Origin of the sequence: Microbacterium sp., assembly GCF_046295495.1 — a bacterium.
In the GTDB taxonomy this organism is placed as follows: domain Bacteria; phylum Actinomycetota; class Actinomycetes; order Actinomycetales; family Microbacteriaceae; genus Microbacterium.
In genome coordinates this window covers 1-54,473 of sequence record NZ_JBKBNC010000005.1, presented here as the reverse complement: position 1 = coordinate 54,473, position 54,473 = coordinate 1, and the positions used below count along the sequence as shown (strand labels likewise).

The window sequence follows — 54,473 nt, the reverse complement described above, 5'->3', positions numbered from 1 at the left end:
CTCGACTGCCTCGGCGCCGGGCGGCGCGCCCGTCGTCGTCGCGATCGACGGTCCCGCCGGCAGCGGGAAATCCAGTGTGTCGAAGGCCACGGCCGAGCGCTTGGGCTACGGCTTCCTCGACACCGGCGCGGCGTACCGCGCCCTCGCCTGGCACGCGCTCGCGCACGGCGCCGACACCTCCGACGCCACCGCGGTGCTCGAGGTCTTCGGCGACTTCGACTACGCGATCTCGCTCGACACCCGCGACCGCTGGGTGCGCGTGGGCGAGGTCGACGTCACCGCCGCGATCCGCGAGCCCCGGGTGACGGATGCCGTGAGCGGAGTGGCCCGGGTCGCCCCCGTGCGGCACGCGGTGAACGAGCTGTTCCGCCGGCTCGTGGCATCCGCGAACCTCCCCGGCGTCGTCGTCGAGGGACGGGACATCACCACCGTGGTGTTCCCCGACGCGCCCGTGCGCATCCTGCTGACCGCGGCGCCCGAGGTGCGCGCCGCGCGCCGCAGTGCCGAGCTGACCGACCACGATGCCGCCAAGGTGGCCGCGGCTCTTCACCGCCGCGACGCCGCCGACTCCACGGTCGTCGACTTCCTCACCGCCGCCCCCGGCGTGCAGGTCGTCGATTCGACCCACCTCGATTTCGAACAGACCGTCGACGCCGTGCTGAGCGTCGTCGACAACACGATGGGAGCCCGCGATGGGCGTTGAAGAAGAAGAGTACGAGGGCGGGCCCGACCAGCTCGCCGAGAAGATGCAGAACCTCGACGAGGTCCTCGCCGAACAGCGGGCCGAGGCGCTGCGCGCCGGCCTGGCCGACTTCGACCTCGACGAGGACGACGCGGCGCTGCTCGCCGGGCTCGCTTCGGGTGACGGTGAGATCGAGTTCCTGCCGGCGTTGCCGGTGGTCGCGATCGTCGGCCGCCCGAACGTGGGCAAGTCGGCGCTGGTGAACCGCATCCTCGGTCGCCGCGAAGCCGTGGTCGAAGACACCCCGGGTGTCACGCGCGACCGCGTCACCTACAAGGCGGAGTGGCTCGACCGGCGCTTCTCGCTGGTCGATACCGGCGGCTGGGAGCCCGACGCCAAGGGCATCGACCGCTCGGTCGCGGCCCAGGCGGAGGTCGCGATCGACCTCGCCGACATCGTGCTCTTCGTGGTGGATGCCACGGTGGGCGCCACCTCGACCGATGAGCACGTGGTCAAGCTGCTGCGCAAGAGCGGCAAGCCGGTGTTCCTCATCGCCAACAAGGTCGACGACGCGCGCCACGAGCCCGAGGCCGCCGCCCTGTGGAACCTGGGCCTGGGTGAGCCCCACCCCGTCTCGGCCATCCACGGCCGCGGTGTCGCCGACCTGCTCGATGAGATCATGAAGGTGCTGCCCGAGGTCTCGGCGGTGGCGAAGTACGAGATCGGCGGCCCCCGCCGCGTCGCGATCCTCGGCCGCCCCAACGTGGGCAAGTCGTCGCTGCTGAACAAGGCGGCGGGCGAGGAGCGCGTGGTCGTCAACGAGCTCGCCGGCACCACCCGCGACCCCGTCGACGAGGTCGTCGAGCTCGGCGGCAAGCTCTGGACGCTGGTCGACACCGCCGGCATCCGTCGTCGCGTGCACCTGCAGCAGGGCGCCGACTTCTACGCGTCGCTGCGCACCTCGACCGCGCTGGAGAAGAGCGAGGTCGCTGTCGTCGTGCTCGACGTGTCGCAGCCGATCAGCGTGCAGGACCTGAACATCATCGACCTGGTGCTCGAGTCGGGCCGCGCGCTCGTGCTGGCGTTCAACAAGTGGGACCGCCTGAGCGACGACGACATGGAGAACCAGGACCGCCGCCGCTACCTCGAGCGCGAGATCGAGCAGGACCTCGCCCACGTCGCGTGGGCCCCGCGCGTGAACATCTCGGCGCGCACCGGCCGCCACCTCGACAAGCTCGTGCCCGCCCTCGAGACGGCGCTGGAGTCGTGGGACACCCGTATCCCCACCGGCAAGTTCAACGCGTTCCTGTCGGAGCTCGTCGCCGAGCACCCGCACCCGCTGCGCGGTGGCAAGCAGCCGCGCATCCTGTTCGGCACGCAGGCGGCGACGCGTCCGCCGACCTTCGTGCTGTTCACGACCGGGTTCCTCGACCCGGGCTACCGCCGGTTCATCCAGCGGCGCCTGCGCGAGATCTACGGCTTCGAGGGCACCCCGATCGTGCTCAACATGCGCATCCGCGAGAAGCGCCAGCGCTGAGTCCGTGCGGCGAACGCCCCGGTCCCCGTCCGGGGTCGGGGCGTTCGTGCGTCGTGGCGGCCCCGGACGCGCGGCCGCGGGGGCCCGACGGCCGCATTCCTCCGACGGGTGTGCGTCGTTCCGGCATCCTCCGAGCGGAGCGATGCCCCACGGGGTGTGCCAGGCTGGAGGGGATGACGATCGAACCTCCCGCCCCGGGTGAACCGCGGCGTCCGCACGGGCCACGCGATCCCGGCGACGCCTGGGTGATCGCGCCCACCGGCGAGAAGTACTGGGGCCGTTTCGGGGCGGCGGGTCTCCTGGCCCTCGACGCCGAGCGCGGCGTGCTCCTGCAGCACCGCGTGTCGTGGAGCCACTTCGGCGACACCTGGGCTCTGCCGGGCGGTGCCCGCCACGAGGGCGAGTCGGCCCGCGGTGGCGCGCTGCGCGAATCGGGCGAGGAGGCGGGTGTGCCGGCGGATGCCGTGCGCGCGCGCTTCGAGAGCGTTCTCGACCTCGGCATCTGGTCGTATTCGACCCTCGTCGCCGACGTGACGACCCCGTTCGAGCCCGTCATCAGCGACCCCGAGAGCGTGGCGCTGGAGTGGGTGGCCCTCGACCGCGTCGATGATCTGCCGCTCCACCCCGGCTTCGCCGCCTCGTGGCCCGCCCTGCGCGCGGCGCTCGACATGCGTCCGGCGATCGTGGTCGACGTCGCGAACGTCATGGGATCGATCCCCGACGGATGGTGGAAAGACCGCGCCGGCGCCGCCGAACGCCTTCTGACGCGTGTCGCCGCCCTCGCGGAACGGGGAGTGGATGCCGAGGCCCTCGGCCTGCCGGCGACGCGCTGGTTCCCGCGCGTCGCCGCCGTCCTCGAGGGGCAGGCGCGGTCGGCGGACACCCCCGCTTCCGGCCTCGACGTGCGGATGGCCGCGGGGGAGGGCGACGACGAGATCGTCGCCGTCGCGCGCGATCTCGTCGCCGCGCACGATCCGGTCATCGTCGTGACGAGCGACCGCGGTCTGACCGCCCGGGTCGAGGAGCTCGGCGCGAGCGTGCGCGGCGCCCGGTGGCTGGTGGAGCAGCTGGACTGACGCGTTCCGCGGGGCGGGGCTGAGCCGGCGCGAGCGTGAGGCGCGTGCGTGAGGTGGAGGGCTCGGATCGCCGCGTCGCGGCGGAGGGTCGAGGCCGCCGGTCCGGCCGGCGGCAGGGCTGTTCGCCGAGCGGTCAGTCGGCCTCGCGACCGCGCAGTTTCTCGATCTCCCGGCGGTCGCGTTTGGTCGGGCGCCCCGCGCCGCGGTCGCGCACCGGCACGAAAGGCATGTCCTCTTTCGACGGGGGCGGGGGAGTGCGGTCGTCGACCGACTCGGCCACGAGGGCTGCGCCGACACGCTTCGCGATGGTCTTCTTCACGACGAGGATGCGATCGAAGCCCTGAATGCGCACACGCAGTTCGTCGCCGGGTCGCACGGGCTGGGCCGCCTTCGCCCTGTCGCCGTTGACGCGCACGTGTCCCGCGCGGCACGCCGTGGTCGCGGCGGAACGCGTCTTGTACACGCGCACGGCCCACAGCCACGCGTCGACGCGCGCGGTGGTCGTGGCATCCGTCATGTCAGGTCTTTCGTCGGCGAATCTCCATCGTAAGACGGGTGATCAGTCGCGCAGCGTGAGCGAGACGAGGGCGCGGTCGGGCTTCGGGCGACCCACGATGTCGAAGCCGGCGTCGACGAACACCGAGACCGTGCCGCGGTACAGCTGGTTCGCCGAGCGCTTCGAGACGGCGGGATCGAGGGGATAGGCCTCGACCACCCTGGCGCCGGCGTCTCGGGCGGCGGAGACGGCGGCATCCAGCAGCTGCGGCATCAGCCCCTGGCCGCGGTGTCTTTCGCGCACGACGAAGCACGAGACGGCCCACACGTCGGGGGCATCGAGTGGCTCCGGCGTCGTCGTGGTGACGTCGCGCGTGCGGAGCAGACGTGCCTGCGCGGTGCGGGGGCCGACGCGCACCCATCCGGCGGGCTCGCCGTCGACGTAGGCGATCAGGCCGGGCGGGCGTTCGCCCCGCGTCTCGTCGCGGAACCGCTGGGTGAGCTCGTCGCGGGAACTCCTCTCGAACACGGCGTTGGTGAGCAGCCACCACTGGCATTGGCACCCGGGTCCGTCACCGCTGTCGAGCGCCAACTCGGCGTCGTCGAAGCGATCGCCGGTGGCCGGAAGGATCTCGATCGTCATGCCCGGAACCGTAGCGAGGGGGTCCGACATCGACAAGGGATGCCGTGCCACTCCGCGTTCCATCAGCGCCACACGCCCGGGGTGGGCGCTGGTTCGCGGCGGTGTCGGCGAGGGGCTAATATAGGGGAGTTGCCCGCTCGCGGGCGACGGGATGTGGCGCAGCTTGGTAGCGCACTTGACTGGGGGTCAAGGGGTCGCAGGTTCAAATCCTGTCATCCCGACAGAAAAGGGTCGGAATCCTGCGGGATTCCGGCCCTTCGTCGTTCCCGCGACCTCATCGCACACGGCGCAGACGCGAAAACGTCTGTCGCAGACGTCGGTCGGGCCTTCTGGCGGCTGAGCGATGACGCCGCAGATGCCCGCGTCGCCGGGGGGCCTCACCACGCGCCGGCGTTGCTCGTCGGGCTCGACGTCGGGGGCGTTCGGCCGGGGGTTGCATACGCGGCCGTCACACTGAACCCCCTCTCTGCGCATGGTGCGCGCTGGTAGCTTCGTCGTCAAAGGGGGCAGAGAAGAGACACATCGTGCGCGAATCGAAGCCCATCAGCTGGGGCACCATTTCGGGCCTCAGCGACCGCGAGCGGCAGCTCGGCAAGTTCATGTTCGGAGACGTCGACCTGCGCGGTCTTACGTTGGTGGATGTCACGGTGAACGGCGAACTACTCCCTGACATCGTTCACGGAGAAGTGCGGCGATTCGAGCGGCGCGCCAGCTAGCAGGCCCCAGCGCCCCGGCGTCCCTCATCCCGAGGTGACGCCGGCGGCGTTTCGGGGGTTCGAAGTGCGTGGCGGCGATCCGTGTTCACGGACCGCGGCATCAGGGCCGCGCGTCGACGCCCGCGAGGATGCCGCCTCGCAGGGCGTGCTGGAGCGCCTCGAGGGCGGCGGGCACGAGTCGGTAGTACGCCCACGTTCCGCGCTTGTCGCGGCTCAGAAAACCGGCGTCGGTCAGCACCTTCAGGTGGTGCGAAACCGTCGGTTGCGACAGGCCGACCGGCTCGGTCAGGTCGCAGACGCAGGACTCCTGGTTCTCGGCGGCGGCGACGATGGACAGCAACCTCAGCCGCGTAGGGTCGCCGAGGGCCTTGAAGGTCCGCGCGAGGCGCTCCGCATCCCCCGGGGACAGGGCTTCCCCCGCGGCGGGGGTGCAACATGTCGAGGTGCCGTCGAGCGCGATGGGGGCAACGGATGTCATGCATCGAAAGTAGTAGATATTGACAGGCGTCGATAGATGCGATGAGACTGATCCATCGACAAGCCTCGATGACTAGGAGAATCCGTGTCGACGCTCACCCTCACGCCCCGCCCCCGCACGACCGACCGACTGGCCGCCCTCCCGGTGGTCGTGATCGGCGCGGGCCCCGTGGGCCTCGCCGCGGCCGCCCACCTCGTCGACAGGGGTATCGACCACGTTGTGCTCGAGGCGGCATCCGGGCCTGCCGCAGCCGTGGAGCAGTGGGGGCACACCCGCTTGTTCTCCGCGTGGCGGGAGGTGGTGGATCCGGTGGCGCGGCGCCTTCTCGAGGCGACCGGGTGGACGATGCCCGCCAATGAGGGCCGTGCGCCCTCGGGACACGAGCTGGTTCGCGAGTACCTCCGCCCCCTCGCCCAACTCCCCGAGATCGCGGCCACGATCCGCTACGGCGCGCGGGTCTCGGCGGTCGCCCGTGAGGGGATGGACCGCACGCGCTCCGCGGGGCGCGAGACCACGCCGTTCCTCGTGCGCGTCGACACGGGTGGGCACCGGGCGCACCTGCTCGCGCGGGCCGTGCTCGACGCGTCCGGGACGTACGGCTCGCCCAACCCGCTGCTCTCGACGGGACTCGAACCCGCCGCCGATCCCGCGGTGGCCGCTCGGGTCACGCACGCGCTGCCCGACGTGCTCGGCCGCGACCGCGACCTCTTCGCCGGGCATCACGCGGTCGTCGTCGGCGCGGGGCACTCCGCCGCGAACACCCTGATCTCCCTCGTCCGTCTCCAGCGCGACGAACCGCGGACCCGCATCACCTGGCTCATCCGCAACGCGACCGCGGTGCGCGTCTCGTCGTCGGGCGACGACGACCTGGTCGGCCGCGCGCAGCTGGGAGCCCGCGTCGACCGCTACGTCGCCGCGGGGGTGGTGGACAAGATCGACTCCTTCGAGATCGCAGACGTCTCGGCCACCACGCACGGCATCCGCCTCTCGGGGACGCGGCGCGGCGAGCCGTCGGTCGTCGACGCCGACATCGTCGTGAACGCCACCGGCTTCCGCCCCGATCTGTCCGCCCTCCGTGAGATTCGGACCGATCTGGACGCCATCGTGGAGGCACCGCGTTCGCTCGCGCCGCTCATCGACCCCAACGTCCACTCGTGCGGCACGGTCGAGCCCCACGGCTTCCGCGAGCTCACGCATCCCGAACACGGGTTCTTCATCGTCGGGATGAAGTCGTACGGCCGCGCGCCGACGTTCCTCCTGGCCACCGGGTACGAGCAGGTGCGTTCCGTCGTCGCCTGGCTCTCCGGCGACCTCGCCTCCGCCTCACGCGTTCAGCTCACGCTCCCCGCCACCGGCGTGTGCTCCACGGATGCCGGCGGATGCTGCTGACATGACGCTCGTGCGTGCCCTCGAACGGACGGACTGGGCGGCGGTGGAAGCCATCTATCGCGAGGGCATCGACGGCGGCAACGCGACCTTCGAGACCGAGACGCCCACCTGGGACGCCTTCGATCGGTCGAAGACGCGGTTCGGCCGGCTCGTCGCCGTCGACGACACGCGGGCTGTCGTCGGGTGGGTGGCCGCGTCACCCGTGTCGGCGCGCCCGGCGTACCGCGGAGTGGTGGAGCACTCGGTGTACGTCGCCTCTCACGCACACGGCCGCGGTATCGGCGGGGCCTTGTTGCGGGCGTTCATCGCGGATGCCGAGATGAACGGGGTGTGGACGATCCAGTCCGGTGTCTTCCCCGAGAACGTCGTGTCGCTGCGGATGCACGCGGCGCTCGGGTTCCGCGAGGTGGGCCGGCGCGAGCGCATCGCGCGCTCGCTCGTGGGCCCCTGGGCGGGTCAGTGGCGCGACACGGTGCTGGTCGAGCGGCGCAGCGCGATGAACGGCCGAGCGTGAGCGGGGTGGACCTCGCTCGCCACCTCACCGGGGTGAGGCTGCTGGTGCTCGAGATCCTGGCATCCGCGGGCCCGTGCACGCGAGAGGAGGTCCTGCGGGAGTGGGAGCGGCGCCGCCCCGGACTCGGCGTCGGCCACCGGGTGCGTCTGCCGCGGATGCGAGACGAGACGCTGTGGCGCCTCGTCATTCTCGGCTGGGTCGCCCGTGAGGGAGAGACGTACTTCCTCACGGGCGACGGGCAGCGCGTGCTCTCTTTCGCGCAGTCGGGTTAGCGCAGGCGCTGCTCGAGGTCTCTCACCGCGGCTTCCACCGCGTCGCGCATGCCGCGCGCCCCCTCCGCGTCCCAGTCGGCGGGGTCGGGGAAGCTCCACTGCACGTGCTCTCCGCGGATCGGGCCGGGCAGGTCGAGGTTCGGCTTCATGGTGACCACGACGTCGGCTGTCGCGAGGTCTTCCGCCGTCACCGCTCGGGGCCGTGCCCGTGCGGTGTCGATCCCGAGCTCGGAGAGCGTCGTGGCGATGGCGGGATTGATGGCGTCGGCCGGGGCGACTCCGCCGCTGATGGCGTGGACCCGCCCCTCGGAGACGTGGTCCATCAGATGAGCGCCGAGCTGCGAGCGTCCGGCGTTGTGGGTGCAGATGAACAGGACGGTGGGCGCGGTCATGCGTGTGCTCCGAGTGGGTGGTTCTGGCGCGACCAGGCTTGTGTCGCGATCTGGACGGCGTCCCACGGGGATCCGAGGGGCGGGGTGTAGGAGAGGTCGAGGTCGCTGATCTGCTCGACGCTCAAGCCGGCGAACAGGGCGGTGGCGTAGGTGTCCACGCGTTTGGCGGTCTCGGTGCCGAGGCGACCGACCAGCTGCGCCCCGAGCAGCCGACCCGTGTGCTCATCGCCGGTGATGCGCAGGGTGATGGGCTGAGCGCCCGGGTAGTACCTCTTGTGGTCGTCCGCGATGCTCTGGGTCGTGAGCGGCGTGTATCCCGCGGCCTCGGCCTCGTGCTGGCGCAAACCGGTCCGCGAGGCGACCAGGTCGAACACCTTGACGACCTGGGTGCCGACCGATCCGGCGAACCGCGCGGTCCCGCCCAGGGCGTTCTCCCCGGCGACCCGGCCCTGTTTGTGCGCGGTGGTCCCGAGGGGGAGATACGTCTCGCCGAGCAGTCGGTGATGGGTGATGACGCCGTCGCCGGCCGCGAAGACGTCCGGAAGTCCCGTGCGCATCGACTCGTCCACCACCACGGCCGAGCCGGCCCCGAGCGTTGCCCCGGCGCGCCGGAGGAGATCCGTGTTCGGGCGCACCCCGACGACCGCGAGCACGAGGTCGGCCGTGTATTCCCGGGCCTCGCCGTCGGTCGTCGCGTGGACGGTGAGTCCCGCCGCCGACTTCTCGATCCTCCGCACGGCGGTTCCGGTGCGTACGGAGACCCCGTGCGCGATGAGTTCCTCCCGCACGAGGATGCCGAGTTCGGCATCCAGGGTCGACAGCACTTCGGGTCCGCGCTGCAGCTGGGTGACCTCCATCCCGCGGACGGTGAGCGCCTCGGCCATCTCGAGGCCCACGTACCCTGCGCCGATGATGATGGCGCTGCGGGGGTTCCTCCTGGTCAAGTCGTCGTCGAGGGCGAAAGTGTCGCCCATCGAGTGGATGACGTGCACCCCGTCTGCCGGACCGAGGTGCCCGAGGCCCTCGATCCCCGCGTGCGACGGCAGCGCCCCGGTTCCCACGACCAGGGCGTCGTAGTCGAGATCGCTCTCCGTGCCGTCCGCTCCGCGCAGTCGCAGCCGACGACCGGCCACGTCGATCTGCGTGGCGAGCGTGTCGAGGCGCAGGCGCATGCCGGTGGCCTCGAGGTCCGCCGCGGTGCGGTGGGCGAGCGACTGCCACGGCGTCACCTCCCCGGAGAAGAAGTACGGGATGCCGCAGATCGAGTAGTTCGGGTAGGCATCGGCGACCACGACGGTGACATCCACGGTCGGGTCGAGTTCGCGGGCGCGCAGCGCGGCGGAGATGCCGGCGTCACTGCCGCCGATGGCGACGATGTGCATGAGGAGTCCTTCGTGATCAGAGGGTCGAGGTCGGGGGAGCGTCGGCTGCGACGGTGCGCAGCTGCGGTGACGGTGCCGCGAGCAGGCCCGCGACGAGCACGCCGATGGCCGCGCCGAGCAGTTGCGCCAGGAGGAACGGCGCGACGGAGGTCGGGGCGATCCCGGCGAAGGTGTCGGAGAACATCCGGCCCACGGTGACGGCGGGGTTCGCGAACGAGGTGGAACTGGTGAACCAGTAGGCGCTGCCGATGTAGGCCGCGACCCACAGCGCGACCGCCCGGCCGGCGTGCTGGCGCGCGGCGAGTCGGATGACGACGATCAGGCCCGCTGTGGCGACGACCTCGCCGAGGAGCACGCCGAACCCGCCACGCGGGGTCGTGGACCATCCCTGCGGCACGTCGAACATCGCGTTGGCCAGGATGCTGCCGGCCACCGCCCCGATGAGCTGGGCGATCACGAACAGCACCGCGCGGGTGACGCGATCCGGGCGAGCCTCGGTGGACGCGAGGAGGTCGACGAGCGTGACCACCGGGTTCAGGTGCGCACCGGAGATGGGGGCGAGCGCGGCGATCAGCACCGCCAGGCCCAGGGCCGTGGCGATGCTGTTGGCCAGAAGCTGCACACCCGGGTCGCCCGAGAGCGTGGATGCGGCGATCCCCGAGCCCACCACGATGCACACCAACGCACCCGTGCCCAGCGCTTCCGCCAGAAAGGGCGCCATCGTCGTTCGATTCATCTCTCTCCCACCTTGACGGCGCCACACTACATCAATCAAGATTGACACAATGAACAGTGAGCTAACGAGCGTGGAGCGACGCGCGGCCCGTCACGCCGCCCTGGCCGACCCCGTGCGTCTGCGCATCGTCGATCTCCTCGAGACGGGCGATCTCTCGCCGCAGGAGCTGCTCGCACGGCTCGGCCTGGCCTCCAACCTGCTGTCTCATCACCTCAAAGTGCTCGAGCGGGCGGACGTCGTCCTCCGGACGCGCTCGGAGGGCGACCGCCGGCGCACGTACGTCTCGTTGCACCCCGGTTCCGCCGATCCGGAGAGCCGGAGCACGGCCCTCCGGGCGTCCCGCGTGGTGTTCGTCTGCACGGCGAACTCCGCCCGGTCGCAACTCGCCGAACACCTGTGGCGCACCCGTAGCGACGTGCCCGTCGCGTCGGCGGGGACCATCCCCGCCCCGGCCGTCGCCCCCGGGGCCGTCGCCGTGGGGGCGCACCACGGCCTCGACCTCACGCACGCCACGCCGAAGCTGCTCACCGACATCCATCACGACGGTGACGTGCTCATCACCGTGTGCGACAGCGCACACGAATCCCTCGCCCGGGCCGACCTGCACTGGTCGGTTCCCGATCCCGTCGCCGCATCCGCCCCGGAGGCGTTCGAGCGGACGTACGCGCACCTCGCCCGTCGCATCGACGGACTCCTGCCCCATCTCGCCGCCTGACCCCCCGGAGACACGCCATGACCCGTCCCACCGTCCTCTTCGTCTGCGTCCACAACGCCGGTCGCTCGCAGATGGCCGCCGGCTATCTGCAGCAGCTCGCGGGGGATCGCATCGACGTGCTGTCAGCCGGATCGGCGCCGAAGGACTCGATCAACCCGACCGCCATCTCGGCGATGGCCGAGGACGGCGTCGACATCTCCGACAACCAGCCGAAAGTCCTCACCGTCGACGCGGTCAAGACGTCCGACGTCGTCATCACCATGGGGTGCGGTGACGCGTGCCCGATCTTCCCCGGCAAGCGCTACGAGGACTGGGAGCTCGACGATCCGGCGGGCCAGGACCTCGCCGCGGTGCGCCGCATCCGCGACGACATCAAGCGTCGCGTCGAGAATCTCGTGGCCGACCTCGTGGCGCGCTAGTCGCCTCTTCCGGTTGCGGGGTGCCGCGAGCGCCATCGCCGTTCACGGGCCTTCGCGCCGAGTGGTCCGGCGAGCCGTCTCCGAGTGGCCGGTGCGATCGACGCGCACCGGCGGATCACGCCGCAGAAGAGTGGTGCGCCGTTCCCTCGGCATCCGTGCGCCGAGCCGCGTCGTCCTGCGTGGCGAACTGCGCGAGCGAGATCTCGCGCACGTCCGTCCAGCCGCGCCGGGCGCGGACGAGCGTGTAGCCCTGGTCGCGGAGAGCGTGGGCCGTCTCGACGATCAGGGGGCGGTGGGGGAGTTTCACCCATCCACCGGGGATGCGGTAGGCGTGGGTGACGGTACGCGGTCGGGACATTTCGGCTCCAGGGCGACGGACCTCTGTGTGCTGCGTCGTCGGAGCGGGTGCGCAGAGATGGGTGTACGGGGACTACAGAGGCTACGCCGCGTCGGGGCCGTTGTCTGCCCCCTCCGCGTCAATGCTCCGGCGGGTACTGACGCAGAGAGATCTCGCGGGTGTCGAAGAGCCCACGGCGCGCGCGGACGAGCATGATTCCGCTGCGGCGCAGGTCGTCGGCGAGGGCGGCCGTGAGGGGTTGGTGTGAGACTTTGCGCCATCCGCCCGCGAGCGTGTACGTGTGCGTCAAGGTCCTGGGCTTCGTCATGGGCACCCCCTTCCGGGAACCGTAGCGGTCGAGGGGGCTGCGCGCCCCAGATTTTCCCGGGCCGTAATCTGCGCGTGCACCGTCGTAACCCGTCCGGCCGTGCCCCCGTCGCCGTGCGGCACCGTCGCGCGCGGTCGGCCCGGATAATGGCCCGATGACCACCGCCCGCATCATCGTGCTGTTCGCCGTCGCCGCTCTCGCCGAGATCGGCGGGGCGTGGTTGATCTGGCAGGCGGTGCGCGAGAACCGCGGCTGGTGGCTCGCCCTGTTGGGGATCGTGGCGCTGGGCGCATACGGCTTCGTCGCCGCGCTGCAGCCCGACGCGCACTTCGGTCGGGTGCTCGCCGCGTACGGCGGGGTGTTCGTGGCGGGTTCGCTGGCGTGGGGGATCGTGGTCGACGGGTTCCGGCCGACGATGTGGGACTACGTCGGATCGGCGGTCGCCCTCGTGGGCGCGGGGATCATCGCGTTCGCACCCTCCGCCGCGGCATCCGACTGAGTCGGCACCCGCGGGCCCGAGCGCCGGGCGGCGCGAACCCGGGAGCGACGGCCCGGCCGTCGCATCGGTCAGCTAGGGAGGCGAGTAGTTAGCTATGCGAACTTCCACCGGTTTGTCAACCGGCTCCTGACCGGGTGCTCCTCCGTTCACACTGGTGGCATGCAGTTCGACAACGCGCCCCACGAGGGCATCGCCGACGACTTCTCCACCCCCGACACCGCGCGCCCCTTCGGGTCGTATCTGTCGGTGATCAACGGGGGAGACTGATCGTCTCGCCGGGCCTCGATGCGGGGTCCTCACGACAGGGTCGGATGCCGAAGGGCTCCGGCCCTTCGTCGTGGGTGCGCTCAGGCGTGCGCCGACGCGCCCTCGTCCACGGCACCGGGTGCACCCGCCGCGTCGGAGTGAGGACGGCCGTCTCCGCCCGCACGCGTTCACGGCACGAAACGGAGAAAAGAGATGAGTCGTCGCGAGATCGAGATCGACGGATCGGCGGTGCACGGCATCCCCTCGCTCTACGCCGAGCTGAACCGCGTTCTCATGCCCGACGAGGACTGGACGCTGGGGGAGAGTCTCGACGCGCTCGACGACCTGCTCTACGGCGGGTTCGGGGTGCTGCACGGCGCCGAGCCGGTGCGTGTCATCTGGCGCGACTCCGCGGTCGCCCGCGCCGCGCTCGGGCCGGAGGCCACGCGGGCCTCCTACCGCGCCAAGCTCGAACGGCCCGACGTCTATGCGGCGCCCGTGGCGCGGCGAGCGCTGGAGGCGCTGGAGGCGGGGGAGGGCGAGACGTACTTCGCCCTGGTGACGCGGGTGTTCCGAGATCACGCGAACATCGATCTCGTTCTGGCCTGAGGCGGATCGTCAGCGGCGGCGGGGAGGATGCCGGTCGTCCGCGCCTCGATTGCGTGCCGGTGCGCTCGGGAGCCCGGGGCACCTCGGCCCCGGGCTCCCGCGCCGTCACTCGTACCGCAGCGATTCCACGGGATCGGCCCGAGCCGCCCGCGCGGCGGGGAGGCTGCCCGCGAGGAAGGCGATGGCCATGATCGCCACCGTCGTGGTGAGGATAGACAGCGGGTCGAAAGCGATGAGCTGCAAGCCCGGCAGGTCGCTGAAGAGCGTCTGGCCGAGCTGCGCGCTCACCGCCGTTCCGACGCCGATCGCCACGACCGCACCGATGACGCTGCCGAGCAGCCCCAGCATCACCGCCTCGAGGCTGAACAGCGAGAACACCCGCCCGCTGCCCATGCCCATCGCCTTCATCAGGCCGATCTCGCGGGTGCGTTCCTGCACCGACATGAGCAGCGTGTTGACGATGCCGAAGCTGGCGGCGAGGAGGGCGATCACGGCGAACGCGTTCAGCACCAGGACGATCCCGTCGATGACGGCCTTGAAGGTGCCGAGCTGGTCGGAAACGGTCTGCCCGAAGTATCCCGCGTCCGTCAGCGCCGTCTTGACCGCGTCGATTTCGTCGGCGGTGGTCGGGGTCGCGAGCGTGGCGCTCGCGCTGGCGTAGCGGTCGAGCTGGTCCGGCGGCACCCCGGTGTTCTGCGCGGCGAATAGTGCGTCTTCGAGGGCGGTGTTCGTCGTGAGAGACGTCGTGTTGGTGAAGGCCGCCTCGGTGACGCCCGTGATCGTCGCCTCGACGAGGTGCGGCGTGCGCACCGGATCCGACACGGCGATCGTGAGGGTGGCGCCGACCGCGTCGGCCGCGTCGGAGAAGCCGAGGGGCTCCACGAGCGAGGCGGGGATGGCCGTCTCGAGGGCGTCGGCGGAGTCCGTCGGCGCCGTCCCGGCCGACAGTTGCGGTGTCTGCCCGCCGATGAGCGCTCCGGCCCCCACGACGTAGCGCTCGCCGTCTGCGTGTTGGACGTAGTCGATCTGCACGGCCTTGGCGGGGACCACCCGCTCGATCCCGGGGATCGCGGCGATCTCGTCGAGGTCGGCATCCGTCAGCGCCGAGACGGTCGTGCCGGCGCCGGGGCGACCGGGGTCGGTGGCGCCGGCGGCGACGGAGTCGGGATCGTACGTCTGGGGAGCCCCGGATGCCGCACCGGCGGTGACGGCCTTGGACACCGTGAGCACGTCGGCGGCGCCGATCGAGGACACCGTGTCGTCGATGAACCTGTTGATGCCCGTGCCGAGGCCGTTGGTGAGCGTCAGCGTGAACGCGCCGACGAAGATCGCGAGCACGGTGAGGATCGTGCGGGTCTTGGAGCGGAAGGTGTTGGCGGCCGCCGTGGCGACCAGGTCGATGCTCTTCATGACGCGCTCCGTTCCGTCGCGGTGACGTCACGGTCGCTCTCGGCGACGATGACGCCGTCGCGGATGATCACGCGGCGGTCGCAGCGCGCCGCGAGGTCGTCGTCGTGCGTGACGACGATGAGGGTGATGCCGTGCTCGCGGTTGAGGCGGAACAGGATGTCCTCGACCACGGCGCCGGTGGCCGAGTCGAGGTTGCCCGTGGGTTCGTCGGCGAAGATCACCTGCGGGTCGTTCACGAGGGCCCGGGCGATCACCGCCCGCTGCTTCTGGCCCCCCGACAGGGCGGTGGCGCGGTTTTTGGCCTTGTCCTGCATGTCGAGCTCGGCCAGGGCGGCCAGACCCCGGCGCTTGCGCTCCGCACGCCCGACCCCGGCGATCTTCAGCGGCAGCACCACGTTGTCGAGCACCGAGGCGCTGGGCGTGAGGAAGAACTGCTGGAACACGAAGCCGAACGTCTTGTTGCGGGTGCGGTTCAATCGGCGGCCGCGCAGCTGCGCGGCATCCTTCCCCTCGAGCAGCACGGTGCCGCGCGTGGGGGCGTCCATCAGGGCGAGGAGGTGCATGAGGGTCGACTTGCCCGAGCCGCTCTTGCCGACGATCGCGATGCTCTCGCCGCGGCGGATGTCGAGGCTCACGCCGCGCAGGGCGTCGAAGCGGGCGGAGCCGCGGCCGTACGACTTGTGCAGGTCGACGACCGAGAGCAGTGGGGGAGGGGGTTCGGATGCCATGGCCCCACTGTCGCTCGAGGGAGCGGCCATCCGCGTCGCTCGCGGGGGGTGGCCGCCTGCCCCCGTGGGGGTATTTGCGGGATGACCCGTGGGGGCGATGGTCGCGCGCGGTCGGGCGGTCCAGACTGGGGGGATGCGATCCGACCCGCCGCCGACGGACACCTCGCCGGGGCGGTCGAGCGGGGAGCGGCCGTCCGGCCTCTGGCGTCGGAGCCCGTGGATGACGCGACGCGCGGTGCTCGTCGACCTCTTCATCGCGGTGCTCGTGGTCGTGCCGTCCTTCGCCCCGGTGCCGTTCCCCGAACTGCGCCCCTCCAGCCCGCTGGTGCACGTGATCGTGCTCGTGCCCGCGATCCTCCTACCGCTGCGGCGCCGGTGGCCGCGGATCACCCTGATCGTCTGTCTCGTCCTCTACGTCACCGCCCTCGCCCTCGGCACCCTCGCCCCCGGCGCCGCGCTCGCCGTGGTGATCGCCGCGTACGGCATGTCCGATCGCGTCGGTCGCCGCGAGGCCGCGCCCGTCGCGATCGCCGTGGTGGTCGCCCTCATCGGCGCGAGCATCGTGGTCATGCTCACGACCGGCCTCGACACGCGCTTCCTTCAGGTCGGCCTCACGGTCGCTCTGGCCGGGGCACTGGGGGATGCCGCTCGATCCCGCCGCGCCTTCGTCGACGCCGTGCTCGAACGCGCCCGCCGTGCGGAGCAGACGCGCGAGGCCGAGGCCCAGCGCCGCGTGACCGAGGAGCGCCTGCGCATCGCGCGCGACCTGCACGACGCCGTGGCCCACCAGATCTCGGTCATCAGCCTCAACGCGGGCGTGGCCAGCTCGGCGCTGGAGACGCGGCCCGAGCGCGCCCGAGAGGCTCTCGCGACCATCCGCACCGCCTCGCGAGAGGTACTGGGTGAGATCGGCTCGATGCTCACCGTGCTGCGCACCCCTGACGACGGCGGCATCCGCGACCAACCCGGGCTCGCCCGCCTCGGCGACGTGGTCGAGTCGGTACGGGTGGCCGGGTGGGACGTCGTCGTGCGCGACGAGCTCGGACTCGACGACCCCGCGAACGCCCTCCCGCTCGGGGTCGACATCGTCGCGTACCGCGTCGTGCAGGAGGGACTCACGAACGCCCTCAAGCACGGAACGGCCCGCCGGGCGCACATCCTCCTGCGCCGCGACGACGCCGAACTCGAGGTCGTGGTCACCAACCCCTTCGACCGACCGGGTGCCGGTACGCAGCCGTCGCCGTCGGGCTTCGGCCTGGTCGGACTCCGCGAGCGCGTCGAGTCCGTCGGCGGTCGGCTCGACGCGGGGGCTGCCCCGGGCGGCTACCGGCTCTCGGCGCGCCTGCCCCTTCCCGCCGCGTCGCACCCGCCCGAGGTCGAGGTCGGACGCGCGGCACCCCGAGACGGAGCATCGACATGACCCGCGTCCTGATCGTCGACGACCAAGCCCTCATCCGCTCCGCCGTTCGCGACCTGCTCGACGCCGCCCCCGGCATCGACGTCGTCGGCGATGCGGCCGACGGGGAACTGGCGGTCGCGCTCGCCGCGAGCCTGCGCCCCGACGTGGTCGTGTGCGACATCCGGATGCCGCGCATGGACGGCATCGAGGCCACCCGGCGCATCTGCGCCGACCCGGCGCTCGGCGACACCCGCGTGCTCATCCTGACCACGTTCGAGGAGGACGACTATGTCGTGGCCGCGTTGCGGGCCGGGGCGAGCGGCTTCATCGGCAAGGGCGCCGAGCCGGAGGAGATCGTGCACGCGGTGCTGGCGGTCCACGAGGGCGGAGCGCTGTTGTCGCCGGCCGCCACGCGCGCCATGATCGAGAAATACGTCCGCACCGTCGGCCCCGAGCCCGTCGCGGCGCCGGCCTCGCTGGAGGCCCTCACCGATCGCGAGCGCGAGGTGCTGCGGCACGTCGCCCGCGGCCGATCGAACGACGAGATCGCGGCATCCCTGTTCATCTCCCCGCACACGGCCAAGACGCACGTCAAGAACACGATGATCAAGCTCGGCGCGCACGACCGCGCGCAACTCGTGATCGCGGCGTACGAGAGCGGGCTTCTCATCCCCGGGCAGTGAGCGTGGGGCCAGGGGCGGGACCCTGTCATGCCTCGGCGCCGATGACAACCGTCGGGCGCACCGGGCGCCGGGCTTTCTAGCGTGGACGGCATGAGCAACGCCACGACATCTCGGATCCTCGCTCTCACCGCCGTGACCGCTGCCGGCTGCCTCGTGCTCGCCGGATGCACGAACACCCCCGTCGCGTCGTCCCCGACTCCCACGGCATCCGGCCCCGTGGCCGACCCGGTGGCGAGTTCGTCGCCGTCGCCGTCGACGGCGTCCGACGAGACCGTCGCCGTCGTGCAGGAGTACCTCGCCGCGGTGCAGGACGAACGCTTCGTCGACGCGTTCGCGTTGCTCACGCCCGAGTCGCAGGCGCTCGTGGGGTCGGCGGAACAGCTCGCCTCCTCCGTCGGGATCGTGCGGCCCGAGGAGGCGATCGGATTCCTCGGCACCGACGGGGTGATCGCCTCGGGCGTGGGACCGACGGAGGATTCCACTCTCGTCACCGCCGTGCGCGACCGCCGCGCCGACGCCTGGCTCGTCCGATCCACGACGGAGGGGCTGCGCATCGATGACGCGGGCGTCCCGCCGACGGGAGGAACCCCCTACGAGTGGGTCAACCCGCCGATCGGGGCAGAGGAGGGCGACGGGGCCGCCGCGTTCGACGTCGATGCACCGGCATCCATCACCTTCACCGACCTCTCGCAGGACGCGGGGGTCGAGGGTCCCGGACTCGTCGGCTATCCGCAACAGCTCTCCGCCTACCTCGGCGTGTCGAAGGTGGGGGCCGAGGCGGCCAGTGCGGACACGCAGCGGAGATGGGACATCGCTCTCGACGCGGCGCAGCTGGGGGCGGACACCACACCCCTCACGGTCGTGTGGGAGGTCGAGCCGGGGAGCAACAAGTGGCGCACCAGCACCGCGGCGGTGTGGGTGCAGTAAGAGCCGGGCCGGGGAGGGATGGCGCCGCGCCCCGGGTGAGCCGAGCGCCGCGCCCGCGCGAGCGTCGCCGCGGTCCGCGAGTCGGCATCCGGCCCGCACCCGGTGCGGCCTCCGCACGTTGGTCTCGTCAGTCGCCGGACTTGTCGGCGCCGCGGGCGCGGATCTCCTCCAGGTCGAGGCCGGCGAGGATCTTGCGCGCGACCAGGTCGTCGATCGTGCCCTCGCGGCGCAGGCGCAGCAGCACCTCGCGCTTTCGCTCGAGGATCGCCAGGCGCAGGCGTCGGGCTTCGTCGTGACGAACCAGCGGTGAACGCTGGGTGAGGTCGATGTCGTCGCTGACCGCGATCATCTCGAGCTGGCCCGCCGTCGACGCGCCGTCGCCGACCACCGGACGCCGCGACGGATCGGCGTCGTCGCCCGCCTCGGGCGGGACGGGACCCATCGTCGACGAGTCGTCGTCGAGGGACGCGTCGAGTTCGGCCAGGTCGCGCTCCTCGGCCTCGCGTTGCCGCGCCACCGCTCGCGCGTTGGCGAGCTCGAGTCGCTCGTACCCCTCGCGCCGGGCGCGGTCGCGCACCCGGTCGCTCACGCCGTGCTCGGCGGCGAGTTCGTCGAGCGCAGAGAGGGCCGCCCCCGAGATCGCCCGCTCGGCGAGTTCGTACTCCTCGATCGCGGCGTCGTCGCTGGGCAGCTTCGCCCATCGGATCACCACAGGCAGCAGCGGACCCTGCACGAGCAGCGTCAGCACGATCACCCCGGCGGTGACGAAGACGATGGCCTCGCGCCCGGCGACGGGAGCACCGTCGGCGGTGGTGACCGGCACCGATAGCGCGATCGCGAGAGACACCGCCCCGCGGAAGCCCGAGACCGTGCTGACCACCCGCGATCGATGCCGCAGCGATCGCGATGATCCGGCCGGGGGCCGGGAGAACGGCGAGAACAGCCATTGGAACAGGTAGCGCACGACGAACAGCGCCACCCAGGCGGCCACCGTGATGAGCAGCAGGATGCCGATCTCCGACGGCGAGATCTCGTGCAACACGAGCTGCACCTCGAGGCCGATCAGCACGAACAGCGCGCCGTTGAGCAGGTAGACGCCGAAGGGCCAGGTGGCATCCGCCGCCCGCCGGGAGATCGCCGTGGTGATGCGCGGGGAGACCCAGGCGACGATGAGGCCCGCGAACACGACCGCGAGCACGCCCGAGGCGTCGATCAGCTCGGCGATGAGGAACGCCAGGAACGGCACCAGCACGAGGGTCAGGTTGATGGTGAGCGTGGACTGCATGCGGCGCAGGGCGAAGAAGGCCAGAGCCGCGACGAGGATGCCGGCGGCCGCGCCGCCCAGGTACGACACGAGCACCATGCCGGTGATCTGCAGCGGCGTGATCTGGTCGCCCAGCAGCAACGCGACCGCGATCGCGTACAGCACGAGGGCGGTGCCGTCGTTGGTGAGGCTCTCGGCCTTCAGCTTCATGAATGTCTTGGGCGGCAGCAGGCGGCCCAGCGCCGCGACGGCGGTGGCGTCGGGCGGGGCGACGGCCGCCCCCAGCACGAGGGCGGCCTCCCAGGGCACGCCCATCCAGGTCGCTACCCCCGCGACGGCGAATGCGGACGCCACGACGAGCAGCGTGCTCATCGGGATGATGTAGCGCAGCGAGCGGCGCACCGACCGGAGCGAGGTGGTCCACGCCTCGCGGAACAGCATCACCGGGAGGAACAGCAGCAGCACCGTCTCGGGCGGGAGCTCGATCTGTCGCAGCTCCGGGATGAACCCCAGCGCCAGCCCGATGACGAGCAGGACGAGCGGGGTCGCCACACGCAGGCGCGGCGCGAGCACCGTGCCGGCGAGCATCGCGAGCCCCAGCAGAACCGTGATCTCGAGTCCCTGCATTCGCGCCTTCTTCCCTCGTGCCCCTGGGTCCAGCGTAGACAGGAGCTCCGACATTCCCTGGGGGTCGGCATCCGCCCCGTCGCCCGGGTGCGCGGGCGGTCGACGTCTAGGCTGGACGCACGCACGACGACGAGGGGGCTCGCTATGCGTTTGGGTGGAGATGGCAAGACGACGACTCTGAGGGGCGAGGTCATCGTGCCGCCCGCGCTGTACCTTCCGCTGGTGCCGGATCCCGACGGAGGCGGCCAGCTGGTGGTGGTGCAGCCGTTGGCGGACGGGCGCCGGGGGCTCCTGGCCTACACGGCCCTCGATCGACTGGCCGACGCGTGCGGTCACTCTCAGCCGTGGATGCTGGTGATGACGTCGGAGCTCGACCGCGTGCGTCAGGCGCAGCCGTTCGACGTCGTCGCCTTCGACATCTCCGTGCCGGCGCAGCACCGTCGCGAGGGACGTCTGGCATGAGCGACGCGATCTACGTCGACCGCGAGAACATGATCCGGCGCATGGACTCGGTGGTCGCCGAGGTCGACGGTCTCGACGACGCCCTGGGGACGATCCCCTCGTCCACCGACGGCGGTGCCGCCTCGGCACTGATCGGATTCATCGCCGGGGCGGCGGCCGAGGCCGCGAACGAGTACTCCGGAGCCGTGCGGTTGATCGGAGCCGTCACCGTCAGCGTCCTCGACGACGTGCAGGCCGCCGAGGAGCAGATGGTGAGTGAGATCTCGAGCCTCGAAGAGAGCCTGGACGACTGATGCCGATCGATGCGCAGATCCCGGGCGATGCGTCGAGCGTGCGCGCCACGGCGGATTGGCTCGACCGCACGAGAGCCGCGCTGATCAGCGTCGACCTCGAGCTGTCGTACCTCTGGGGTGATTCGAACACCTACTGGACGGGCGAGGCGGGGCGGGCCTGGCGCGACTCCGTCGGCTCCCTCCGTAACCGCGGATCCGAGGTCCCGGGCTTCCTCGCCGACGCCGTCGAGGTGTTCCGGGCGTACGCCAACCGGCTGGAGCGGGCTCAGGAAGACGTGGAGACTTTGCGCTTCCAGGCCGAGGAAGTGGGGCTGCAGGTGGTGGGCACGACCGTGCTGCCCCCCACCACGACGTTGACGTACTGCCCGGGGCCCGATGCCCCCGACGACGATGTCGCCGCGTACGACCGCTACATCTCGCTCGTGGAGAGCTACGACGACCTGGCGACGCAGGTCGGCACGCTCATCGGAGAACTCGACGCGTGGGTCGGGGAGCACATGGCGCCGTTGATCGCCCGCGTCGACGACTTCTCGCTGCTGGCCGGAACGGTCGACGCGATCGCCGCGAAGGGCAACGAGACCCTGGCGAACTCGGTGCTCGACGGGTACGAGAGCTTCTACGAGCAGACGCTGAGCGGCTGGCGCGAAGAGCACAACAGTTTGCAGTCGGCGGCCGAGACGTTCCGCGATCAGCTGCGCTCGGGCAATCCCGCGCTGCGGGCAGCGGCCGAGGCGGCCGACCCGCACGCGATGCGCGCGGGGGTGGAGGAATTGGCGGAGCAGATCGGCCGCGTCTCGCGGTTCACCCGCGTGCTGCCGGTGGCCGGCAACGTCATCGACATCGTCTCGCTGGCTTCGGACGTCGCCGACGGCGGCTCGCTGAGCTCGGGTGTGGCGGAGATCGCCGGGGGTGTCGCGGGCGGTGCGGGCGGCGCGGCGCTCGGTGGGGGAGTGGCCGTCGCCCTCGGCAGCAACCCCGTCGGGTGGGTCATCGGGGGCACGGTGATCGGCGGCGTCGCCGTCGGTGCGAGCGCGCGCTGGCTGTGGGAGGCCGCGGTCCCCCTGGATTCGCGCGAGACGATCGACGATTTCTTCACCGGTTCGCCGCCGCGCCTGGAGGGATACGTTCCTCCCACGCGCTCACGCCCCCAGCCGCAAGGAGACTGACCATGGCCGTCCGCACCCTCTCTCCTCGTCTGCCCTCCGACGAGCCGACCCGCCCGGTGTTCCCCCGCGGACGCAAGCCCACGTGGCTGGTGGGGCTGGTGGCGGTCTTCGCGATCCTGCCCGTGGTCATCGCCGTCGTCGACGATCGCCTCGGGCTCCGTCTGGTCATGGCGGCGCTCGCGGTGACGATCCTCGGAGCGGCGGTGTGTCTGCACGTGCTGTTCGGCACGATTCGCGACCGCACCCTGCGCGTGGACGACACGGCACCCGGTCTCTGGTTCCGCCCCGCGGCGGCGGCCACCGCCGTGCCGTTCGGCCTCGGCGCGCTGCTGGTGCTGCCCGCCGTCGCGCAGGTGGTCGCGGATGCCGCCGAGCTCGAGACGCTCGATTCGTTCCTGCTGACGCGCGGGCCCTACGCCATCGCGCTGCTCGGCCTGGGGGTCGTTGTCGTGACGGTCGTGCGCCTGCGCGAGCCGGCGGGCCTGCGACTCACCCCCGCCGGTCTCGTCGGCATCCGGGGGCGCGGACGGGTGCAGTGGGGGTGGGACGACCTCGAGACCGTGGACGTCGGTTCCGGGCCGGTCGCCATGCTCACCCTCGTGCCCGCGGGCGGTGGCCCCCGGGTCGAGGCGCCGCCGCTCGCCCTCGGTGGCGATCCGAACCAGGTCGCCACCGTCGTGCGGTACTTCCACGCGCACCCCGGCGAACGCGCCCTGCTGACCGCGGGCGGTCCCGACGCCGTCCGCGCGGTCGACGACGCCCTGCGCGCGCGCGAGCGCTGATCTCGCGGCGGCGCGGTCGTTGCCACGCCTCAGGAGGGCAGCCCCACCTTCGCCTTCGCCCACGAGCGCCCGCGCGTGTCTTTGAGGATGTCGTACTCGACGTCGACGTGCGGCTCGATCGCGCTGTACTTGTCGTTCGGGGCGCCGATCACGAGCTGGAAGCCGAGACCGCGCCAGGCGCCGATCGCCCGCTTGGTGAAGTGCGCATCGGCCTTGATTAGCGCCTCGTCGAGGAACACCGGGGCGTAGCGCGGGCGCTCGGCGCCGGCATCCCCGAGCTGATAGCGCAGGGCCGCGCCGACGATGAAGGCGATGAGCTCCTGCGACTCGCCGCCCGACTTCTCGCCGATGTGGTCGTAGAGCGCGACGTGCTCCCCGGTGTCGGCGCGGAAGCGCTCGGCGCTGACCCGCACGTGATTGCGCACGTCGACGAGGTCGGCGAAGTCGGGGGCCGTGGGCCGGATCCGCCCGATCAGCCGCGCCATGCGCCCGTACACGGCCTCGCGCTCCTCATCGGAGGATGCCGCGTCGATCGCGGCACGCACGTCGCGCAGCTCTTTGCGGAACCGCCGCCGCACCTCGGACTGGCTCTCGCGCGGCACGATCTGCAGGCGGTGCTCGTCGTCGTAGAACGGCAGGTCCTGCATGATGTCGTTGATCGGCGCGATGCGCTCGCGGATCTCGCGCAGCGCCCGCGTGAGCGCCGAATCGAGGTTCGTGAGGTCGTTGCCCGACAGCCGCAGCAGGCTGTCGCGCCATTCGGCCTCGAGTTCGTGCAGGCCGCTGGCCTCGAGGTCGGCGAGGATGCGCTCGAAATCGCCGAGCGACTCGTCGGGATCGGCGAGCAGATTGGGGCTCGGCCACCGGTCGGTGAACGCCGTGAGGGTGCGACGCAGGCTCTCGCGCTGGTCGGCCCAGGTGTCCTGCGCCGAACGCTGCTCCTCGACGAGTCGCTTCGACGCCGACTCCAGCGCCGCGTCGAAGCGCGCGAGCAGCTGCGACGGCGTGGCGTCCGCGGCCGCGGGGGCGACGAACAGCGCGTCGAGGTACTCGCTCTCGTCGGCGGCGAGGGAGAGACCGGCGTCCTCGGCGTGCTCGAGGCGCACGTGCGCGGCATCCACGTCGTCGGTCACGGCGGCCCAGCGGGCCGCGAGCGCCTGCTGCTCGGTCTTGGCCGCTCCGATCTCCTCGCGCAGGCGCGCGGCACGGGCGCGGGTGCCCGAGATCTGCTCCTGCAGTTCGGCGATGCGGGGGTTTCCCGCGGTGATCTCGACGATGGTCTCGTTCCAGCGGTCGAGCTCGCGCTCCACGGATGCCACGTCGACCTGGTCCCAGCTGAGGTCGGCGATCTTCTCCAGGGCGCCCCGCCGATCGTCGAAGGCGTCGAGGGCGGTCGCGGCCTCCTCGACGGCGGCCTGGGCGGCGGTGAGGTCGCGCCTCACCGTCACGATCTGCTCGCCGAGCTCGGTGAGACGCACGCGGCTGGAGAAGCCGAGGATGCTCTGCCTGGCCGAGCCGCCGTGCGCGCCGCGCGCGCCCTGGCTCGTCTGCCCCGAGATGGTCAGCGCCATGCGGTGCCGCGACAGCTCGGCCGCGGCATCCACGCACACGAAGGCGAACTGCTGCTCGAGTCGGTCCTGCAGCCAGCCGGTGAAGGGGGAGCGGCGGAACTCCAGGCGCCCCGGAAGCGTCGCCGGATCGAGACCGCCGCGTTCGGGCAGATCGGCGGGCACCCCCTCGAAGCGCAGGCGCTCGCCCAGGCGCACGCCGTCGATCGCGGATCGGAAGGATGCCAGGTGCGCGGCGTCCACGAGCAGCGTCGTCGCGAAACCGCCCAGGGCGAGGGTGAACGCCCCGCGCCACGGCTCGTACTCGGTGCGCACGTCGACGAGCTCGGCGACGAACGGCAGCTCCGCCGCGGTGAGGCCGGCGGCCTCCGCCAGCGCTTCGCGCGCTTCGTGCAGACGCGGGGGGATGTTGTCGTCGCGCGTCTGCGTGCGCCGGTGCTCGGTCTCGAGCGCCGCGAGCTGCTGCCGCAGGGCGGTGTGCCGGCTGCTGGCGGCGACGAAGGCCTCGCGCACCGCGCTCTTGGCATCCGCGTCGGCAAGAGTGCGCCGGGCTTCCTCGACCAGCGCGCCGAACTGCTTCGCCGTGGTCGCCTCGGTCGCGAGCACCGCGAGCGCCGCCTCGAAGCGCTCGCGATCGCGCTGCATGCCGGCCAGACGCCGCTCCAGCGCCCGTCGTTCGCGCTGGGCGGCCTCGAGCCGGTCGCCGCCGGCCGCACGCAGCACGTCGCCGAGGCCCTCCCGCTCGGCCTCTGCCGCGTCGGCGAGTGCCTGTCGTTCGCGCACCAGGGCGTCGGTGGCGTGCGTGCGATCGCGCAGCTCCGCCTCGACCGCGCCGAGCAGGTCGATGCGCCGCTGCGCGCGCCACAGCGAGGCGCGCGAGGCGGGGTCGGAGAAGCGGCCGAGCGCGTCGATCAGGCGCAGGCGCTCGGCGGCCTCGTCGATGCGGGTCTTCATGGCGCGGATGGGCTGGAGCGCCCGCACCTGCTGCCGCGCTTCGAGCATGCGCGTGCGCGTGCCCTCGAGACCGTCGAAGTGCGAGACCACGGCGTCGGCGACGGCGAGGGTCTCGGGCTCCTCGAGCACCATGCGCTTGTAGAGGTCGTCGACGGTGGTGATCTGCTGGCCGGCCTGGATGCGCGCGAGCAGGCTCATCGCCTTCGACCCGGCGCCGGCCGCGCCGATGCCGAGCACCGCGTGCAGACGCGCCGAGAATTCACGGTCGGTCGCGAGGGTGTCCAGGCCCGTCGCCCGCACCGCGGCGTCGGAGAGGTGGCTCTGCGCCGCCCGTTCGAGGTCGCGCAGATCGAAGGCGCCGTGCACCGTCGCGCGCACCTTGACCGCGTCGTCGAGCGTTCGCGCCGCGGCGGGGAAATACCAGGCGCGCACGGCGGTGAAGCGCGCGCCGTCGTGGTCGGCCCACGTCATCGCGATCGCGGTCCAGGTGTCGACGCCGTCTCCGCGCAGCACCCGCACCTTGGTGCCCTCGTCGGTACGCGACTCGTCGAGCTTGCCGCGACCGTAGGAGAGGATGTTGCGCTGCTCCTGCCCGCGCGGGCGCCCCACGACCGCCCCGTTCGAGGCGCCGTTGAACGGGGTGGTGTGCGGCATCATCAGCGCGACGTACGCGTCCATCAAAGTGGACTTGCCCGACCCCGACCCGCCGCACAGCAGCGTCGCCGTGGGGGCGAAGCGCACGCGGTGCGTGCCGTCGTAGCCGCCCCAGTTGATCAGCTGCAGGTCTTCGGCGACCCACTGCTGCCCGCGCGATGCCGCGGGGATGAGGCCGAAGAGCGTTTCGAGCATGGTCATGCGGGCTCTCCCTCGGTCGTTCCGGATGCCAGGGCCTCGGCCTCGCGTGCGACCGGCGCCTCGGCATCCGTCGCCTGCTCCTGCAGCCACCGCTGCAGCTCCCGCAGCGTCTCGGCGCTGAGGACGACCTCAATGAGGGGACCGATGCGGTAGCGGCCCTCGGACTCCTCTTCGATGATGCCCTCGCGGTCCAGTCGCGCGATCGCGGTGCGCACCGCGCGCTGCTGGCTGGCGCGGGTGCCGTCGCTCTCGGAGAAGTAGGTCAGCACGGTCTGCTCGACCTCCTCGACGTCGACGCGCGCCGAGGCGGTGCCGGCCGTCGTCTCGCGTTGGAACACCGTCCGCAGGTAGACGAGCACGAGCGTCTCGGCGCGGGAGTACGCCTCGTCCTTCAGCAGGATCGGAACGTCGAGCTCGTCGCTTCGCACCTGCTCCTTGTACGCGACGCCGCGCGAATGGTCGACGACGAGCCGCACGAACAGGTCGTTGAGGCGCGATTCGATCATCTGCTGATGCTCCAGCAGCAGTTTCCACTCGCTCGGCGAGGCTTCGGCCAGCAGGAACCGCCGCTGCAGGATCCGCACGAGCACGCGCCGTACGTCGGCGTCCAGGATGCCGCGGTCGCCCGGGAACAGGGCGTCGGGGTCGTTCTCCATCGCCACGGGGGCGATGAACGCGGGGGTGTCGGTCTCGGGCGGCGTCTCGACGTCAGTCATCGGCGTCCTTGTCTGTCGTGCGGGGGAGGGCGGCCGTGACCGCCCCGAAGGCGAAGCGCCGCGTCGTGCCGTCGGGGCGCACGGCCTCGACGATGGACACCCGGTCGCCCTCGACGAGACCGCCGCGGTGCACGATCTCGAGCAGTCCCACGAGGTCGACCGGGCGTCGCGTCTCGGCGTCGGCTTGTGCGAACGCCGTCGCGAGGTCGAAGCCGTCGCCCAGGCGCGCCACGTGGGCCTCCAGCTCGGCGTAGTGCGGTCCGCCCCAGGCGCGGGTGTCGGCGTCGACGAACTCGACGTCGTCGCCGGCGGATGCCAGGGGCTCGGGCGCTCCGGGCGGTCGCACGTCGCTGAGCGACTGTCGCAGGTGCCCGATGTCGGCCAGCGGCAGTGTGCGCACGGGCTCGACGCGGCCCGGCGCACGCGTCTGGCTCCAGCGGTGCAGGCCCGCCATGACCCCGCGCAGGAGGTCGTCGACCTGGCGATCGCGGATGGGATCGTGCGTGCGCACCTGCGCGGTGATGACGTGCGAGGCGCGCCGCTGCGCCGTGAGCACCTCCTGCACGCCCGCCTCGACACGGCGGGCGATGGCATCCAGTTCTCCGCGCTGCTCGGGCGTCATGAGCCGCGAGAACGGCTGGGTCAGCACGGCGTGCAGCTGGTCGGTGAGGTCGTCGATGTGCTCGGGGTCGCCGATCAGGCGCAGCGCGCCCTGGAACGCCCGCCCCTCCGGGGTGGCCTGCATCACCTGGCGACCGCGCTCGAGGTACTCGCGCAACACCTCGCCCGTCGGGCGCACGTCGCGCCGCAGCTCGGCGACGACGTCGCGCTGCATCGCCGCGATCGACTCGGCGACGCGCGAGAAGTCGGCGGGGAGCTCGCGGGCCAGGTGGATGACGTTCTCGGCCTCCTCGAGCAGGTGGTCGTCGTCGAGCGGCTCGACCACGCCGTCGTCGAGGGCGGCGAGCTCGGCGTCGAGGGCGGCGCGCTCGGCGAGCAGCGCATCGCGACGACGGGCCGGGTCGCTCTCCGCGTCGCGCGCCAGCCGCTCCACCGCATCCAGCAGCGTGCGCACGCGCGAGCGCGACACCCGCGCGCGTCCGCCCCCGGCGCGACCGGCGATCTCGAGCGCCCCCACCGCGTGCGCGGAGAGGCGGTACACCTCGACATCGTCCTCGATCTGCAGGCCCAGCCAGCCCACGCGCACCCACCCGCGACAGATCTCGCGTGCGGAGCCGGCGGGGATGCGGCGGTCGTCGTCGGTGTCGATGCCGGCCGCGCGCAGTTCGTCGATCGCCTCGGCGACCTCGACGTGCGCGTCGGCCACGGCGACGGCGGGGCGATCGGGTGTGAACACCACCGACAGCACCGCGACAACGAAAGGCGCGAAGCGCCCGTGCAGCAGTTCGAGCGTGGGGTTCTTGAACGCCGCCGCCGAGCGCGCGTAGGCGGCTTCGGCTCGGGTGCTGGTCACTGGCTGAAGTCTACCGGCGAGGCGGGGGAGGCCGTGCGGGCGAGCGGCCACCCCACCCGCAGCGGGTGAGCCCACGGGCGAGCGCCGTCGCTCCGCGACCCGGAGCGGTACCGCGCGTCGCGCGCCACCAGGCGCCCCGCCGCCCTTCACCCGCTTCACCGCACCACGCGGACGCGCGAGGTCCGGCCTCTCCCGGGCCAGGCTCGAGCGGTGTGCCCGCGCGGTCGCGACGACGCGCGCGAGGCCCACGCGGAAGGAGACCGCGCGATGCCCGAGCACGCACGACCCGCACGGGACGGCGAGTCCCCCGGCCATCCGTCCTCGCGTGCCGTCCGGGGGCCCGCTCGCCGGTCCGTGCTGCTCGGACCCCTGTGGGCGGTGCCGGCGATCGCCCTGATGACGACGACCCCCGTGTTCGCCGCCTCGGGGACGGCGCTGTCCTTCTCCGGTGGTCCTTTCGAGGCACCGCGCTGCGGCACCCTCGACGCGGTCGTCGTTCGGGCGCACCGTGGTGGCGCGGGTGTCGCCGGGCTCGGCGTGGTCCTCGAACTGTCGGGCGGTTTCACCTTCGATGGAGCCACGACCACCTCGACCGTCGTGACCGGGCCCGACGGCTCCGTCTCGTGCGGGTCCGTCCGCGTTCCCGCCGAGGGCGGGACGGGGACGATCACCGCGACCGCGGCCGGGGCGGCGAGCTCGACGGCGTCGCTGAACGCCGCCGCCGACGGCCGGCTGCTCTCCCTGCCCCACGGCACCCTCCGCACGGCGAGCGCTCCCGCGGGGGCGACTCCCGTCGCGGGCGACCTGTTCCTCGCGGGCGGCGTGCTCCATCGCGACGGCGTCGGAGCGGTGCAGCACGACGTCGTGGCGTTCGGTCAGCTCGCGGGTGCTCCGGGCGCATCGACCGCGGCGCTCCTGCCGCTGCGCACGAGCGATGGCATCGCACGGGTCTTCGACACCGCGACGAACACCTGCTTCGCGGCCGCGGGTGTGCCCGCCGGAGCGGTCCCCGTCGCCGCCGATGTGTTCCTGGCGGGGACCTCGATGGTACGCGGGGGAGCGGTCGTGGCCACCGACGTCGCCGCGGTCGGACAGATGATCGAGCGCGAACGATCCGGGCCGGCGGCCGGGCGCGCCTACGACCTGCCCTTCCGTCGCACCGACGGGGCGCCCCGCGTGCTGCGCTCGCCCGAGAACGAGGTCGTCGTCCCCGCCGAGTACGGGGCACCCGGCGGCCCACCCGCGGGTGCCGTCCCCGTGGCGGGCGACCTCTTCTGGGCGGACGGACGGTTGTACCGCGTGAGCCGCGACGGTACGCACCCCTTCGGCACGGGGGTCGTCGCCACCGGCATCGCCGCGTGGGGCGCCCTCACCCCCCATCCGTACTTCGCCCGCGAGCAGCTCCTGCCCGTGCGCCAGGACACCGGCGCCGCGGCCGTGTTCATGGTCTCCGGCAACGCTCTGCGCGCCGCGACGGCGGTGCCGACGGGCGCGACCCCCGTCGCGGCCGATCTGTTCCTCGCCGGGGGAGTCGTGTATCAGGACGCCGTGGGCGCCGTCGCCCGCCAGGTCGCGGCCACGGGCCACCCGTTCGCGGTCGCCGCCGCCGGCTCATCGCTCATCGTGCCGCTGTCGACGGCGGTCGCGTGTTGATCCCCCGCGCCCGAGGAGGCAGAGACATGGCCCATCCATCGCATCGGCGGTCGCGTCCGGGGCGTCTGCGCGGCGCCGTCGGCCTCGCGCTCGCCGCGGTCCTCCTCACGTCCGGGGTCGTCGGCGGCTTCACCGCCGGCGGTCGCGTGGGAAACGAGACGTCGCAACCGGCCTCCGCGGTCGCCGACACCGTCTCTCCCTCGCCGCTTCCGGCCGCGGCATCCTGGCCCGACGCCCTGCCGATCCCGCCCGATGCCGACGACGCCGAGCGCCTGGCGATCAAGCTCTCGTATTCGTTCGTCGCGCTCTCGCGGGCTCAGGCCGCGGCCGTGCTCGCCGAGCCGAGCCTCGGTGCGCTGGTGCTGCCCGCGTGGGGCGACGACGCCGCGCTGATGGTGCCGAACGCCGCGCTGACACGGGTCCGCGAGATCGCGCCCGACGCCGAGGCCACCCCGAACGCGGTGGTGGAGGCGACGGCCGACCAGTCTCCGACTCCGTCGTGGGGACTCGACGCGGTCGACGCGCCCGATGCCACGCAGGACGCTCACTACTTCTACGACACGACGGGCGCCGGGGTGACCGCGTACGTCGTCGACACCGGCGTACAGGCCGACCATCCCGACTTCGGCGGACGCGTCGACGCCGCCTCGGGGCACGACGAGACCGGCGACGGCCGCGGCACGGCGGACTGCAACGGTCACGGAACGCACGTCGCCGGAACGATCGGGAGCACGACCTACGGGGTGGCCAAGGGCGTGCGCCTCGTTCCCGTGCGCGTCCTCGGGTGCGACGGTAAGGGCAGTCTCGCCGATCTGTACTACGCCCTGGCCTGGATCGTGAACGATCACACCGGCTCGCGGTCGGTCATCAACATGAGCACCGGTGCGCCCTCGAGCCCCTACATCACGAGCGCCGTCCGCTCCGCCGTGAACAAGGGGTTCACGGTCGTCGCGGCGGCGGGCAACGACGCGGTCGACGCCTGCACCAGCTCGCCCGCGAGCGCACCGGAGGCCATCACGGTCGGCGCCACCGATTCGTCGAGCGCGCTGGCGTGGTACAGCAACCGCGGCTCGTGCGTCGACATCCTCGCCCCGGGCTCCGACATCATCTCGACCTACATCGGCTCGGCCGTGGCGTCCGCGAGCGGCACATCGATGGCGTCGCCCCACGTCGCCGGACTCGCCGCCCGCCTGCTCGAGGCTCACCCCTCCTGGCGCGCCGCCGACGTGCTCGCGGGTCTCACCTCCGATCGCGCGAGAGGGAAGATCGCGAACGTGCCGAGCGGGACGGCCAATCTCTTCGCCGCGATCCCGGCCGTCCCTCGGGTGTCCGCGGTGACGGCGACCGCTTCGTCGTCCGGGATCGACATCTCGTGGACGCGCAACGACGTCGGCGCGGCGGTGACCTTCGCCGTGACGGTGACCGACACGACGACGGGCCGCGTCTACCCCGTCGTGGTCTCCGGGAGCAGGTCGTCGACGGTCTTCACCGCCACGCGGACCGGACACGCCTACAGCGTCACGGTCGGCGGCACCGCGGGGATGCCGTCGGGTGCTCGGGTGGCGTTCGCCGAGGCCTCCGCGCTCGTCGCGGTGCCCTGAGGTCGGAGCCACCGGGCTCCGCCCCATGCCGGCGAGACACACCGCCGCGGCCACGCCGTCGCCGCGGCATCCGGGGAGGGGATGCCGCGGCGCGCGGTCGTGTCGGATCGAGCGGGGTCAGACCTCCGAGTGCGGGCCCGGGACCGTCTTGTTGACGCCCGTCACCGGCTGGTTCTCGTCGAACGAGGCGATCGGGCGGCGGAAGCCGCGGGTGAGGATGACGAGGTACACCACGCCGATGCCGCTCCAGATGAGACCGCCGATGAGGGCGTGCGCGTCGAGGTTCACCCAGAGCAGGCCCGTGAGCAGCATGCCGATGGCCGGCATCACGATGTAACGGAAGACATCGCCCGGGGTTTTCCGCAGGCCACCGCGGACGGCGAACCAGGCGATGACCGAGATGTTGACGAATGTGAAGGCCACCAGGGCGCCGTAGTTGATGTACGCCGCGATCTGCTCGAGCGTGAACGAGATCGCGAGCAGGCTCACCAGGCCGACGATGATGATCGAGATCGTGGGGGTGCGGGTCCGGGGATTGACGAAGCCGAAGATCCGTCGCGGCAGCACGTTGTTGCGCCCCATGACCATGAGCATGCGCGACACCGAGGCGTGCGAGGCGAGCCACGAGGCCAGCGTCGCGGCGAACCCGGCCGCCGTGAGGACCGCTTGCAGCACCGGGCCGCCGACCTGCACGCCGATCTCGGGCAGCGTACTGTTCTCGATCGCCTCGGGCGGGAAGGCCGCGGAGTCGGGGAAACGCAGCTGCGTGACGTAGGCGGCGATGAGGAAGATCACGCCGCCGGCGAGGAGGGTCAGCAGGATCGCCCGGGGCATGATCCTGGGCGATCTGGCCTCCTCGGAGTACATCGACACCGCGTCGAATCCGATGAACGAGAAGCACACGATCGTGGCCCCGGCCAGGACGGCGCCGAACTGCACGTCGCTGTGGGCGAACGGGGCGAGCGACACCGCGGTGCCGGCTCCGGCGCCGCCGACGAGCTGCACGAGCACCATGACGACGAACACCGTCATGACCAGGATCGAGAACACCAGCAGGATCATGTTGACGTTCGAGGTGCCGCGCATCGTCAGATAGATGACCCCGGTGACGCCGGCGGTGAACACGACCACCCAGAGCCAGCCGGGCACGTCGGGGAAGAGCGCCTCCATGTAGCTGCGGAGGATGAGCGCGTTGACCATCGGCAGGAGCAGGTAGTCCGTGAGCGCCGTCCACCCGACGACGAATCCGACACCGGGGTGGATGGATTCCCGCGCGTACGTGTAGGCGGACCCGGCGCTCGGGATGACGCGCACCATCCTGCCGTAGCTGACGGCGGTGAACGCGAGCACGATGAGCGCGAGCGCATAGGCCGCGGGGACGACGTTGTTCGTCTCTTCGGCGACGAGGCCGAAGGTGTCGAAGACGACGGTGGGGGTCATGTAACCCAGGCCCAGGCCGACGATCGACCAGAGGCCGAGGGTGCGGGCGAGTTTGGCTCCCGCGCCGGGCGATGCCGCCGTGGCGGCGATGTTCTCGTTCGTGGCTCCTCCTAGAGGGTGCGGTGCGCGATCGGGTGTCGCGTCCGTGGGGCTGATATCGGGGTACAGCGTGCGGAGCACCGCTCGGGGTGGGAGCGGGGGAGTCGGCGAGGATGGCGCCGGGGATGCGAGGGGGGAGGGATGCCGGCCGGGGTGGGGCCGGCATCCCCTCGGGTCAGAGGCGGCTCCAGGCCTCGGTGAGGCTCGCCCGCAGGATCCGTTCGATCTCGTCGAACTCCGAGGGACCGATGGTGAGGGGCGGGGCGAGCTGGATCACGGGGTCTCCGCGGTCGTCGGCGCGGCAGTACAGGCCCGCGTCGAACAGCGCCTTCGAAAGGAAACCGCGCAGCAGCCGCTCCGATTCGTCGTCGTCGAAGGTCTCCTTCGTGGCTTTGTCCTTCACGAGTTCGATGCCGAAGAAGTACCCGTCGCCGCGGACGTCGCCGACGATCGGAAGGTCGAGCAGCCGCTCGAGCGTGGAGCGGAACACGGGGGAGTTGGTCCGCACGTTCTGCAGCAGCCCCTCCTCCTCGAACACGTCGAGGTTCTCCAGCGCCACGGCGGCCGACACCGGGTGTCCGCCGAAGGTGTAGCCGTGGGGGAAGGTGGCGTCGCCGTGCGCGAAGGGTTCGTAGATGCGATCGCTGATGATGGTGCCGCCCAGCGGCGAGTAGCCGCTGGTCACCGCCTTGGCGAAGGTGATCATGTCGGGCTGGTAGTCGTATGCCGAGGCGCCGAAATAGTGGCCCAGGCGGCCGAACGCGCAGATGACCTCGTCGGAGACGAGCAGCACGTCGTATCTGTCGCAGATCTCGCGCACCCGCTGGAAGTACCCCGCGGGGGCGGGGAAGCACCCGCCGGCGTTCTGCACGGGCTCGAGGAACACCGCCGCCACCGTCTCGGGCCCCTCGAACTGGATCATCTGCTCGATACGGTCGGCGGCCCAGAGGCCGAACTCCTCGGGGGTGCCCCCGCCGAAGCCGGACTCCTCGGCGCGGTAGTAGTTCGTGTTGGGCGCGCGGAAGCCGCCCGGGGTGACGGGTTCGAACATGTGCTTCATCACGGGCAGGCCCGTGATCGCCAGGGCGCCCTGCGTGGTGCCGTGATAGGCGATCGCTCGGGAGATGACCTTGTGCTTGGCGGGCTTGCCCTGGGTCTTCCAATACTGTTTGGCGAGCTTGAACGCGGTCTCCACCGCTTCTCCGCCGCCCGTCGAGAAGAACACGTGGTTCAGGTCGCCGGGGGCCAGCGACGCGAGCCGCTCGGCGAGCTCGATCGCAGCGGGGTGGGCGTAGGACCACAGCGGGAAGAACGCGAGCTCCTCGGCCTGCTTCGCCGCGGCCTGCGCGATGCGGCGACGCCCGTGGCCCGCGTTGACCACGAAGAGCCCGGCGAGGCCGTCGATGTACCTCTTGCCCGCGGCATCCCAGATGTGATGGCCCTCGCCCTTCACGATGACGGGGACGCCCGGGCCGTCGGTCATGACGGACTGGCGCGAGAAGTGCATCCAGAGGTGGTCGCGGGCCTTCTTCTGCAGGTCGGCGTTGCGGTCGGTGTCCATGAGGGTCATCGCGTTCCCCAGTTGTAGAGCTGACGATGCAGCTTCAGGTAGACGAACGTCTCGGTCGAGACGATGTCGGGCAGCGACCGGATGCGGTCGTTGAGGAGGTCGATCAGGTCGTCGTCGCTCTCGCACAGCACCTCGACGAGCAGGTCGAAGGAGCCCGCCGTCGACACGACGTACGTCACGCCCGGCAGTTCCGTCATCCGGGCGGCGGCGACGCGGGTGTCGCCCGAGACGCGCACGCCGATCATCGCCTGACGCGCGAACCCCAGTTGCAGCGGATCGGTGACCGCGACGATCTGCAGGATGCCGGCATCCTGCAGCTTCTGCACGCGTTGCCGTGTCGCGGTCTCGCTGAGACCGACGGCCTTGCCGATGTCGGCGTACGAGCGGCGGCCGTCCTCCTGCAGCTGTTCCACGATCGCCTTGGAGACGCGATCGAGGACGGTGGGCCGTTCGTTCGGGGGACTCATGATGGGCGACGGTATCAGCGCATGATCGGCCAAATCAATGATGATCTCGACATTCACGACGGCGTAACAACGCGGAAACCGCCGATGTACGCGTCTGAAGACGTCGAACGGATCACCCCGGCGCGCGGCGGGGGCGTGCCACGCCGCTACGATGACCGCGGAGGTGCGGATGTCCGGATGGCGCAAGCGGTGGTCGGCGACGCGCCGCGCACTGGTCCGCACGGCCGCGGTCGCGGTGATCGCCGCGCTGGCGGCGACCGGTTTCGTCGCGGCCCCGGCCCCGGCGGCGTCGGCGGCCCCCTCGCTCCCGGGCTGGCTGTCGACGCGCGGCTCCACCATCGTCACCTCCGCGGGGACGCCCTACACGATCAAGGCCGTCGCCTGGTTCGGCATGGAGACCTCCAACTGCGCGCCGCACGGCCTGTGGTCGATCTCGCTCGACGAGGGCATGCGCGCCATCGCGGGCATGGGCTTCAACGCGATCCGTCTGCCGTTCTCGAACGAGTGCCTGGCGGCGGGGTCGACGAATTCCATCAACGGCTCGGCCAACCCCGCGCTCGTCTCGCTCAGTCCGCTGAAGCTCATGGACGCCGTCATCGCCCGGGCCAAGGCCTACGGGCTGTCGGTGATCCTCGATCGCCACCGCCCTGACTCGGCCGCGCAGAGCGAGCTCTGGTACACCGCCCGATACAGCGAGAAGCGCTGGATCGACGACTGGAAGAAGCTCGCAGCCCGCTACAAGACGGAGTCCGCCGTGATCGGCGTCGACCTGCACAACGAGCCGCACGGACCGGCCTGCTGGAACTGCGGCGATCCCGCTCGCGACTGGCGCGCCGCCGCGACGCGCGCGGGCAACGCCGTGCTGTCGGTCAACCCGAAGCTGCTGATCGTCGTCGAGGGCGTCGAGCGGCAGAACGACGGGTCGAGCACGTGGTGGGGCGGTGGCCTCCGGGATGCGGGATCCGCGCCGGTGACCCTGTCGGTGAAGAACCGCGTGGTCTACTCCCCGCACGACTACCCCGCGTCGGTGCACCAGCAGTCGTGGTTCACCGCGGGCAACTACCCGGCGAACCTCGAGGCGATCTGGGATGCCAACTGGGGCTACCTGGTGCGCAAGAACATCGCCCCCGTGTTGCTCGGCGAATTCGGCACGAAGCTCGAGACCGCCAGCGACAAGGCGTGGCTCAAGACGCTGGTCTCCTACCTCGCCAAGACGAAGACGAGCTACGCGTACTGGTCGTTCAACCCCAACAGCGGCGACACCGGCGGCCTGCTCACCGACGACTGGCGCACGCTGCAGAAGGCCAAGCTCGCTGCTCTCCGGCCCATCCTCACGCCGGTGTCCGTGCCGGCGCCCACGCCGACGACATCGCCCAAGCCCACGACGTCGCCCAAGCCCACGACGACCCCGAAGCCCACGACGTCGCCCAAGCCCACGACGACCCCGAAGCCCACGACGTCGGCCAAGCCCACGACGTCGCCGAAGCCGACCGCGTCGACCTCTCCGCGGCCCACGAGCGCGCCGAAGCCGTCTTCCGGCACCACCACGAAGCTGTCGGCCACCTGGGTGCCGCAGAGCTCGTGGGGCGAGGGGTACGTCGCCGAGCTGAAGCTCACCGCCGGGGCCGCCGTGAAGACGTGGACGGTGTCGTTCGAGGCGCCCGGCACCACCGCCGTGACCAGCGCGTGGGGGATGTCGTGCCGGATGAGCGGCACGACCGTCACGTGCGCCGGCAGCGATTGGGCCGCGACCCTGACGCCCGGCCAATCCATCCGCGTCGGACTGCAGGCCACGGCCACCCGCGCCCCGTCGTCGCCGAAGCTCGCCGTCTCCGCCTCCTGACGAGGAGCGTGCGAACAGCAGCGAGGTCCCGAACGACCCGGCGGTCTCGCCGGGCGTGACGCGTCAGCGGTCGCGGCTCAGGAACTCCAGGCCCGTCTCGCGGAAGCTGCGCGACCCGGGGGCGTTCACGTGGTGGCGCCCGGGGATGTCGGCGAACTCGCCGCGGGGGAGCAGACCCGCCAGGTGAGCCGACTGGTCGTGGATGGGGTCGTCCGTGCCCGTCGCGATCAGCACCGGTTGCTGCGGGGGAGACGCCGGGTCGGGGTCGGTCTCGCCGAGGCGCATGCCCTCCGCGATCGCGACGAGAGCGCGCAGATCGTTGCCCGGCACGCGCTCGGCGAGCGAGACGTAGCGCTGGGTCGTGGCATCCTGCACTGGCTCACCGTGGTCGAGGAACGCGCGCGCCTGATCGACCTGCAGGCGCGCCAGCGGACGGCCGTCGGGGATGCCGCCCAGCACCGCGCGCTCGACGTGCTCGGGGGCGTCGACGGCGAGCTGCCAGCCCACGCGGCCGCCGAGCGAGTAGCCGAGGTAGCGCACCTGGTCGACGAGATAGGTGTCGAGCACCGCGACGAGGTCGGAGACGAGCGTCGGCATCGTGTACGCCGCGGCCTCGTGCGGCTTGTCGCTGGCTCCATGCCCGCGCTGGTCGACGGCGATCACGCGGAACCCGGCGCGCAGCAGGTCGCGCACCCACCCCGTGTTGACCCAGTTGTCGCGCGTGCTCGATCCGAAGCCGTGCACGCACAGCACGGCCGGAGCCTCCGGGTCGCCCCACGTGTAGGTGGCCAGGCGCACGGTGTCGCCGACGATGACGAACTGCGCGGGGGGAACCTCGGTGAGGGCGGGAACGGCATCCATTCCTCCGATCCTGGCAGACGCGCACCCCCGGCTCGGGTAGTGGTCATAGTGGTCTCATGGGTTTCACGCGCGCCGAGCTGGAGTCGTACCGGGATGCCACCATCCCCGACCTCGTGGAGCCGGGTGTGCGGCTCCTGTTCGTCGGCATCAACCCGGGGTTGTGGACCGCGGCCACCGGCACCCCGTTCGCGCGCCCGGGCAACCGCTTCTGGCCGGCGCTCGTGCGAGCGGGGATCCTTCCGCGGCCGCCCGCGTACTCGGCGCCGCTCGGGCCCGACGACCGACGCCTGATCTTCGACGCCGGCCTCGGGGTGAGCAACCTCGTGGCCCGCGCGACCGCCCGCGCCGACGAGCTCGGGGTCGACGAATTACGAGGCGGTGCCGACGCGCTCGTCGCCCGCGTGGAGCGGTGGCGCCCGGCGGCCGTGGCCGTGGTCGGGCTGACGGCGTACCGGCAGGGGTTCCGCCGCCCGAAGGCGCGCGCGGGCCGCCAGGACGAGTCGATCGCCGGGGTGCCCACGTGGGTGCTCCCCAACCCCAGCGGCCTGAACGCCCACGACACCGTCGACTCGCTCGCCGCCGCGTACGCCGAGCCGGCGCGGGCGGCCGGGGTTCTCACGTGAGGGAGAGGCGGCTCGCGGCACTGGTCGCCCTCGGTGTCGTCGTGGTCTCGGGCCTCGCCGTGCACGCGCTCGGCCCCGCCGGCTCCGCGACCGACATCACCGGAGACGCGCTGTACGCGGTGGCCGCGTATGCGGGGCTCGTGCTGCTGTTCCCCCGATGGCGCCGGCTCGTCGTCGGCGCGGTCGCCGCACTGTGGTGCGTCGGCGTGGAGCTCCTGCAGCTGACGGGTGTCCCCGTGGCCCTGGCCGACCGCTTCCCGCCGATCGCGCTGGTGCTCGGCTCCGGCTTCGACGCACGGGACCTGCTCGTCTATCTGTGCGCGGTGGGGGTCACGGTGGCCGTCGACCGGGTCGGGGTCGCGCTCGCGGCGCGGACGGCGACGAACCGCGGAGGTCCGCGCGCGAAGCCGCCCGAGCCGCCCGGCTGACGTCTGCGCGCCCGCCCGGGCCGGACTCCGGAGTTCCGGTCCGCGGACGCGTGCGCGCCGCGGGGAAGCGGCGGCGGTGGGCGATTCCTCCGGAGCCCGGCCCGGGTGTCGTGCGGTCGGACGGGCGCCGAGGGCGCCGGGCGGAGGCAGGGTCACGGCTCCTCCCCGGGGAGGACGGACCGGGGGTGTCGGTGGGGCGCTGTACCGTGGCGGGCGACGAGAGGGGCATCGCGTGATCGTGCAGTTCGAGGCAGACGTCTTCCGCTGGGACGCCCGCAGCGACAGCGACTGGTACTTCGTCGCCCTGCCCCCCGAGCTCAGCGACGACATCCGGGAGACGCAGACGCAACGACGCGGTTTCGGCGGCGTGCGGGTCGACGCGGTGATCGGGGCGACCACGTTCCGCACCTCGATCTTCCCGCAGGCCGGTGGCGTCTACGTGCTCCCGCTCAAGCGTGCCGTCCGCGACGCCGAGGGCATCGTCCCCGGAGCGACCGTCGTGGTCGAGCTCGCCGTCCTCGACGCCTGAGCGGATGCCGGGTCCCCTCGTCGCAGCCTTCGCGCTGTTCGCGGTGGTGAGCGTCGTCCTGGCCGTCGCCGACGTGCGCACGCACCGGGTGCCCGACGCGGTGGTCCTTCCCGCGGTGGCCGTGGGCGTCGCGCTGCTCGCCGCAGCGGCCGGCGAGCGCGGCGAACCAGTCCGCATCGCGGGCGTCTGCCTCGGCGCCGCCGGCGCGTTCGCCGCGTGCCTGGTCGTGCACCTCGCCCGGCCGTCGGCGTTCGGCGGGGGAGACGTCAAACTCGCCGCCCTCGTCGGCGCCCACCTCGGGTGGTTCGGACCGGATGCCGTGGCATCCGGTCTCGCCCTGGGTTTCGCGGCGGCGGGGGTCGCGGGTCTCGGCGTGGTCGCGGCCGGCGCGCGCCGCGTCGAGCTGCCGTTCGCGCCCTTCCTGCTGCTCGGCGCCTGGGCGCGCGTGGTGACCGGGCCGTGGTGACCGGGCCGTGGTGATGGGCCCGTGGTGACCGGGCCGTGGTGACCGGGCCGTGGTGACCGGGCCGTGGTGACCGGGCCGTGGTGATGGGCCCGTGGTGACCGGGCCGTGGTGACCGGGCCGTGGTGATGGGCCCGTGGTGACCGGGCCGTGGTGACCGGGCCGTGGTGACCGGGCCGTGGTGGCTGGGGCCGGTCCCCGCGCGGGGTGCCCCGTCGTCTGCCGCTCGAGGGGAGGGGGCGGCCGCCCTGTCCCGCGGCGCGCGGGTGGTCAAGCCCGCGGGGCACGATCCGCCGCGTCGATACGCTGACCCCATGGCCGCCCTCATCCGTCGTGTCACCGCGTGGGCTCTGTCGCTCCGCCTCGTGCGCGCCTTCCTCGTCTACTCCAACGCCCGCGGCCCGATGCTCGCCGACAGCGTGACCTACCGCACCCTGTTCAGCCTCTTCGCCGGCGTCCTGCTCGGGTTCTCCGTCGCAGCGCTCTGGCTCGCCGGGAACCCGGCGGGCCTCAGCGCCCTCGTCAACGCGGTCAACGGCGTCGTCCCGGGGCTCGTCGGTTCGAGCGGCCTGCTCGACGTGAGCAAGCTCGACGCACCGGCGGGTTTCACCCTCGCGGGGGTCATCGGAACGGTCGGTCTGCTGGGTGCCGCGATCGGGGCCGTCGGGTCGCTGCGGTCGGCGCTGCGGCAGATCGCCGGCGTCGCCACCGACGACATGCTCATCGTGTGGGTGCTGCTGCGCAACCTCGCCCTCGCGATCGGCATCGGCGTCGCGCTGGCCGCGGCGGCCGCGGTGACGTTCCTCGCCACGGCGGGACTCACCTTCGTCCGCGATCTCCTCGGCGTCTCGGCCGACTCCTGGGTCACCGCGGTCATCACGTGGCTCGTCTCGACCCTCGTCGTGCTTGCGCTGGACACGGCGGTCGTGGCGGCCGCGTTCGCGTTCCTCTCCGGCATCCGCGTCGAGCGCCGCACGCTGTGGCGCGGTGCCCTGCTGGGCGGGGTGGGCCTCGTCGTCCTGCAGCAGCTGTCGGGGTTGTTCGTGGGCGGAGCCACCAACAACCCGTTGCTGACGACCTTCGCCTCCGTCGTGGCCCTCCTGCTGTGGCTGAACCTCTCGAGCCAGGTGATCCTCATCGCGAGCGCCTACATCACGGTCAGCAACGAACAGGACCGCGACCGCGTCCGCGCGAAGTACGGGGCCGCCACCCTGGTGCAGTTCCGGGTGAGTCGGGCCGAGAAGGCGGTCCGCGCGGCGACGGGCGAGCTCGACGCCGCGCGGGAGGCCGAGAAGAAGGAACGCGAGTCGGTGGCCGCGGCGGAGGCGGAAGCCGGTGACTGAACCCGCCCCCCTCCCGGCTCGCGGCTCCGTCGCCGCGTACTCCGCCGACGCGGTCCGCGCGGCCGAGGCGCCCCTCCTCGCCGAGGGGAGGCCCCTCATGCGATGGGCGGCATCGGCGCTCGCGGACATCGCCGCGGCCGAACTCCGGTCCCGCCCCGGACCCGTCCTCGTGCTCGTCGGCGCCGGAGACAACGGCGGCGACGCCCTCTTCGCCGCCGCGGATCTCGCGCGCGGAGCAGACCGCGTCGACGTCGTCCTCGTGCGCGACCGCGTGCACCGGGCCGCTCTCGACGCCGCGGTGGCGGCGGGAGCCCGGGTGCGTCCGGCGTCGGAGGTGTGCGCGACGATCGACGACTACGCGCTCGTGCTCGACGGCATCCTGGGGATCGGCCGTCTGCCCGATCGCCGCCTGCGTGGCGGTGCGCGTGCGATCGTGGAGTGCGTCCTGGCTCGCGAGCGGCGCCCGCGGATCATCGCGGTCGATCTGCCCAGCGGCCTCGATCCCGACGACGGGTCGGCGGATGCCGCCGTGCTCCCCGCCGATGTGACCGTCACGTTCGGAGCCCTCAAGGCCGGTCTCGTGCGTGGGCGCGGGCCCGAGCTCGCCGGGCGCGTGCACGTGGTCGGTCTCGGCCTCGAGCCCTTCCTGCGCCTCGCGCATCCGGTGCTCACGGCGGCCGTCGACGTCATCCGGGTGGATGCCGTCCGCACGCCGGAGTCGGCCTCGACGCCGTCCGCGCCGCCTCGCTCGTGACGCTCGGCGCCGCCCGCCGGGGCGCTCAGCGCGCGTAGCGCTCGACGAACGTCCGCAGCATGCGCGCCGGTGCGTCCACGGGAGCCCGCCGCACCGCGGTCAGCGTGAGGTCGAGCTCGTCGGGGGCGAAGTACCCGTAGGCGGCGTACGCGTGGATGCGGGTCACGATGCCGTCGAGGTCGAGCTCGGGATGGAACTGGGTCGCGTAGACGTTGCGCCCCACCCGGAACATCTGCACGGGGCAGGTGGTCGACGACGCGAGCAGCACAGCGTGCGGCGGCAGTGCGCTGATGGCCTCCTTGTGCCCGACGAAGGCCGGGAAGGTGGAGGGCAGATCCGCGGCGAGCGGATCGTCGCGTCCCTCGGGGGTCAGCGTGACATCGACGACGCTGATGGGCTCGGCGTAGGTGCCGTCGATCGGCGCGCCGAGGTGGGTCCCGAGTGTGCCGACGCCGTAGCAGGCGCCGAGGAACGGCGTGTCGCGCGCGACGACCTCGTCGACGAGCGCCGCCATCTCGGTCTCCACCCGTCGCTGCACCGCCGACTTGCGCTCGAGCGGGTCGGAGGCGTTGAAGGGGCTGCCCCCCACGAGGATGCCGGAGACCTCGTCGAGGTCGAGCCGGGGGAGCGGATCGCGCTCGAGCCGCACGCGCACGAGCCGCTCGGGTGGGAGGCCCGTGAAGCGCAGGAAGAGCGCGTACTCCTCGTCGGCCGGGCGATCCTCGGCGCGAGTGGCCAGGAGCACGAACGGACGATCGCCGGGCAGGTCCGTCGTGGTCACCCGAGCGATTCTAGGCGAGCACTGTCAAGGCAACCGGCCGCTTCGCAGACACCGGTCTACGCTGGCGTCATGGCTATTGCACGACTGACCGGAGGCCCGCTCGACGGGCAGATCATCCCGCTCGAGAACGACTCCGACGACACGCTGATCATGCCCTACAGCGAGGGCCAGCTGGTCTACCGCCGCGAGGGGGAGCCCACGAACACGGGCGAGTCCGACGGCCCGACGCAAGCCGTCTTCGCGTACGCCGAGGAGACCGAGGACATCAACCCCGACGCCGACGGACGTGACGATTGAGCGCAGCCCCGCACGGCGCGTCGAACGTCGAGGTCGAGGTCAAGTACGACGTCGACGACGACACGCCCCTGCCGGACTGGTCCTCCCTCCCGGGCGTGGCGCGCGTGGGTGAGCCCGAGTCGCGCGATCTCGACGCCCGGTACGTCGACACCGAGGCGGGCGACCTGTCGCGCGCCGGTGTCGCCGTCCGCCGCCGTCGAGGCGGCCCCGACGAGGGCTGGCACGTGAAGGGCCCCGCCGAGGGAGGCGGTCGTCGTGAGACGCAGTGGCCGCTCGGCGAGGTGTCCGACGACGACGCAGCCCCGGTGGTCCCCGAGCCGATCCTGGATGCCATCTCGGCCTGGGCTCGGCCGCCCTTCACGCCGCTCGCCCGCGTGCGCAACGACCGCACGGCCTACGCGCTCACCGACACCGCCGGTGCGGTGGTCGCGGAGTTCGTCGACGATCGCGTCCGCGCGCGCGACGAGCGCCGCGGAGCGGAGTCGGCCTGGCGCGAGTGGGAGGTCGAACTCGGTCCGGCCGCCCCGGCCGACGACGAAGGGCGTGCGGCGTTCTTCGCCGCCGTCGACGCGGCGGTGACGGCCGCGGGCGGCCGGCCCGCGGCATCCGGTTCCAAGCTCGCCCGCGCGCTCGGTCACTGAGCGCTCCGTCGGCGACGGGGCGGATTCAGCGACTCACGCCTCGCCCACGACGAAGGCCCACCCGGCGAACCGGGTGGGCCTTTCGCGTGAGAGGCGTGATCAGAGGTTGATCATGTGCCCCGCGAGACCGTGGAAGGCCTCCTGCAGGCCCTCCGACAGCGTCGGGTGGGTGTGCACGTTGCGCGCCGCCTCGAGGGCGGTGAGGTCCCACTTCTGCGCGAGGGTGAGCTCGGGCAGGAGCTCGGAGACGTCGGGGCCGATGAGGTGGCCGCCGATGAGCTCGAGCGTCTCGGCGTCGGCGACGAGCTTGATGAAGCCGACCGGCTCGCCGAGGCCGTTGGCCTTGCCGTTCGCGGAGAACGGGAACTTCGCGACCTTGATGTCGTGACCGGCGTCGCGCGCCTGCTGCTCGGTGAGGCCGAACGAGGCGACCTGCGGGTTGCAGAAGGTCGCGCGCGGCATATTGCGGTAGTCGCCCAGGGTCTGCGTCTCGGCATTGCCGATGGTCTCGGCGGCCACGACGCCTTGCGCCTCGGCCACGTGGGCGAGCTGCAGCTTGGCCGTGACGTCGCCGATGGCGTAGATGTGGGGGACGTTGGTGCGCATGTGGTCGTCGATGTCGATCGCGCCGCGCTCCGTGAGCTTCACTCCGGTCTTGTCGAGGCCGAAGCCGTCGACCTTGGGCGCGAAGCCGATCGACATGAGCACGCGGTCGGCGTCGATCGAACCGGTCGAGCCGTCCTTCGCCGTGTAGGCGACGGTGACCTTGTCGCCGTGGTCGGTGACGGAGTCGACCTTCGTCGAGGTGAGGATGTCGACGCCGTAGCCCTTGTACTGCTTCTGGATCTCCTTCGAGACCTCGGCGTCTTCGTTCGGCAGAGCGCGGTCGAGGAACTCGATGATCGTGACCTTCACGCCGTAGTTGGTCATGACGTAGGCGAACTCCATGCCGATCGCGCCGGCGCCGACGATGACGATGGAGGCCGGCAGCTCGCGGTTGAGGATCTGCTCCTCGTACGTCACGACGTTGTCGGAGAGGCTGACGCCCGGCAGCAGACGCACGGTGGAGCCCGTGGCGATGATGACGTTGTCGAACGTGACCTTCTCGGTGGAGCCGTCGGTCTTGGTCACGTCGAGCGTGTGGTCGTCGACGAAGGCGCCGCGCCCCTCGTACTCGGTGACCTTGTTCTTCTTCATGAGGTAGTGGATGCCCTTGACGTGACCGGCGGCGACGCTGCGCGAGCGGTCGAACGCCTTGCCGAAGTCGAAGGTGACGTCACCCGAGATGCCGAACAGGTCGGCCTTCGCGTGGAACGTGTGGGCGAGGTCGGCGTTGCGCAGAAGCGCCTTCGAGGGGATGCAGCCGACGTTGAGGCAGACACCGCCCCAGTACTTCTCTTCGACGATCGCGACCGACAGCCCCAGCTGCGCGCCGCGGACTGCGGCGACGTACCCGCCGGGACCCGCACCAAGAATGACCAGATCGTAATGAGGCATGGCTCCAGCCTATCGCCCGGCCGTGCCGCCGTCGGCGGTGTTCCGCCCCCCGCGCGAGGCGAAGACGTACACCAGCACGCCCGCCACGATCACCAGGGCGACCGCGAGCAGGATCCACGGCAGGGGAGAGGCCGCGGAGGCCTCGTCTGCGGGGGCGGCGGTCGGCTGATCGCTCGCGGTGGGGGCGGCCGATGCGGTCGTGGTCGGCGTCGCCGTCGCGGTGGGCGTCGCACTCGGTGTCGCGGTGGGGGTGGGGGCGGCCGCCGGCACCGTGAAGGCGAACTCGCCGTCGATGGGGTGCCCGTCGCTCGAGACGACGCGCCACTTGACGGAGACGACCCCGGATGCCGTGCCCGCGAGCGCCTGGGTGACGTCGGTGCCTGAGACCTGCGGTGCACCGTCGGTCAGGGAGGCGCCCGAGACGTCGGTGACCTCCACGACCGTCGCGCCGGCGTCGGGAAGGACGTCGGCGCTGTACGAGAACGTGATCTGCGGCGGGAGTGCGTCGAGCACGGCGTCGGCCGCGGGGTCGGTGGAGACCAGTTCGTCGTGCGCGGCGGCCGGCAGGGCGGGCAGCAGCGCGGCGGCCGCGGCGAGCAGAACGGCGGCCAGGACGGCGGGGAGGGTGCGCCGGCGCGGCGCCTCGGAGGAAGTCACTCTCCGACCCTAATGAGGGCCTCCGACATGGTGCCTGGGAACGCCCCGACGGCGCACGCGGAGCACGGATCCCGTCGAGGCGCGCCGACGGACTCGACACGACGGACTCCGGGTCGATAGGTTCGAGTGTCTCGTCGCCCGTCTCCGTCCCCCGAACTGCGGTGTCCGGTGTCGACGAATCAAGACACATCACGCCTCACCATGGCCTGCGCGAGGTCGGCCCCCGTTCGTCGCGGACCGATCGGTTATGGTGAATATGAAGGAGAAGCCGTGGACGAGACCAGCCGATTCGATCGAGACGAGATCCGACGCGCGGCCGACGCCGCTGCGCGGAACCCCTCGCACGACACGACCCAGACCCACGACGCCGACCTGTCGTTCGTCCCCTTCGGGGCCGATCTCACGGAGGCCGAGCTCGAGGCCATCGACGCCCTCCCCTCGGGTGCGGCTCTGCTCATCGTGCGCTCGGGTCCGACCACGGGAGCGCGCTACCTCCTCGACACCGACGTCACCACCGTCGGCCGTCACCCCGAGGCCGACCTGTTCTTCGACGACGTGACCGTGTCGCGCCGCCACGCCGAGATCATCCGCACGGGCACCTCGTTCGAGATCGTCGACCAGCGGTCGCTGAACGGCAGCTACGTCAACGGCGAGCGGGTGGACCGTTCCGCGCTCGTGAACGGCTCCGAGGTGCGCATCGGCAAATTCCGCTTGAACTTCTTCGGTTCGCCGGTCGATCTGCCCGCGGCAGAGCGTTGATGGCGGCAGCCCCCTCCCGTAGTCGTCAGACGGCTGCGGGGCTGCTCAGCATCGGTCAGGTGCTCGCCCGCCTGACACCCGACTTCCCGGCGCTCACCTCCAGCAAGCTCCGCTTCCTCGAGGTGCAGGGCATCGTCTCGCCGACGCGCACCGACTCGGGATACCGCAAATTCTCCCCGGCCGATCTCGAGCGCCTCCGCCTGGCGCTGACTCTGCAGCGCGATCACTACCTCCCGCTCGTCGTCATCCGCGACTACCTCGCCGACCTCGACGCCGGGCGCAATCCCGCGCCGCCCACGTCGATCCCGTCGATGACGTCGGTTCCCCGCCGGTATCGCCGCGAGGAGCTGCTCACCGCTGCGGGCGCGCGCCCGCAGCTGCTCAACGACGCCGTGAGCACGGGCGTCATCACCGCGTCCGAGACGTATCCCGAGCAGACGGTGGCTCTCCTGCGTGCCCTGGTCGCGCTGGATCGGCACGGCATCGAGCCCCGCCACATGCGGGCGCTGCGCCAGAGCGCCGAGCGCGAGGCATCCCTCGTCGAGTCCGCCCTCTCGGCGCTGCTGCGCCGCCCCGACACCGCATCGCGCGCCCGTGCGAGCGAGCTCGCACCCGAGCTCGCGGCGCGTCTCGACGAAGTGCGCACGATGTTCGTGCGCGACGCGATCGAGCGAATCCTGTCCTGATCGCGACACGCCGCGGCCCCGGGAGCGGATGTGATTGCCGGGGGACCCTCGCTGATCTAGCGTGGAAGCAACGAGCCGATGAGGAGGACGCGAGCATGAACGCTGGCGACGCACTCGGTGAACCCCGGTTCGCCACCGACCTCCTCTTCACCGACGGTCTTCCCCAGATGGACGACGACACCGGGTACCGCGGCGCCGTCGCCGCTCGCGCGGCCGGCATCACCTACCGGCAGCTCGACTACTGGGCCCGTACCGAGCTCGTCGTCCCCACCGTGCGCGGTGCGAACGGCTCGGGCTCGCAGCGCCTCTACGGTTTCCGCGACATCCTCGTGCTCAAGCTCGTCAAGCGCCTGCTCGACACCGGCATCTCGCTGCAGCAGATCCGCACGGCGGTCGACCAGCTGCGCGCCGCCGGCATCCGCGACCTCGCGGGCACCACCCTCATGAGCGATGGCGCCTCGGTGTACCTGTGCACCTCGAACGACGAGGTCATCGATCTGGTCAGCCGCGGCCAGGGCGTCTTCGGCATCGCCGTCGGCAAGGTCCTGCGCGAGGTCGAGTCGACGCTGGTCGACTTCGAGAGCGCGACGCCCGACACGGTCGACGAACTCGCCGCCCGCCGCGCCGCCCGTACCGCCTAACGCACGCTCACCCGCACTCCTCCGATCCCGGATGCCACGGCATCCGGGATTCTGCTTCCCACCGACGCCCGTGCCCCGTCCGCGCGCGCGGGTGGGCGGGTACCCCCGCACGTTCGTCCCCGCGACGGCGAGGCACTTGTGAGCGAGAGATCGGGCGCGGGCGCCCGCGGGGAACGAGAGACGCCGCCCGGCTGCACGGCAGCGGGACGGTGTCTCGACGCACGAGGAAGGCTCAGGCCTGCGGGGCCTCGTTCTCGACGGGGATGCGGCCGGTGCGCACGATCCGGTCGAGCAGGGCGTCGAAGTCGGCGGCGAGCTCCTGCGCCGAGTCGCCCGGCCACACGTGCAGGGGCTTGGCGGCGCCCTGCGCCTGCTGGAGCGACGTGCGCTCGGGGAGCTGGGGGTTGAGCACGAGCGGGCCGAACATGTCGCGCAGCTCCTTGATGCGGAACTGGTGCTCAATCGACTGCGGGCGCACGCGGTTGACCACGACGCCGAGCGGCTGCAGGCGCGGCGAGAGGCCGCGGCGGATCTCCTCGATCGCGCGCAGGGCGCGGTCGGCGGCGGCCACCGAGAACAGGCCGGGCTCGGTCACGACGACCACCCGGTCGCTCGCCGCCCACGCGGTGCGGGTGAGGGCGTTCAGTGACGGTGCGCAGTCGATCAGGACGAGGTCGTAGTCGGCCTCGATCGTGGCGAGGGCCTCCTCGAGCTTCCACACGTCGCGCACGCTCGGGTGGGGGCCGTCGAAGTTGATCGCCGACGGGCTGCCGATCAGAACGTCGATGGTGCCGGGGTGCACCTTGGCCCACCCGCTCGAGGTGATCGCCTGGCGCACGACCTTCTCTTTCGGGTTCGCCAGGACGTCGGCGATGTTGAGCCGACCGGCGACCTGGATGTCCATCCCGGTCGACACGTCGGACTGAGGGTCGAGGTCGACGACGAGAGTGCGAACGCCACGTGCGAAGGCCGCGGAAGCCAGCCCGAGTGTCACGGTCGTCTTGCCGACCCCGCCTTTGAGAGAGCTGACGGAGAGTACGTGCACGAGAGTCCACGTTACCGTCCCCTAGGCTGTGAGCACATTCAGCCCCGCCAGCTTGACGTGAGGTGCGCATGTTCTCAAAGATCCTGGTCGCCAACCGCGGCGAGATCGCCATCCGGGCGTTCCGGGCCGCGTACGAGGTCGGAGCGCGCACCGTCGCGGTCTACCCCTACGAGGACCGCGCCTCCCTGCACCGGTTGAAGGCCGACGAGGCCTACCAGATCGGCGAGCGCGGGCACCCGGTGCGCGCCTACCTCGACGTCGACGAGATCATCCGCGTCGCGCGCGAGTGCGGAGCGGATGCCGTCTACCCGGGCTACGGCTTTCTCTCCGAGAATCCGGAGCTGGCCGAGAAGGCCGCCGCGCACGGCATCACCTTCATCGGGCCGCCGGCCGAGGTGCTCGAGATGGCGGGCAACAAGGTCACCGCGAAGGAGCACGCGATCGCCGCGGGCGTTCCGGTGCTGGCATCCACCCCGGCGTCCGACGACATCGACGTGCTGCTCGCGCAGGCCGAGGGGATCGGCTTCCCCCTCTTCGCCAAGGCCGTCGCCGGCGGCGGCGGGCGCGGCATGCGTCGCGTCGAGAGCATCGGCGAGCTGGCGCCGGCCCTGGCCGAGGCCATGCGCGAGGCGCAGAGCGCCTTCGGCGATCCGCGCATGTTCCTGGAGCAGGCCGTACAGCGGCCGCGTCACGTCGAGGTGCAGATCCTCGCGGATGCCACGGGCGAGACGGTCCATCTCTTCGAGCGCGACTGCTCGGTGCAGCGCCGCCACCAGAAGGTCATCGAGATCGCCCCCGCCCCGAACCTCGACGACGCCGTGCGGCGGGACCTGCACCGCCACGCCGTCGCCTTCGCCCGTTCGATCGGCTACCAGAACGCCGGGACGGTGGAGTTCCTGCTCGAGACCGCGGGTCCGCGCGCGGGCGAGGTGGTGTTCATCGAGATGAACCCCCGCATCCAGGTCGAGCACACCGTCACCGAGGAGGTCACCGACGTCGACCTCGTTCAGTCGCAGATGCGCATCGCCGCGGGTCAGACCCTCGCCGAGCTCCACCTGCACCAGGACGACATCCAGCTGCGCGGCGCCGCGCTGCAGTGCCGCATCACGACGGAGGATCCCACGCAGGGCTTCCGCCCCGACACGGGGAAGATCACCACCTACCGCTCGCCCGGCGGCGCCGGCATCCGCCTCGACGGCGGCACGACCGCCGCGGGATCGCAGGTGAGCCCGCACTTCGACTCGATGCTGTCCAAGCTGTCGTGCCGGGGCCGTGACTTCCCGGCCGCCGTGGCCCGCGCCCGTCGCGCCCTCGCGGAGTTCCGCATCCGCGGCGTCGCCACGAACATCCCCTTCCTGCAGGCCGTGCTCGACGACCCGGCCTTCGTCGCGGGCGACCTCAGCACCTCCTTCATCGACGAGCGACCCGAGTTGCTGCGGGGACGCGAGTCGAAGGACCGCGGCACCAAGATCCTGTCGTGGCTCGTCGACACCACGGTCAATCGTCCGAACGGTGAGAACCCGCTCTCGATCGACCCGGCGACGAAGCTCCCGCGCATCGACCCGGCCGAGCCCGCCCCCGCGGGGTCGCGCCAGCGTCTGCGCGAGCTCGGTCCCGCCGGCTTCGCGCGCGCCCTGCGTGAGCAGACCGCCCTCGCCGTCACGGAGACGACGTTCCGCGACGCGCACCAGTCGCTGCTGGCCACCCGCGTACGCACGCGGGACCTCGTGCGGGTGGCGCCTTCCGTCGCGCGCACGACGCCGGGGCTGCTGTCGGTGGAGGCCTGGGGCGGGGCGACGTACGACGTCGCGCTGCGCTTCCTCGGCGAAGACCCGTGGGAGCGCCTCGACGCCCTCCGCGAGGCGCTGCCGAACATCGCGATCCAGATGCTCCTGCGCGGGCGCAACACCGTCGGCTACACCCCGTACCCCACCGAGGTCACCGACGCGTTCGTCGCCGAGGCGGCGGCATCCGGGGTCGACATCTTCCGCATCTTCGACGCGCTCAACGACGTCTCGCGGATGCGCCCCGCGATCGACGCGGTGCTGGCCACCGGAACGTCGGTGGCCGAGGTCGCGCTCTGCTACACCGGGGATCTGCTCGACCCGGCCGAAGACCTGTACACGCTCGACTATTACCTCCGCCTCGCCGAGCAGATCGTCGACGCGGGAGCGCACATCCTCGCGGTGAAGGACATGGCGGGGCTCCTGCGACCGGCCGCCGCGTCGCGCCTGGTGACGGCGTTGCGCGAGCGGTTCGACCTCCCGGTGCACGTGCACACGCACGACACCGCCGGTGGGCAGCTCGCGACCCTGCTCGCCGCCTCGGCGGCGGGCGCGGATGCCGTCGACGCGGCGTCGGCGCCGATGGCCGGTACCACCAGCCAGCCCTCGCTCTCGGCGCTGGTCGCCGCTCTCGCGCACACCGAGCGCGACACCGGCCTCGACCTGGGCGCGGTGAGCGACCTCGAGCCGTACTGGGAGGCCGTGCGGCACCTGTACCGTCCGTTCGAGTCGGGTCTTGCCGGTCCCACCGGCCGCGTGTACCGCCACGAGATCCCGGGCGGGCAGCTCTCGAACCTCCGCCAGCAGGCGATCGCCCTCGGTCTCGCTGACGACTTCGAGCTGATCGAGGACATGTACGCGGCCGCCGATCGCATCCTGGGGCGCGTGCCCAAGGTGACGCCGTCGTCGAAGGTGGTCGGCGACCTCGCCCTGCACCTCGCCGCCGTCAAGGCCGATCCCGCCGACTTCGAGCGCAACCCCGAGAAGTACGACGTCCCCGACTCGGTCGTGTCGTTCATGGCGGGCGAGCTCGGCGACCTCCCGGGCGGGTGGCCGGAGCCGTTCCGCTCCAAGGTCCTCGCGGGGCGGGAGGCCGGAGTCGGCGTCGCCCCGCTGACCGAGGACGACACAGAGGCCCTCGCGGGAGAGTCGGTGCAGCGCCGCGCACGCTTGAACGCCCTGCTGTTCCCGGGGCCGACGCGGACGTTCCTCGAGACGCGGGCGACCTACGGCGACCTCAGCGTGCTCGACACCGCCGACTACCTCTACGGGCTGCGCGCGGGCGGCGAGCACACCGTCGAGATCGAGCGCGGCGTGCAGCTGTTCGTGGGGCTCGAGGCCGTGGGCGACGCCGACGACAGGGGCATGCGCACGGTCATGACCACCTTGAACGGGCAGCTGCGTCCCGTGTTCGCGCGCGACCGCTCGATCGACGTCGAGGCGCGTCAGGCCGAGAAGGCCGACACGTCCAAGCCCGGTCAGGTGGCGGCGCCCTTCTCGGGCGTCGTCACGATCAAGGCGGCGCCCGGCGATCGGGTCGCGGCGGGCCAGACGGTGGCGTCGATCGAGGCCATGAAGATGGAGGCGTCGATCACCGCGCCCGTCGACGGCGTCGTGGATCGCATCGCGATCGCGGCCACTCAGCAGGTCGAGGCGGGGGATCTTTTGCTGGTGATCCGTCCCGCGCAGTAACCTGGGAGGGGGCGCTTTCGCGCCCTCTTCCCGTTTGGAGACTGCAGTGACCCCCGACCGCACCGATGCGAACCCCGACGAGAACGCCGAGCACGGCGTCCTCGACGAGAGCGGGAATCTCGACACGGCCAGCATCTCGATCCTCGGCGGACACATCGCGCAGGTCAACGTCGACCTCCCGGTGGCCCGTGACGACGACGACCTCGACGACGACGTGATCGAAGACGAGATCCCGTTCGAAGACACCGACCTCGCCGCGCTCGACGCCCCGCAGGAGTACCGCGACGAGCGTCACGACGACGACGATCGGCGACTCGCCGAGGCCGACGCCGAGACCGACACCTTCGCGCCCGAGACGGCCGACGATCACGTCGTCGACGAGCTCGCCACGGGCGACATCATCCTCGAGCCCCACGACGCGCAGCCGGAGGCCTCCGCCGGCGACGACCACGAGGTGCACGACGCCGACATCGTCGAGCACGAGCACGAGGACGCGGGCGATCACGAGGCGCATGACGACGGCTCGCCCGCCCCCGCGGATCCGCTCGACGAGCACGACGAGGGCGAGCGCGCCCACGACGCCTCCGTCGACGACCTGCACGACCTCGAGGTGATCGACGACGTCGAGCTGTTCGAGGCGGATGCCGCCGATCCGGTCGACGTGGATCACGACGCGCCCGCCCCGGTCGCCGAGCACGACGGTGCCCAGCGCGACGGCGACGAGCGCGACGGCGACGAGCCGGTCGACGAGGCACCGGTCGGCGGCGCGCGCGCCCACACCGAGCAGGACAGCACCGAGCGGTCCGACCTCGAGCAGTCCGACGTCGAGCAGGGCGATGCCGAGCAGGGCGATGCCGAGCAGGGCGATGCCGAGCGGGGCGACCTCGAGCAGTCCGACGCTGAGAGTTCCGCCCGCGAAGAGGCCCCCCACACGGTGCCCGACGACACGGTCGCCGACCACGCCGTTTCCGGCGACGCGCACCTTCCCGCTCCGCACGACGGCGGCGACGCGTCGCCTGACGCAGACGTGTCGCGCGGCGCCGACGCCGGCGCGCTCGACGACGCGCCGTTCGACGAATCGGGGGAGCGCGAGCAGCCCGAAGCGGCGTCCGCCGAGGACCCGGAAGCAGACGACACGGTCACTCAGGTGGCATCCGACGACGACGCCGAGCCGTTGACGCACGCGCCGTGGGTGCCCGCGGACGACACGACCACCGACGACAGTCGCGAGGTGCCGGTGGCGGGAGAGTCCGCCGCCCCCGCCTCCGACGCGCCCGCCACCGCGCCCGGCGAAGACGTGGTCGAGGCCGCGATCGACGAGGAGCGGGACGAGGATCCCGCACCCGCCTCCGCAGACGCCACGCCTGAGGAGCCCACCGTCCTGGTCGCGCGCGTCGTCGACGTCCCGGAGCGCACGGCCCCCGCGGCCCCGGCCGACGCCCCCGCCGGTGTCACCTCCGCCGCGTCGGCGGCATCCGCCCCCGCCGACCACGACACCGCGGGCGACGCCGGGACCCCCGCGTCACCCGCTACCGCGTCGCCCGCC

55 protein-coding genes, 1 tRNA gene and 1 pseudogene (1 of these 57 running past the window's edge) are annotated in these 54,473 nt (G+C 72.0%); 35 read left to right on the top strand and 22 right to left on the bottom strand.

The annotated features are described in order from the left end of the window. The 3 genes from cmk to ACK4LS_RS03455 form a co-directional block, all read left to right on the top strand. On the top strand, positions 1 to 703 hold the 3' portion of the coding sequence (gene cmk, locus ACK4LS_RS03465; protein WP_409713192.1) for a (d)CMP kinase. The gene continues 32 nt to the left of window position 1, outside the view; only the last 703 of its 735 coding nucleotides appear in the window; its start codon lies off the left edge, out of view; it ends in the stop codon at positions 701 to 703. A 43-nt stretch (positions 704 to 746) separates the two neighbouring features. Next, positions 747 to 2,219: a ribosome biogenesis GTPase Der gene (gene der / locus ACK4LS_RS03460; protein ID WP_409713383.1), complete on the top strand. Its 1,473-nt coding sequence runs from the start codon at positions 747 to 749 to the stop codon at positions 2,217 to 2,219. A 173-nt stretch (positions 2,220 to 2,392) separates the two neighbouring features. Continuing rightward, entirely contained in the window at positions 2,393 to 3,295 is a 903-nt protein-coding gene (locus ACK4LS_RS03455; RefSeq protein WP_409713189.1) for an NUDIX domain-containing protein, read from the top strand. 133 nt (positions 3,296 to 3,428) lie between these two features. On the opposite strand, the gene ACK4LS_RS03450 is transcribed toward ACK4LS_RS03455, so the two are convergent. Continuing rightward, positions 3,429 to 3,812 (bottom strand): RNA-binding S4 domain-containing protein, encoded by a 384-nt coding sequence (locus tag ACK4LS_RS03450; RefSeq protein ID WP_409713186.1) that lies wholly within the window; start codon positions 3,810 to 3,812, stop codon positions 3,429 to 3,431. A 42-nt stretch (positions 3,813 to 3,854) separates the two neighbouring features. Further along, on the bottom strand, positions 3,855 to 4,433 hold the full coding sequence (locus ACK4LS_RS03445; RefSeq protein ID WP_409713183.1) for an N-acetyltransferase family protein: 579 nt from the start codon (positions 4,431 to 4,433) through the stop codon (positions 3,855 to 3,857). Positions 4,434 to 4,580: 147 nt separating this feature from the next. On the opposite strand from ACK4LS_RS03445, the gene ACK4LS_RS03440 reads away from it, so the two are divergent. Next, a tRNA-Pro gene (locus ACK4LS_RS03440) sits at positions 4,581 to 4,654 on the top strand. Between the two features lie 303 nt (positions 4,655 to 4,957). Beyond that, positions 4,958 to 5,149, top strand: coding sequence for a hypothetical protein (locus ACK4LS_RS03435; protein ID WP_409713180.1), 192 nt, complete (start codon positions 4,958 to 4,960; stop codon positions 5,147 to 5,149). A gap of 100 nt (positions 5,150 to 5,249) precedes the next feature. Here ACK4LS_RS03435 and ACK4LS_RS03430 read toward each other — a convergent pair whose 3' ends face one another. Beyond that, entirely contained in the window at positions 5,250 to 5,627 is a 378-nt protein-coding gene (locus ACK4LS_RS03430; RefSeq protein ID WP_409713177.1) for an ArsR/SmtB family transcription factor, read from the bottom strand. A gap of 84 nt (positions 5,628 to 5,711) precedes the next feature. Between ACK4LS_RS03430 and ACK4LS_RS03425 the strand changes: the two genes are divergently transcribed. From ACK4LS_RS03425 to ACK4LS_RS03415, 3 genes are read left to right on the top strand one after another with little or no spacing between them, the layout of a single operon-like run. Then, positions 5,712 to 7,016, top strand: coding sequence for an NAD(P)-binding domain-containing protein (locus tag ACK4LS_RS03425; RefSeq protein ID WP_409713174.1), 1,305 nt, complete (start codon positions 5,712 to 5,714; stop codon positions 7,014 to 7,016). Position 7,017: 1 nt separating this feature from the next. After that, positions 7,018 to 7,530 carry an N-acetyltransferase family protein gene (locus tag ACK4LS_RS03420; RefSeq protein WP_409713171.1) on the top strand — a complete coding sequence of 171 codons (513 nt, stop codon included), beginning with the start codon at positions 7,018 to 7,020 and terminating at the stop codon, positions 7,528 to 7,530. 5 nt (positions 7,531 to 7,535) lie between these two features. Next, positions 7,536 to 7,802 (top strand): hypothetical protein, encoded by a 267-nt coding sequence (locus tag ACK4LS_RS03415; RefSeq protein WP_409713168.1) that lies wholly within the window; start codon positions 7,536 to 7,538, stop codon positions 7,800 to 7,802. On the opposite strand, the gene ACK4LS_RS03410 is transcribed toward ACK4LS_RS03415, so the two are convergent. From ACK4LS_RS03410 to ACK4LS_RS03400, 3 genes are read right to left on the bottom strand one after another with little or no spacing between them, the layout of a single operon-like run. Continuing rightward, positions 7,799 to 8,194, bottom strand: a complete 396-nt coding sequence (locus tag ACK4LS_RS03410; protein WP_409713165.1) for a low molecular weight phosphatase family protein — start codon at positions 8,192 to 8,194, stop codon at positions 7,799 to 7,801. The two genes, ACK4LS_RS03415 and ACK4LS_RS03410, sit on opposite strands and share 4 nt — an antisense overlap. Continuing rightward, positions 8,191 to 9,576, bottom strand: coding sequence for an FAD-dependent oxidoreductase (locus ACK4LS_RS03405; protein ID WP_409713162.1), 1,386 nt, complete (start codon positions 9,574 to 9,576; stop codon positions 8,191 to 8,193). The genes ACK4LS_RS03410 and ACK4LS_RS03405 overlap by 4 nt, the downstream gene beginning before the upstream one ends. Before the next feature lie 16 nt (positions 9,577 to 9,592). Beyond that, the gene (locus tag ACK4LS_RS03400; RefSeq protein ID WP_409713159.1) at positions 9,593 to 10,297 is read right to left on the bottom strand and encodes an aquaporin; all 705 of its coding nucleotides are present in this window, start codon (positions 10,295 to 10,297) and stop codon (positions 9,593 to 9,595) included. 64 nt (positions 10,298 to 10,361) lie between these two features. Between ACK4LS_RS03400 and ACK4LS_RS03395 the strand changes: the two genes are divergently transcribed. Next, positions 10,362 to 11,027, top strand: coding sequence for a helix-turn-helix domain-containing protein (locus ACK4LS_RS03395; protein WP_409713156.1), 666 nt, complete (start codon positions 10,362 to 10,364; stop codon positions 11,025 to 11,027). 17 nt (positions 11,028 to 11,044) lie between these two features. Further along, positions 11,045 to 11,446 (top strand): arsenate reductase ArsC, encoded by a 402-nt coding sequence (locus tag ACK4LS_RS03390; RefSeq protein ID WP_409713153.1) that lies wholly within the window; start codon positions 11,045 to 11,047, stop codon positions 11,444 to 11,446. Positions 11,447 to 11,561: 115 nt separating this feature from the next. On the opposite strand, the gene ACK4LS_RS03385 is transcribed toward ACK4LS_RS03390, so the two are convergent. Both ACK4LS_RS03385 and ACK4LS_RS03380 read right to left on the bottom strand, forming a co-directional pair. Beyond that, on the bottom strand, positions 11,562 to 11,804 hold the full coding sequence (locus ACK4LS_RS03385; RefSeq protein ID WP_409713150.1) for an alternative tryptophan synthase beta-subunit: 243 nt from the start codon (positions 11,802 to 11,804) through the stop codon (positions 11,562 to 11,564). Between the two features lie 118 nt (positions 11,805 to 11,922). After that, positions 11,923 to 12,111, bottom strand: coding sequence for an alternative tryptophan synthase beta-subunit (locus ACK4LS_RS03380; RefSeq protein ID WP_409713147.1), 189 nt, complete (start codon positions 12,109 to 12,111; stop codon positions 11,923 to 11,925). A gap of 154 nt (positions 12,112 to 12,265) precedes the next feature. Between ACK4LS_RS03380 and ACK4LS_RS03375 the strand changes: the two genes are divergently transcribed. After that, positions 12,266 to 12,610 (top strand): YnfA family protein, encoded by a 345-nt coding sequence (locus tag ACK4LS_RS03375; RefSeq protein ID WP_409713144.1) that lies wholly within the window; start codon positions 12,266 to 12,268, stop codon positions 12,608 to 12,610. A gap of 459 nt (positions 12,611 to 13,069) precedes the next feature. Beyond that, positions 13,070 to 13,465 carry a ribonuclease inhibitor gene (locus ACK4LS_RS03370; protein WP_409713141.1) on the top strand — a complete coding sequence of 132 codons (396 nt, stop codon included), beginning with the start codon at positions 13,070 to 13,072 and terminating at the stop codon, positions 13,463 to 13,465. 105 nt (positions 13,466 to 13,570) lie between these two features. Here ACK4LS_RS03370 and ACK4LS_RS03365 read toward each other — a convergent pair whose 3' ends face one another. Both ACK4LS_RS03365 and ACK4LS_RS03360 read right to left on the bottom strand, forming a co-directional pair. Beyond that, entirely contained in the window at positions 13,571 to 14,875 is a 1,305-nt protein-coding gene (locus ACK4LS_RS03365; RefSeq protein ID WP_409713138.1) for an ABC transporter permease, read from the bottom strand. Continuing rightward, the gene (locus tag ACK4LS_RS03360; protein WP_409713135.1) at positions 14,872 to 15,603 is read right to left on the bottom strand and encodes an ABC transporter ATP-binding protein; all 732 of its coding nucleotides are present in this window, start codon (positions 15,601 to 15,603) and stop codon (positions 14,872 to 14,874) included. The genes ACK4LS_RS03365 and ACK4LS_RS03360 overlap by 4 nt, the downstream gene beginning before the upstream one ends. Positions 15,604 to 15,823: 220 nt before the next feature. Here ACK4LS_RS03360 and ACK4LS_RS03355 point away from each other — a divergent pair, with 220 nt between their 5' ends. From ACK4LS_RS03355 to ACK4LS_RS03345, 3 genes are all read left to right on the top strand, one after another. Beyond that, a complete protein-coding gene (locus ACK4LS_RS03355) occupies positions 15,824 to 17,023 on the top strand; it encodes a sensor histidine kinase (RefSeq protein WP_409713132.1) in 1,200 nt (399 codons plus the stop codon). Next, entirely contained in the window at positions 17,020 to 17,685 is a 666-nt protein-coding gene (locus ACK4LS_RS03350; RefSeq protein ID WP_409713129.1) for a response regulator transcription factor, read from the top strand. The genes ACK4LS_RS03355 and ACK4LS_RS03350 overlap by 4 nt, the downstream gene beginning before the upstream one ends. Before the next feature lie 90 nt (positions 17,686 to 17,775). After that, complete coding sequence (locus ACK4LS_RS03345; RefSeq protein WP_409713126.1) at positions 17,776 to 18,612, top strand: hypothetical protein; 837 nt, start codon at positions 17,776 to 17,778, stop codon at positions 18,610 to 18,612. A gap of 127 nt (positions 18,613 to 18,739) precedes the next feature. Here the strand turns inward: ACK4LS_RS03345 and ACK4LS_RS03340 are convergent, their stop codons facing one another. Continuing rightward, positions 18,740 to 20,503 (bottom strand): Na+/H+ antiporter, encoded by a 1,764-nt coding sequence (locus ACK4LS_RS03340; protein WP_409713123.1) that lies wholly within the window; start codon positions 20,501 to 20,503, stop codon positions 18,740 to 18,742. A gap of 144 nt (positions 20,504 to 20,647) precedes the next feature. Here ACK4LS_RS03340 and ACK4LS_RS03335 point away from each other — a divergent pair, with 144 nt between their 5' ends. The 4 genes from ACK4LS_RS03335 to ACK4LS_RS03320 are packed head-to-tail and all read left to right on the top strand — an operon-like array spanning position 20,648 to position 23,206. Continuing rightward, positions 20,648 to 20,965 carry an SAV_915 family protein gene (locus ACK4LS_RS03335; protein WP_409713120.1) on the top strand — a complete coding sequence of 106 codons (318 nt, stop codon included), beginning with the start codon at positions 20,648 to 20,650 and terminating at the stop codon, positions 20,963 to 20,965. Continuing rightward, the gene (locus tag ACK4LS_RS03330) at positions 20,962 to 21,258 is read left to right on the top strand and encodes a hypothetical protein (protein WP_409713117.1); all 297 of its coding nucleotides are present in this window, start codon (positions 20,962 to 20,964) and stop codon (positions 21,256 to 21,258) included. The genes ACK4LS_RS03335 and ACK4LS_RS03330 overlap by 4 nt, the downstream gene beginning before the upstream one ends. Further along, positions 21,258 to 22,424 carry a hypothetical protein gene (locus ACK4LS_RS03325; RefSeq protein WP_409713114.1) on the top strand — a complete coding sequence of 389 codons (1,167 nt, stop codon included), beginning with the start codon at positions 21,258 to 21,260 and terminating at the stop codon, positions 22,422 to 22,424. The genes ACK4LS_RS03330 and ACK4LS_RS03325 overlap by 1 nt, the downstream gene beginning before the upstream one ends. Before the next feature lie 2 nt (positions 22,425 to 22,426). After that, positions 22,427 to 23,206, top strand: coding sequence for a hypothetical protein (locus tag ACK4LS_RS03320; protein WP_409713112.1), 780 nt, complete (start codon positions 22,427 to 22,429; stop codon positions 23,204 to 23,206). A gap of 29 nt (positions 23,207 to 23,235) precedes the next feature. Here the strand turns inward: ACK4LS_RS03320 and ACK4LS_RS03315 are convergent, their stop codons facing one another. Genes ACK4LS_RS03315 through ACK4LS_RS03305 form a run of 3 tightly spaced genes read right to left on the bottom strand, consistent with a single transcriptional unit; the run spans position 23,236 to position 28,773 of the window. Beyond that, the gene (locus ACK4LS_RS03315; protein WP_409713109.1) at positions 23,236 to 26,583 is read right to left on the bottom strand and encodes an ATP-binding protein; all 3,348 of its coding nucleotides are present in this window, start codon (positions 26,581 to 26,583) and stop codon (positions 23,236 to 23,238) included. Beyond that, on the bottom strand, positions 26,580 to 27,299 hold the full coding sequence (locus ACK4LS_RS03310) for a DUF4194 domain-containing protein (protein ID WP_409713106.1): 720 nt from the start codon (positions 27,297 to 27,299) through the stop codon (positions 26,580 to 26,582). Before ACK4LS_RS03310 ends, ACK4LS_RS03315 begins: the two co-directional genes overlap by 4 nt. Continuing rightward, positions 27,292 to 28,773, bottom strand: coding sequence for a DUF3375 domain-containing protein (locus ACK4LS_RS03305; protein WP_409713103.1), 1,482 nt, complete (start codon positions 28,771 to 28,773; stop codon positions 27,292 to 27,294). The genes ACK4LS_RS03310 and ACK4LS_RS03305 overlap by 8 nt, the downstream gene beginning before the upstream one ends. 396 nt (positions 28,774 to 29,169) lie before the next feature. On the opposite strand from ACK4LS_RS03305, the gene ACK4LS_RS03300 reads away from it, so the two are divergent. Both ACK4LS_RS03300 and ACK4LS_RS03295 read left to right on the top strand, forming a co-directional pair. Beyond that, positions 29,170 to 30,426, top strand: coding sequence for a hypothetical protein (locus tag ACK4LS_RS03300; RefSeq protein WP_409713100.1), 1,257 nt, complete (start codon positions 29,170 to 29,172; stop codon positions 30,424 to 30,426). 26 nt (positions 30,427 to 30,452) lie between these two features. Further along, positions 30,453 to 32,027, top strand: a complete 1,575-nt coding sequence (locus tag ACK4LS_RS03295; protein ID WP_409713097.1) for a S8 family serine peptidase — start codon at positions 30,453 to 30,455, stop codon at positions 32,025 to 32,027. Positions 32,028 to 32,144: 117 nt separating this feature from the next. Here the strand turns inward: ACK4LS_RS03295 and ACK4LS_RS03290 are convergent, their stop codons facing one another. From ACK4LS_RS03290 to ACK4LS_RS03280, 3 genes are all read right to left on the bottom strand, one after another. Next, the gene (locus ACK4LS_RS03290; protein WP_409713380.1) at positions 32,145 to 33,557 is read right to left on the bottom strand and encodes an APC family permease; all 1,413 of its coding nucleotides are present in this window, start codon (positions 33,555 to 33,557) and stop codon (positions 32,145 to 32,147) included. A gap of 184 nt (positions 33,558 to 33,741) precedes the next feature. Next, positions 33,742 to 35,136, bottom strand: coding sequence for an aspartate aminotransferase family protein (locus tag ACK4LS_RS03285; RefSeq protein ID WP_409713095.1), 1,395 nt, complete (start codon positions 35,134 to 35,136; stop codon positions 33,742 to 33,744). Further along, the gene (locus ACK4LS_RS03280; protein ID WP_409713092.1) at positions 35,133 to 35,603 is read right to left on the bottom strand and encodes an Lrp/AsnC family transcriptional regulator; all 471 of its coding nucleotides are present in this window, start codon (positions 35,601 to 35,603) and stop codon (positions 35,133 to 35,135) included. Before ACK4LS_RS03280 ends, ACK4LS_RS03285 begins: the two co-directional genes overlap by 4 nt. Before the next feature lie 169 nt (positions 35,604 to 35,772). On the opposite strand from ACK4LS_RS03280, the gene ACK4LS_RS03275 reads away from it, so the two are divergent. Further along, positions 35,773 to 37,446, top strand: coding sequence for a cellulase family glycosylhydrolase (locus ACK4LS_RS03275; protein WP_409713090.1), 1,674 nt, complete (start codon positions 35,773 to 35,775; stop codon positions 37,444 to 37,446). Positions 37,447 to 37,509: 63 nt separating this feature from the next. Here ACK4LS_RS03275 and ACK4LS_RS03270 read toward each other — a convergent pair whose 3' ends face one another. Continuing rightward, the gene (locus tag ACK4LS_RS03270; RefSeq protein ID WP_409713087.1) at positions 37,510 to 38,307 is read right to left on the bottom strand and encodes an alpha/beta fold hydrolase; all 798 of its coding nucleotides are present in this window, start codon (positions 38,305 to 38,307) and stop codon (positions 37,510 to 37,512) included. Positions 38,308 to 38,363: 56 nt separating this feature from the next. Here ACK4LS_RS03270 and ACK4LS_RS03265 point away from each other — a divergent pair, with 56 nt between their 5' ends. The 6 genes from ACK4LS_RS03265 (at position 38,364) to ACK4LS_RS03240 (ending at position 42,447) form a co-directional block, all read left to right on the top strand. Beyond that, positions 38,364 to 38,930, top strand: coding sequence for a mismatch-specific DNA-glycosylase (locus ACK4LS_RS03265; protein ID WP_409713084.1), 567 nt, complete (start codon positions 38,364 to 38,366; stop codon positions 38,928 to 38,930). Next, the gene (locus tag ACK4LS_RS03260; RefSeq protein WP_409713081.1) at positions 38,927 to 39,358 is read left to right on the top strand and encodes a DUF2809 domain-containing protein; all 432 of its coding nucleotides are present in this window, start codon (positions 38,927 to 38,929) and stop codon (positions 39,356 to 39,358) included. Before ACK4LS_RS03265 ends, ACK4LS_RS03260 begins: the two co-directional genes overlap by 4 nt. A 232-nt stretch (positions 39,359 to 39,590) precedes the next feature. Further along, positions 39,591 to 39,887: a DUF1905 domain-containing protein gene (locus ACK4LS_RS03255; RefSeq protein ID WP_409713078.1), complete on the top strand. Its 297-nt coding sequence runs from the start codon at positions 39,591 to 39,593 to the stop codon at positions 39,885 to 39,887. Positions 39,888 to 39,891: 4 nt separating this feature from the next. Next, the gene (locus ACK4LS_RS03250; protein WP_409713075.1) at positions 39,892 to 40,353 is read left to right on the top strand and encodes a prepilin peptidase; all 462 of its coding nucleotides are present in this window, start codon (positions 39,892 to 39,894) and stop codon (positions 40,351 to 40,353) included. A gap of 311 nt (positions 40,354 to 40,664) precedes the next feature. Next, positions 40,665 to 41,693 carry a YihY/virulence factor BrkB family protein gene (locus tag ACK4LS_RS03245; protein WP_409713071.1) on the top strand — a complete coding sequence of 343 codons (1,029 nt, stop codon included), beginning with the start codon at positions 40,665 to 40,667 and terminating at the stop codon, positions 41,691 to 41,693. Beyond that, positions 41,686 to 42,447: an NAD(P)H-hydrate epimerase gene (locus tag ACK4LS_RS03240; RefSeq protein ID WP_409713068.1), complete on the top strand. Its 762-nt coding sequence runs from the start codon at positions 41,686 to 41,688 to the stop codon at positions 42,445 to 42,447. Before ACK4LS_RS03245 ends, ACK4LS_RS03240 begins: the two co-directional genes overlap by 8 nt. Positions 42,448 to 42,472: 25 nt before the next feature. Here the strand turns inward: ACK4LS_RS03240 and ACK4LS_RS03235 are convergent, their stop codons facing one another. Further along, complete coding sequence (locus tag ACK4LS_RS03235; RefSeq protein ID WP_409713065.1) at positions 42,473 to 43,228, bottom strand: glutamine amidotransferase; 756 nt, start codon at positions 43,226 to 43,228, stop codon at positions 42,473 to 42,475. Positions 43,229 to 43,297: 69 nt separating this feature from the next. Between ACK4LS_RS03235 and ACK4LS_RS03230 the strand changes: the two genes are divergently transcribed. Both ACK4LS_RS03230 and ACK4LS_RS03225 read left to right on the top strand, forming a co-directional pair. Continuing rightward, entirely contained in the window at positions 43,298 to 43,525 is a 228-nt protein-coding gene (locus ACK4LS_RS03230; RefSeq protein WP_409713062.1) for a response regulator, read from the top strand. Continuing rightward, complete coding sequence (locus ACK4LS_RS03225; RefSeq protein ID WP_409713059.1) at positions 43,522 to 44,166, top strand: CYTH domain-containing protein; 645 nt, start codon at positions 43,522 to 43,524, stop codon at positions 44,164 to 44,166. Before ACK4LS_RS03230 ends, ACK4LS_RS03225 begins: the two co-directional genes overlap by 4 nt. Before the next feature lie 99 nt (positions 44,167 to 44,265). Here the strand turns inward: ACK4LS_RS03225 and lpdA are convergent, their stop codons facing one another. Together lpdA and ACK4LS_RS03215 are read right to left on the bottom strand one after the other, a co-directional pair. Next, positions 44,266 to 45,663, bottom strand: coding sequence for a dihydrolipoyl dehydrogenase (gene lpdA / locus ACK4LS_RS03220; RefSeq protein WP_409713056.1), 1,398 nt, complete (start codon positions 45,661 to 45,663; stop codon positions 44,266 to 44,268). 9 nt (positions 45,664 to 45,672) lie between these two features. Further along, complete coding sequence (locus ACK4LS_RS03215; RefSeq protein ID WP_409713053.1) at positions 45,673 to 46,320, bottom strand: copper resistance protein CopC; 648 nt, start codon at positions 46,318 to 46,320, stop codon at positions 45,673 to 45,675. A 270-nt stretch (positions 46,321 to 46,590) separates the two neighbouring features. Between ACK4LS_RS03215 and ACK4LS_RS03210 the strand changes: the two genes are divergently transcribed. The 3 genes from ACK4LS_RS03210 to ACK4LS_RS03200 all read left to right on the top strand — a co-directional run bounded on the left by ACK4LS_RS03210 (position 46,591) and on the right by ACK4LS_RS03200 (position 48,406). Further along, complete coding sequence (locus ACK4LS_RS03210; RefSeq protein ID WP_409713049.1) at positions 46,591 to 47,079, top strand: FHA domain-containing protein; 489 nt, start codon at positions 46,591 to 46,593, stop codon at positions 47,077 to 47,079. Then, positions 47,079 to 47,765 carry a MerR family transcriptional regulator gene (locus ACK4LS_RS03205; RefSeq protein ID WP_409713046.1) on the top strand — a complete coding sequence of 229 codons (687 nt, stop codon included), beginning with the start codon at positions 47,079 to 47,081 and terminating at the stop codon, positions 47,763 to 47,765. Before ACK4LS_RS03210 ends, ACK4LS_RS03205 begins: the two co-directional genes overlap by 1 nt. A gap of 95 nt (positions 47,766 to 47,860) precedes the next feature. Further along, entirely contained in the window at positions 47,861 to 48,406 is a 546-nt protein-coding gene (locus tag ACK4LS_RS03200; RefSeq protein WP_409713043.1) for a MerR family transcriptional regulator, read from the top strand. Positions 48,407 to 48,638: 232 nt separating this feature from the next. Here ACK4LS_RS03200 and ACK4LS_RS03195 read toward each other — a convergent pair whose 3' ends face one another. Continuing rightward, on the bottom strand, positions 48,639 to 49,451 hold the full coding sequence (locus ACK4LS_RS03195) for a ParA family protein (protein WP_055835478.1): 813 nt from the start codon (positions 49,449 to 49,451) through the stop codon (positions 48,639 to 48,641). Positions 49,452 to 49,519: 68 nt separating this feature from the next. Here ACK4LS_RS03195 and ACK4LS_RS03190 point away from each other — a divergent pair, with 68 nt between their 5' ends. Continuing rightward, complete coding sequence (locus ACK4LS_RS03190) at positions 49,520 to 52,927, top strand: pyruvate carboxylase (protein WP_409713038.1); 3,408 nt, start codon at positions 49,520 to 49,522, stop codon at positions 52,925 to 52,927. A gap of 46 nt (positions 52,928 to 52,973) precedes the next feature. Then, positions 52,974 to 54,473 (top strand): annotated as a pseudogene (locus ACK4LS_RS03185) (hypothetical protein); the annotation flags it as partial.

Coding starts and splice junctions, on each gene's coding strand:
- ACK4LS_RS03245 (WP_409713071.1), top strand. CDS start 40,665: ATGGCCGCCCTCATCCGTCGTGTCACCGCGTGGGCTCTGTCGCTCCGC.
- ACK4LS_RS03285 (WP_409713095.1), bottom strand. CDS start 35,136: ATGACCCTCATGGACACCGACCGCAACGCCGACCTGCAGAAGAAGGCC.
- ACK4LS_RS03325 (WP_409713114.1), top strand. CDS start 21,258: ATGCCGATCGATGCGCAGATCCCGGGCGATGCGTCGAGCGTGCGCGCC.
- ACK4LS_RS03395 (WP_409713156.1), top strand. CDS start 10,362: ATGAACAGTGAGCTAACGAGCGTGGAGCGACGCGCGGCCCGTCACGCC.
- ACK4LS_RS03410 (WP_409713165.1), bottom strand. CDS start 8,194: ATGACCGCGCCCACCGTCCTGTTCATCTGCACCCACAACGCCGGACGC.
- ACK4LS_RS03365 (WP_409713138.1), bottom strand. CDS start 14,875: ATGAAGAGCATCGACCTGGTCGCCACGGCGGCCGCCAACACCTTCCGC.
- ACK4LS_RS03350 (WP_409713129.1), top strand. CDS start 17,020: ATGACCCGCGTCCTGATCGTCGACGACCAAGCCCTCATCCGCTCCGCC.
- ACK4LS_RS03455 (WP_409713189.1), top strand. CDS start 2,393: ATGACGATCGAACCTCCCGCCCCGGGTGAACCGCGGCGTCCGCACGGG.
- ACK4LS_RS03295 (WP_409713097.1), top strand. CDS start 30,453: ATGGCCCATCCATCGCATCGGCGGTCGCGTCCGGGGCGTCTGCGCGGC.
- ACK4LS_RS03445 (WP_409713183.1), bottom strand. CDS start 4,433: ATGACGATCGAGATCCTTCCGGCCACCGGCGATCGCTTCGACGACGCC.
- ACK4LS_RS03190 (WP_409713038.1), top strand. CDS start 49,520: ATGTTCTCAAAGATCCTGGTCGCCAACCGCGGCGAGATCGCCATCCGG.
- ACK4LS_RS03385 (WP_409713150.1), bottom strand. CDS start 11,804: ATGTCCCGACCGCGTACCGTCACCCACGCCTACCGCATCCCCGGTGGA.
- ACK4LS_RS03230 (WP_409713062.1), top strand. CDS start 43,298: ATGGCTATTGCACGACTGACCGGAGGCCCGCTCGACGGGCAGATCATC.
- ACK4LS_RS03380 (WP_409713147.1), bottom strand. CDS start 12,111: ATGACGAAGCCCAGGACCTTGACGCACACGTACACGCTCGCGGGCGGA.
- ACK4LS_RS03310 (WP_409713106.1), bottom strand. CDS start 27,299: ATGACTGACGTCGAGACGCCGCCCGAGACCGACACCCCCGCGTTCATC.
- ACK4LS_RS03370 (WP_409713141.1), top strand. CDS start 13,070: ATGAGTCGTCGCGAGATCGAGATCGACGGATCGGCGGTGCACGGCATC.
- ACK4LS_RS03250 (WP_409713075.1), top strand. CDS start 39,892: ATGCCGGGTCCCCTCGTCGCAGCCTTCGCGCTGTTCGCGGTGGTGAGC.
- ACK4LS_RS03320 (WP_409713112.1), top strand. CDS start 22,427: ATGGCCGTCCGCACCCTCTCTCCTCGTCTGCCCTCCGACGAGCCGACC.
- ACK4LS_RS03375 (WP_409713144.1), top strand. CDS start 12,266: ATGACCACCGCCCGCATCATCGTGCTGTTCGCCGTCGCCGCTCTCGCC.
- ACK4LS_RS03430 (WP_409713177.1), bottom strand. CDS start 5,627: ATGACATCCGTTGCCCCCATCGCGCTCGACGGCACCTCGACATGTTGC.
- ACK4LS_RS03265 (WP_409713084.1), top strand. CDS start 38,364: ATGGGTTTCACGCGCGCCGAGCTGGAGTCGTACCGGGATGCCACCATC.
- ACK4LS_RS03200 (WP_409713043.1), top strand. CDS start 47,861: ATGAACGCTGGCGACGCACTCGGTGAACCCCGGTTCGCCACCGACCTC.
- ACK4LS_RS03405 (WP_409713162.1), bottom strand. CDS start 9,576: ATGCACATCGTCGCCATCGGCGGCAGTGACGCCGGCATCTCCGCCGCG.
- ACK4LS_RS03400 (WP_409713159.1), bottom strand. CDS start 10,297: ATGGCGCCCTTTCTGGCGGAAGCGCTGGGCACGGGTGCGTTGGTGTGC.
- ACK4LS_RS03300 (WP_409713100.1), top strand. CDS start 29,170: ATGACGACGACCCCCGTGTTCGCCGCCTCGGGGACGGCGCTGTCCTTC.
- ACK4LS_RS03280 (WP_409713092.1), bottom strand. CDS start 35,603: ATGAGTCCCCCGAACGAACGGCCCACCGTCCTCGATCGCGTCTCCAAG.
- ACK4LS_RS03420 (WP_409713171.1), top strand. CDS start 7,018: ATGACGCTCGTGCGTGCCCTCGAACGGACGGACTGGGCGGCGGTGGAA.
- lpdA (WP_409713056.1), bottom strand. CDS start 45,663: ATGCCTCATTACGATCTGGTCATTCTTGGTGCGGGTCCCGGCGGGTAC.
- ACK4LS_RS03360 (WP_409713135.1), bottom strand. CDS start 15,603: ATGGCATCCGAACCCCCTCCCCCACTGCTCTCGGTCGTCGACCTGCAC.
- ACK4LS_RS03205 (WP_409713046.1), top strand. CDS start 47,079: ATGGCGGCAGCCCCCTCCCGTAGTCGTCAGACGGCTGCGGGGCTGCTC.
- ACK4LS_RS03345 (WP_409713126.1), top strand. CDS start 17,776: ATGAGCAACGCCACGACATCTCGGATCCTCGCTCTCACCGCCGTGACC.
- ACK4LS_RS03270 (WP_409713087.1), bottom strand. CDS start 38,307: ATGGATGCCGTTCCCGCCCTCACCGAGGTTCCCCCCGCGCAGTTCGTC.
- ACK4LS_RS03390 (WP_409713153.1), top strand. CDS start 11,045: ATGACCCGTCCCACCGTCCTCTTCGTCTGCGTCCACAACGCCGGTCGC.
- ACK4LS_RS03315 (WP_409713109.1), bottom strand. CDS start 26,583: ATGACCATGCTCGAAACGCTCTTCGGCCTCATCCCCGCGGCATCGCGC.
- ACK4LS_RS03330 (WP_409713117.1), top strand. CDS start 20,962: ATGAGCGACGCGATCTACGTCGACCGCGAGAACATGATCCGGCGCATG.
- ACK4LS_RS03355 (WP_409713132.1), top strand. CDS start 15,824: ATGACGCGACGCGCGGTGCTCGTCGACCTCTTCATCGCGGTGCTCGTG.
- ACK4LS_RS03340 (WP_409713123.1), bottom strand. CDS start 20,503: ATGCAGGGACTCGAGATCACGGTTCTGCTGGGGCTCGCGATGCTCGCC.
- ACK4LS_RS03275 (WP_409713090.1), top strand. CDS start 35,773: ATGTCCGGATGGCGCAAGCGGTGGTCGGCGACGCGCCGCGCACTGGTC.
- ACK4LS_RS03450 (WP_409713186.1), bottom strand. CDS start 3,812: ATGACGGATGCCACGACCACCGCGCGCGTCGACGCGTGGCTGTGGGCC.
- der (WP_409713383.1), top strand. CDS start 747: ATGCAGAACCTCGACGAGGTCCTCGCCGAACAGCGGGCCGAGGCGCTG.
- ACK4LS_RS03335 (WP_409713120.1), top strand. CDS start 20,648: ATGCGTTTGGGTGGAGATGGCAAGACGACGACTCTGAGGGGCGAGGTC.